The organism is Demequina maris (genome assembly GCF_000971155.1).
In the GTDB taxonomy this organism is placed as follows: domain Bacteria; phylum Actinomycetota; class Actinomycetes; order Actinomycetales; family Demequinaceae; genus Demequina; species Demequina maris.
Map to the genome: position 1 here is coordinate 1 of NZ_BBLX01000013.1, position 56,965 is coordinate 56,965.

General features: G+C 73.2%; 51 protein-coding genes, 1 tRNA gene and 1 pseudogene (1 of these 53 cut by a window edge). 10 read left to right on the plus strand and 43 right to left on the minus strand.

What is annotated here, in order from left to right; all coding sequences use genetic code 11:
• Positions 1–130 precede the first annotated feature (130 nt).
• From AOM02_RS12520 to AOM02_RS12540, 5 genes are all read right to left on the minus strand, one after another.
• Positions 131–619: an NUDIX hydrolase gene (locus tag AOM02_RS12520; protein ID WP_062299731.1), complete on the minus strand. Its 489-nt coding sequence runs from the start codon at positions 617–619 to the stop codon at positions 131–133.
• A 59-nt stretch (positions 620–678) separates the two neighbouring features.
• Positions 679–1,167 (minus strand): NUDIX hydrolase, encoded by a 489-nt coding sequence (locus tag AOM02_RS12525; protein ID WP_062299734.1) that lies wholly within the window; start codon positions 1,165–1,167, stop codon positions 679–681.
• A 55-nt stretch (positions 1,168–1,222) separates the two neighbouring features.
• Complete coding sequence (locus AOM02_RS12530) at positions 1,223–1,987, minus strand: SGNH/GDSL hydrolase family protein (protein WP_439645408.1); 765 nt, start codon at positions 1,985–1,987, stop codon at positions 1,223–1,225.
• 119 nt (positions 1,988–2,106) lie between these two features.
• On the minus strand, positions 2,107–3,831 hold the full coding sequence (locus AOM02_RS12535) for an FAD-binding protein (protein ID WP_082105089.1): 1,725 nt from the start codon (positions 3,829–3,831) through the stop codon (positions 2,107–2,109).
• A 117-nt stretch (positions 3,832–3,948) separates the two neighbouring features.
• Entirely contained in the window at positions 3,949–4,932 is a 984-nt protein-coding gene (locus AOM02_RS12540; RefSeq protein WP_062299737.1) for a zinc-dependent alcohol dehydrogenase family protein, read from the minus strand.
• A 190-nt stretch (positions 4,933–5,122) separates the two neighbouring features.
• Here AOM02_RS12540 and AOM02_RS12545 point away from each other — a divergent pair, with 190 nt between their 5' ends.
• Both AOM02_RS12545 and AOM02_RS12550 read left to right on the plus strand, forming a co-directional pair.
• Positions 5,123–7,492: a LamG-like jellyroll fold domain-containing protein gene (locus AOM02_RS12545; protein WP_062299740.1), complete on the plus strand. Its 2,370-nt coding sequence runs from the start codon at positions 5,123–5,125 to the stop codon at positions 7,490–7,492.
• A gap of 189 nt (positions 7,493–7,681) precedes the next feature.
• A complete protein-coding gene (locus tag AOM02_RS12550; protein ID WP_062299742.1) occupies positions 7,682–9,142 on the plus strand; it encodes a glycoside hydrolase family 43 protein in 1,461 nt (486 codons plus the stop codon).
• 57 nt (positions 9,143–9,199) lie between these two features.
• Here the strand turns inward: AOM02_RS12550 and AOM02_RS12555 are convergent, their stop codons facing one another.
• The 5 genes from AOM02_RS12555 to AOM02_RS12575 all read right to left on the minus strand — a co-directional run bounded on the left by AOM02_RS12555 (position 9,200) and on the right by AOM02_RS12575 (position 15,599).
• The gene (locus tag AOM02_RS12555) at positions 9,200–11,128 is read right to left on the minus strand and encodes a glycoside hydrolase family 127 protein (protein ID WP_062299744.1); all 1,929 of its coding nucleotides are present in this window, start codon (positions 11,126–11,128) and stop codon (positions 9,200–9,202) included.
• 3 nt (positions 11,129–11,131) lie between these two features.
• Entirely contained in the window at positions 11,132–11,968 is an 837-nt protein-coding gene (locus tag AOM02_RS12560; RefSeq protein ID WP_062299747.1) for a carbohydrate ABC transporter permease, read from the minus strand.
• Between the two features lies 1 nt (position 11,969).
• Positions 11,970–12,932 carry a carbohydrate ABC transporter permease gene (locus AOM02_RS12565; protein WP_062299751.1) on the minus strand — a complete coding sequence of 321 codons (963 nt, stop codon included), beginning with the start codon at positions 12,930–12,932 and terminating at the stop codon, positions 11,970–11,972.
• A gap of 67 nt (positions 12,933–12,999) precedes the next feature.
• Positions 13,000–14,274: a sugar ABC transporter substrate-binding protein gene (locus tag AOM02_RS12570; protein ID WP_062299755.1), complete on the minus strand. Its 1,275-nt coding sequence runs from the start codon at positions 14,272–14,274 to the stop codon at positions 13,000–13,002.
• A gap of 44 nt (positions 14,275–14,318) precedes the next feature.
• The gene (locus AOM02_RS12575; RefSeq protein ID WP_500778323.1) at positions 14,319–15,599 is read right to left on the minus strand and encodes a LacI family DNA-binding transcriptional regulator; all 1,281 of its coding nucleotides are present in this window, start codon (positions 15,597–15,599) and stop codon (positions 14,319–14,321) included.
• Here AOM02_RS12575 and AOM02_RS12580 point away from each other — a divergent pair.
• On the plus strand, positions 15,541–16,392 hold the full coding sequence (locus tag AOM02_RS12580) for an HAD hydrolase family protein (RefSeq protein ID WP_062299760.1): 852 nt from the start codon (positions 15,541–15,543) through the stop codon (positions 16,390–16,392). The genes AOM02_RS12575 and AOM02_RS12580 overlap by 59 nt on opposite strands.
• Before the next feature lie 39 nt (positions 16,393–16,431).
• Here AOM02_RS12580 and AOM02_RS12585 read toward each other — a convergent pair whose 3' ends face one another.
• The 20 genes and pseudogenes from AOM02_RS12585 to AOM02_RS12675 form a co-directional block, all read right to left on the minus strand.
• Positions 16,432–16,797 (minus strand): GntR family transcriptional regulator, encoded by a 366-nt coding sequence (locus AOM02_RS12585; RefSeq protein ID WP_062299763.1) that lies wholly within the window; start codon positions 16,795–16,797, stop codon positions 16,432–16,434.
• Complete coding sequence (locus AOM02_RS12590; protein WP_062299766.1) at positions 16,781–17,773, minus strand: DUF1648 domain-containing protein; 993 nt, start codon at positions 17,771–17,773, stop codon at positions 16,781–16,783. The genes AOM02_RS12585 and AOM02_RS12590 overlap by 17 nt, the downstream gene beginning before the upstream one ends.
• A gap of 98 nt (positions 17,774–17,871) precedes the next feature.
• Positions 17,872–18,690, minus strand: a complete 819-nt coding sequence (locus tag AOM02_RS12595) for an SDR family oxidoreductase (protein ID WP_062299769.1) — start codon at positions 18,688–18,690, stop codon at positions 17,872–17,874.
• 9 nt (positions 18,691–18,699) lie between these two features.
• Positions 18,700–20,256 (minus strand): succinic semialdehyde dehydrogenase, encoded by a 1,557-nt coding sequence (locus AOM02_RS12600; RefSeq protein WP_062299771.1) that lies wholly within the window; start codon positions 20,254–20,256, stop codon positions 18,700–18,702.
• Between the two features lie 52 nt (positions 20,257–20,308).
• Positions 20,309–20,740, minus strand: coding sequence for a DUF1801 domain-containing protein (locus tag AOM02_RS12605; protein WP_156156221.1), 432 nt, complete (start codon positions 20,738–20,740; stop codon positions 20,309–20,311).
• 112 nt (positions 20,741–20,852) lie between these two features.
• Positions 20,853–20,925 (minus strand) — tRNA-Ala (locus AOM02_RS12610).
• 66 nt (positions 20,926–20,991) lie between these two features.
• Positions 20,992–21,621, minus strand: a complete 630-nt coding sequence (locus AOM02_RS12615) for a histidine phosphatase family protein (RefSeq protein ID WP_062299777.1) — start codon at positions 21,619–21,621, stop codon at positions 20,992–20,994.
• Entirely contained in the window at positions 21,618–22,238 is a 621-nt protein-coding gene (locus AOM02_RS12620) for a histidine phosphatase family protein (protein WP_062299779.1), read from the minus strand. Before AOM02_RS12620 ends, AOM02_RS12615 begins: the two co-directional genes overlap by 4 nt.
• On the minus strand, positions 22,235–22,597 hold the full coding sequence (gene rsfS / locus AOM02_RS12625; protein WP_062299782.1) for a ribosome silencing factor: 363 nt from the start codon (positions 22,595–22,597) through the stop codon (positions 22,235–22,237). Before rsfS ends, AOM02_RS12620 begins: the two co-directional genes overlap by 4 nt.
• Entirely contained in the window at positions 22,597–24,219 is a 1,623-nt protein-coding gene (locus AOM02_RS12630; protein ID WP_156156222.1) for a hypothetical protein, read from the minus strand. The genes rsfS and AOM02_RS12630 overlap by 1 nt, the downstream gene beginning before the upstream one ends.
• Positions 24,212–24,781, minus strand: a complete 570-nt coding sequence (gene nadD, locus AOM02_RS12635; RefSeq protein WP_267127689.1) for a nicotinate-nucleotide adenylyltransferase — start codon at positions 24,779–24,781, stop codon at positions 24,212–24,214. Before nadD ends, AOM02_RS12630 begins: the two co-directional genes overlap by 8 nt.
• A gap of 28 nt (positions 24,782–24,809) precedes the next feature.
• Positions 24,810–24,956 carry a hypothetical protein gene (locus AOM02_RS14390; protein WP_156156223.1) on the minus strand — a complete coding sequence of 49 codons (147 nt, stop codon included), beginning with the start codon at positions 24,954–24,956 and terminating at the stop codon, positions 24,810–24,812.
• Positions 24,957–25,021: 65 nt separating this feature from the next.
• On the minus strand, positions 25,022–26,305 hold the full coding sequence (locus AOM02_RS12640) for a glutamate-5-semialdehyde dehydrogenase (RefSeq protein ID WP_062299790.1): 1,284 nt from the start codon (positions 26,303–26,305) through the stop codon (positions 25,022–25,024).
• An 82-nt stretch (positions 26,306–26,387) separates the two neighbouring features.
• Positions 26,388–29,135, minus strand: coding sequence for a cation-translocating P-type ATPase (locus tag AOM02_RS12645; RefSeq protein WP_062299792.1), 2,748 nt, complete (start codon positions 29,133–29,135; stop codon positions 26,388–26,390).
• Between the two features lie 207 nt (positions 29,136–29,342).
• Positions 29,343–30,458: a glutamate 5-kinase gene (gene proB, locus AOM02_RS12650; protein ID WP_062299795.1), complete on the minus strand. Its 1,116-nt coding sequence runs from the start codon at positions 30,456–30,458 to the stop codon at positions 29,343–29,345.
• Between the two features lie 34 nt (positions 30,459–30,492).
• On the minus strand, positions 30,493–32,019 hold the full coding sequence (obgE, locus tag AOM02_RS12655; RefSeq protein ID WP_062299797.1) for a GTPase ObgE: 1,527 nt from the start codon (positions 32,017–32,019) through the stop codon (positions 30,493–30,495).
• Between the two features lie 116 nt (positions 32,020–32,135).
• On the minus strand, positions 32,136–32,387 hold the full coding sequence (gene rpmA / locus AOM02_RS12660; protein WP_062299800.1) for a 50S ribosomal protein L27: 252 nt from the start codon (positions 32,385–32,387) through the stop codon (positions 32,136–32,138).
• A 14-nt stretch (positions 32,388–32,401) separates the two neighbouring features.
• Positions 32,402–32,710, minus strand: a complete 309-nt coding sequence (gene rplU, locus AOM02_RS12665; RefSeq protein ID WP_062299802.1) for a 50S ribosomal protein L21 — start codon at positions 32,708–32,710, stop codon at positions 32,402–32,404.
• A gap of 303 nt (positions 32,711–33,013) precedes the next feature.
• Complete coding sequence (locus AOM02_RS12670) at positions 33,014–33,505, minus strand: hypothetical protein (protein WP_062299804.1); 492 nt, start codon at positions 33,503–33,505, stop codon at positions 33,014–33,016.
• Positions 33,502–36,033 (minus strand): annotated as a pseudogene (locus AOM02_RS12675) (Rne/Rng family ribonuclease); the annotation flags it as partial. The pseudogene AOM02_RS12675 and the gene AOM02_RS12670, both read right to left, overlap by 4 nt.
• A 435-nt stretch (positions 36,034–36,468) precedes the next feature.
• Between AOM02_RS12675 and AOM02_RS12680 the strand changes: the two are divergent.
• Genes AOM02_RS12680 through AOM02_RS12700 form a run of 5 tightly spaced genes read left to right on the plus strand, consistent with a single transcriptional unit; the run spans position 36,469 to position 43,842 of the window.
• Positions 36,469–37,944 (plus strand): cytochrome ubiquinol oxidase subunit I, encoded by a 1,476-nt coding sequence (locus tag AOM02_RS12680; RefSeq protein ID WP_062299808.1) that lies wholly within the window; start codon positions 36,469–36,471, stop codon positions 37,942–37,944.
• A 13-nt stretch (positions 37,945–37,957) separates the two neighbouring features.
• Entirely contained in the window at positions 37,958–38,980 is a 1,023-nt protein-coding gene (gene cydB / locus AOM02_RS12685) for a cytochrome d ubiquinol oxidase subunit II (RefSeq protein ID WP_062299811.1), read from the plus strand.
• 8 nt (positions 38,981–38,988) lie between these two features.
• On the plus strand, positions 38,989–40,581 hold the full coding sequence (locus AOM02_RS12690; protein ID WP_062299813.1) for an ABC transporter ATP-binding protein/permease: 1,593 nt from the start codon (positions 38,989–38,991) through the stop codon (positions 40,579–40,581).
• Positions 40,578–42,224 carry a thiol reductant ABC exporter subunit CydC gene (gene cydC / locus AOM02_RS12695; protein WP_062299817.1) on the plus strand — a complete coding sequence of 549 codons (1,647 nt, stop codon included), beginning with the start codon at positions 40,578–40,580 and terminating at the stop codon, positions 42,222–42,224. Before AOM02_RS12690 ends, cydC begins: the two co-directional genes overlap by 4 nt.
• 25 nt (positions 42,225–42,249) lie before the next feature.
• The gene (locus AOM02_RS12700) at positions 42,250–43,842 is read left to right on the plus strand and encodes a GAF domain-containing sensor histidine kinase (protein ID WP_062299820.1); all 1,593 of its coding nucleotides are present in this window, start codon (positions 42,250–42,252) and stop codon (positions 43,840–43,842) included.
• 160 nt (positions 43,843–44,002) lie between these two features.
• Here the strand turns inward: AOM02_RS12700 and AOM02_RS12705 are convergent, their stop codons facing one another.
• From AOM02_RS12705 to AOM02_RS12755, 11 genes are all read right to left on the minus strand, one after another.
• Complete coding sequence (locus AOM02_RS12705) at positions 44,003–44,620, minus strand: response regulator (protein WP_062299823.1); 618 nt, start codon at positions 44,618–44,620, stop codon at positions 44,003–44,005.
• A gap of 21 nt (positions 44,621–44,641) precedes the next feature.
• Positions 44,642–45,571, minus strand: a complete 930-nt coding sequence (gene mutM / locus AOM02_RS12710; RefSeq protein ID WP_062299826.1) for a bifunctional DNA-formamidopyrimidine glycosylase/DNA-(apurinic or apyrimidinic site) lyase — start codon at positions 45,569–45,571, stop codon at positions 44,642–44,644.
• Positions 45,571–46,275, minus strand: coding sequence for a ribonuclease III (gene rnc, locus AOM02_RS12715; protein WP_439644646.1), 705 nt, complete (start codon positions 46,273–46,275; stop codon positions 45,571–45,573). The genes mutM and rnc overlap by 1 nt, the downstream gene beginning before the upstream one ends.
• A 22-nt stretch (positions 46,276–46,297) precedes the next feature.
• Positions 46,298–46,492, minus strand: coding sequence for a 50S ribosomal protein L32 (gene rpmF, locus AOM02_RS12720; protein WP_042216516.1), 195 nt, complete (start codon positions 46,490–46,492; stop codon positions 46,298–46,300).
• Positions 46,493–46,494: 2 nt separating this feature from the next.
• A complete protein-coding gene (locus tag AOM02_RS12725; RefSeq protein WP_369344910.1) occupies positions 46,495–46,899 on the minus strand; it encodes a YceD family protein in 405 nt (134 codons plus the stop codon).
• 490 nt (positions 46,900–47,389) lie between these two features.
• Positions 47,390–47,878 (minus strand): pantetheine-phosphate adenylyltransferase, encoded by a 489-nt coding sequence (coaD, locus tag AOM02_RS12730; protein ID WP_062299833.1) that lies wholly within the window; start codon positions 47,876–47,878, stop codon positions 47,390–47,392.
• Entirely contained in the window at positions 47,875–48,468 is a 594-nt protein-coding gene (gene rsmD / locus AOM02_RS12735) for a 16S rRNA (guanine(966)-N(2))-methyltransferase RsmD (RefSeq protein WP_062299837.1), read from the minus strand. Before rsmD ends, coaD begins: the two co-directional genes overlap by 4 nt.
• A 16-nt stretch (positions 48,469–48,484) precedes the next feature.
• Entirely contained in the window at positions 48,485–49,729 is a 1,245-nt protein-coding gene (locus tag AOM02_RS12740; protein ID WP_062299840.1) for an AGE family epimerase/isomerase, read from the minus strand.
• A 112-nt stretch (positions 49,730–49,841) separates the two neighbouring features.
• Positions 49,842–50,384 carry a YpsA SLOG family protein gene (locus AOM02_RS12745; RefSeq protein WP_062299842.1) on the minus strand — a complete coding sequence of 181 codons (543 nt, stop codon included), beginning with the start codon at positions 50,382–50,384 and terminating at the stop codon, positions 49,842–49,844.
• Positions 50,381–52,609, minus strand: coding sequence for an ATP-dependent DNA helicase RecG (locus AOM02_RS12750; RefSeq protein ID WP_062299845.1), 2,229 nt, complete (start codon positions 52,607–52,609; stop codon positions 50,381–50,383). Before AOM02_RS12750 ends, AOM02_RS12745 begins: the two co-directional genes overlap by 4 nt.
• Positions 52,606–54,120 (minus strand): DAK2 domain-containing protein, encoded by a 1,515-nt coding sequence (locus AOM02_RS12755; RefSeq protein WP_062299848.1) that lies wholly within the window; start codon positions 54,118–54,120, stop codon positions 52,606–52,608. The genes AOM02_RS12750 and AOM02_RS12755 overlap by 4 nt, the downstream gene beginning before the upstream one ends.
• Positions 54,121–54,341: 221 nt before the next feature.
• Here AOM02_RS12755 and rpmB point away from each other — a divergent pair, with 221 nt between their 5' ends.
• Positions 54,342–54,533: a 50S ribosomal protein L28 gene (rpmB, locus tag AOM02_RS12760; protein ID WP_062299851.1), complete on the plus strand. Its 192-nt coding sequence runs from the start codon at positions 54,342–54,344 to the stop codon at positions 54,531–54,533.
• A 114-nt stretch (positions 54,534–54,647) separates the two neighbouring features.
• Here rpmB and AOM02_RS12765 read toward each other — a convergent pair whose 3' ends face one another.
• The gene (locus tag AOM02_RS12765) at positions 54,648–55,589 is read right to left on the minus strand and encodes a thiamine-phosphate kinase (RefSeq protein ID WP_062299854.1); all 942 of its coding nucleotides are present in this window, start codon (positions 55,587–55,589) and stop codon (positions 54,648–54,650) included.
• Between the two features lie 84 nt (positions 55,590–55,673).
• Between AOM02_RS12765 and AOM02_RS12770 the strand changes: the two genes are divergently transcribed.
• Entirely contained in the window at positions 55,674–56,009 is a 336-nt protein-coding gene (locus AOM02_RS12770; protein ID WP_062299857.1) for a TfoX/Sxy family protein, read from the plus strand.
• A 10-nt stretch (positions 56,010–56,019) separates the two neighbouring features.
• On the opposite strand, the gene AOM02_RS12775 is transcribed toward AOM02_RS12770, so the two are convergent.
• Positions 56,020–56,965, minus strand: the 3' portion of a protein-coding gene (locus AOM02_RS12775) for an NAD(P)-dependent alcohol dehydrogenase (protein WP_062299860.1). It continues 29 nt past the right edge of the window; the window shows 946 of its 975 coding nt (coding positions 30–975); its start codon lies off the right edge, out of view; the stop codon is at positions 56,020–56,022.

Here is a 56,965-nt window from a genome sequence, read left to right on the forward strand (position 1 = left end):
GTCTACCGACTCCTCACCAACCCCACCGCTTGACAGACATAGAAGCGTCGCAGGAGTCGAGAACCTCGCGAAACCGTCCGCCACTTCCCCGCAGCAGGTCGGGGTCAGCATGGGGTGGGTGCGGGCCGGCTCAGGCCTCGAAGCGCGTGACCTCGCCTGCCGCGAGCGCGTGGCCCACGCGACCGGTCATCTCGTCGCTCAGCGGCGGCAGGCGGTCCTCGTCGAACCAGCGGGCCTCGAGGTTCTCGCCGTCGGCCGGGTAGGGCTCGCCGCTGACCCACCGGAAGCGGAACGTGAGATCGAGGAACTGCACGTGGTCGCCGTTGGGATACACGGCCGGATCCTGCACGTGGACCCACGCCAGGGTCTCGGGCTCCGCGACGACGCCGGTCTCCTCGAGCAGCTCGCGCGCCGCGGCGATCGCGGGCTGCTCCCCCGGGTCGATGATGCCGCCCACGGCCGCCCAGGTGAGGAAGTCGGACCGGTGCGCGAGCAGCACCTCGCGGACGCCCGGACGCGCGGCCGACGGGCGCACCACGACCGCGGTCGCGCTCATGAGCCACAGCGGGTCGTGCCCCACCTTCGCCCGCAGCTCGAGGATGTAGTCGGGCGTCGCCATGCGGCCACGCTACCCGCGCCGCGCGGGGCCCACCAGGGCCGATGCGCGCGACCCGGCCGCTAGAAGGTCCAGCGGCAGACGTCCCCCGGCGCGAGGCCTGCGGCGACGCGGTTGGCCATCTCGTCGGACATCTCGGGCAGCGCGTCCTCCTCGAACCAGCGGGCCTCGAGGTTCTCTCCGTCGGCGGGGAACGGCTCGCCGCTGACGTAGCGGAAGCGGAAGGTGAGGTCGAGGTACTGCGACCGGTCGCCGTTCTCGTAGCGCATCTCGGGCAGCGAGTGCACCCACACGAGGGCCTCGGGCTCGGCGACGACGTCGGCCTCCTCGAGGCACTCCCGCGCGCCCGCCACGGCCGGCTCCTCGCCGGGGTCCACGATCCCGGTGACCGGTGTCCACGCGCCGTTGTCCGCGCGGCGGACCATGAGCACCTGGCGCACGTCCGGACGCTCGGGCGAGGGGCGCAGCACGACCGCCGTCACCCCGGGGAGCCACAGGAGGTCCGTGCCGATCTTGGACCGCAGGTCGAGGATGAACTCGGGGGTCGCCATGGCGCCACGCTACCGTGCGGCCGATGCGCCTCCCGCCCCGTCCGAGGGGCGAGGCTCAGGCGGCGGGCGCCTCCACCGTGGTCCAGGTGGGGTGCTTCGGCACGCGGCCGTCGCCCGAGGAGCGCCCGGTGAGGCGCCGCCCGATCCACGGCAGCACGTAGCGCCCCACGTACGCCGCCTCGGCGAGCACGCCGGGGCGGCCCGGGTCGCCCGCGGGCGCGACCGGGAGGTCCGTCTCGACGCCCATCGCCGCGAGCACGCGCGCCGCGACGCGGGCGTGGCCGAGCGGGTTGAGGTGGAGCCGGTCGGCGTCCCAGTAGGCGGCGCGGCGCATCTCGGGGTCGCGGTAGTTGTCGACGAACGTGACGTGGTCGTACTCGGCCTCGAGCCGGTCGACGGTCGTCATGAGCTCGTCGGCGCGGTCCGCGAAGGAGCGGCCGCGCGGCAGGCGCTCGGTCGGGTCGGGGCCCGACAGGATCACGAGGGAGACCCCGGCCTCGGCGGTGCGGTCGACCACGCGGCGGGTCAGCGCCTCGATCCGCGCCATGTCCCAGCCGGGCCGCATCATGTCGTTGCCGCTGCCGTTGAAGGTCATCACGTCGGGCCGCGGCTCGAGCGCGAGGGCCGCGTCGCACTGGACGGTCGCGATGGGCTCGATGAGGCGTCCGCGGATCGCGAGGTTCGCGTACTCGACGGACCCGTGCGCCTCGGCGAGGCCGAGCGCGACCAGGTCCGCCCATCCCCGCACTCCCCCGTCGGGCTGCGGGTCCCCGACCCCCTCCGTGAAGCTGTCGCCGATCGCTGCATATCTCACGTCCATCGACCCTAGACCCTTCGGACCGGGCGGCCGCGCGCGCCGGTGGCACGGGGCTCCCGCGAGGTGCGGGGCCCGCGACGAGGGGTGGGGCCCCGGCGCCCGCCGCGGCCCCACCCCGCCGCTCATGCGCCGGACGCGTGCTCCGCGGGCTCGCCCACGGCGCGGTCCACCGCGCTCTCGACCGCCAGCTCGGCGGCCCGCGCGACCGCGTGACGGCCCGCGAGGTACCCGAACACGAGCGCCGGGCCCAGGGTCGAGCCGGCTCCCGGATACGTGCGCCCCACCACGGACGCCGAGCAGTTGCCCGCCGCGTACAGGCCGTCGATGACGGCGCCGTCCGTGTCGAGCACGCGGGAGTGCTCGTCCGTGAGGAGGCCGCCCTTCGTGCCCAGGTCGCCGAGGACGATCTTGAGCGCGACGAACGGCCCCTTGGCGATCTCCCCGAGGTTCGGGTTGGGTCCGTGGGTCGGGTCACCGTAGTAGTTGTCGTACGCGTCGTGGCCGCGCCCGAAGTCCTCGTCGACGCCGTTGCGCGCGAACGCGTTGAAGCGCTGCACCGTCCGCTTGAACGTCGCCTTGTCGACGCCCATCTTCTCGGCCAGCTCCTCGAGCGTGTCCGCCTCGACCGCGACGCCCTCCTCGAAGAACGTCTTCTTCCCCTGCAGGAATGCGTTGTTGAGGTAGCGACGACGGTGACGGACGTCGAGGACCATCCAGCTGTGGTTCGTGCGCTCGAGGCCCCGCTCGAGCATCGCGTGGCCGAAGTCGACGTACGACGTGGACTCGTTGACGTAGCGGCTGCCCTCCTGGTCCACGACCATCGAGAACGGCATGGACCGCTCGGACACGATGAACGTGGGCCCGCCCTTGCTCGTGGGCGCCACCGAGGGCCCCCACCACGCGTCGTCCATGAGCGCCACGTCCGCGCCGTGGCGCATCGCGACCTCGATCGCGCCGCCCAGGTTCGCGGGGTTGCCCGACGACGCCTCCGAGTCGAGGCCCTGGTACGTCGCGCGCCACTCGGCGTTGTGGTCGAAGCCGCCCGCGCCCAGGTGGACGCCCACGCGCGCGCGGATGCGACGCTCGCCGCCCGGGCCGGCGACGACCGCGCCGACGCACACGCCGTCCTCGACGACCAGGTCCACGACCGGCGTCTTCAGGCGCACCTCGGTGCGCTGCTGGACCTTCGCGATGTACATGAGCCGCGCCGCGAGGGACATGCCGAGCCCCGTCAGCCGCCTGCCGGTGACGAGTCCGCCGAGCGCGCGGAACACGAGGTTGGCCCCGCCCACGAACCCGCTGGGCGTCGACCATGCGCGGGCGAGCAGGTAGGTGTCGCCCGCGAACAGCGGCAGCCCCGGCGGCAGCGTCTCGCGCGCGCTCCCGTACCAGTCGCCCAGGTCCTTGACGTTGAAGGGCGCCGGCTCCACCGTCCGGCCGCCCGCGATGCCTCCGGGCAGGTCCGGGTAGTAGTCCGGGTACCGCTTCGCGGTCTTCCACACGAGGCCATGGTCCTCGAGCCACCCGTGCACCACGGGCGCCGTGCGGACGAATGCCTGGCGCCGCTCGAGGGACGATGCGGGCCCCACCTCCTCGGGCGTGCCGACGCACGCGTCGAGGTACGCGAGCACCTTCTCCTCGGAGTCGCCGACCCCGATCTCCTTCATCCCCGGATGCGTGGGCAGCCAGCAGCCGCCGCCGCTCATCGCGGTCGATCCGCCCCACTTGTCGGAGCCCTCCACGACCAGCACCTCGAGCCCGTCGTCCGCCGCCGCGATCGCGGCGGACATCGCCGCCGCACCCGTGCCGGCCACCAGGAGGTCGACCTCCTCGTCCCACTCGGTCATGCGTCTCCCCTTCGGGTCACGACCGGACATCGTTGTCCGGTTCCGTCACCCGACTCTACCGGACAGGCATGTCCGGTTGAAGGGGGCGCACGCGGGCCCGGCGGGGCACGCGGCGCGTCAGCCCATGCGGACCACGAGCGAGCCCCGGGCGCGGCCCGCGCGCAGGTCCCTCAAGGCATCGTCCACCCCGTCGAACCCGTACGTGGTGACGGCCGGCGCGAGGCGCAGGTTGCGCGCGAGGGCGAGGAACTCGGCGCCGTCGGCCCTGGTATTCGCCGTGACCGAGCGCAGGTCGCGCTCGTAGAACAGCGAGCGGTCGTAGTCGATCTCCGGGATGGGCGACATGTGGATGCCCGCGGAGACCACGGTGCCGCCGCGCGTCGTCGCGTCGAGCGCCCGGGCGAGGATCGCGCCCACGGGGGCGAACACGATCGCCGAGTCGAGAGGCGCGGGCGGCACGGCGTCCTCCCCGCCCACGAAGTCGACCTCGAGCTCCCGCGCGAGCGCCTGGTTGCGCTCGCCGCGCGTGATCGCGACGACGGTCGCGCCGGCGGCCTTGGCCAGCTGCGCCGTGATCGAGGCGCTCGAGCCGAAGCCGTAGATGCCGAGCACGCCGCCGGGCGGCAGGTTGGCGCGCCGCAGCGCCCGGTAGCCGATGATGCCCGCGCACAGGAGCGGCGCGAGGTCGAGCGCCTCCTCGTCGCGCGGCAGCGGGTACGCGTAGGCCGCCGGGACGGTCAGGAGCTCCGCGTAGCCGCCATCGTGGTCCCAGCCGGTGAACGACGCCTCCGGGCAGAGGTTCTCGCGCCCCGCGCGGCACCACCGGCACGTCCCGCAGGTCCGGTTCAGCCACGCGACGCCCACGCGCTCACCCTCGTCGATGGACCGCACGGCCTCGCCCGCTCCCACCACCGTGCCGACCACCTGGTGACCCGGGACCACGGCGGGACGATGCACGGGCAGGTCGCCGTCGACGACGTGCAGGTCGGTGCGGCACACCCCGCACGCGTCGACGCGCACGAGCAGCTCGTCGGCGGCGGGGACGGGGTCCGGCACGGACTCCTGGCGCAGCGTCCCGTCACGCACCTTCCAGGCGTCCATCGCCACCTCCCCCACCAGTGAAGCACCGCGCGCGGCGCCCCGCCGTGGACGCCCGCACACCAGGCGGGACGCCCCCCAGGCCCGCGCCAGGGTCGCGATTGCGCGCGCATGTACATCGTTGTAGAGTCACGGCGGCGAGGTCACGGACGACCTCGCAGCAGTCTCTGTCCAACGATGAACAGGAGATGATGTGGCCCGCAGCCGCACCACCCGCCTCACCCTCGGGGCGATCGCCGCTACCGCCGCAATCACGGCGACCACGGCAGCCGCCGCCCCGGCCTGGGGCGGCACCACCACCCCGACGCCGTCCTTCGACGACGTCACCGTCCACGACCCCTCGATCGTCACCTCGGGCGACGACATCTGGGTCTTCGGCTCGCACGGAGCGTCCGCGTACACGACGGACCTCATGCACTGGACCCAGAACTCGGTCGACCTCAGCCAGGATGCCGACAACCCGCTGTTCGACGACGTGCACGAGGAGCTCGCCGAGGCCTTCGAGTGGGCCCAGACCAGCACCCTGTGGGCCTCGGATGTCATCCAGCTGGCCGACGGCAAGTACTACCTCTACTACAACGCCTGCAAGGGCGACTCCCCGCGCTCGGCGCTGGGCGTCGCGGTGTCCGACGACGTCGACGGCCCCTACGAGGACCTCGGGATCATCCTCAAGTCCGGCATGTGGGACGAGGAGTCGGAGAACCCCGGTGAGATCTACGACGCGACGATCCACCCCAACACCGTCGACCCCGACGCCTTCTACGACGCCGAGGGCAACCTGTGGATGGTCTACGGCTCGTACTCCGGCGGCATCTTCATCCTGCAGATGGACCCCGCGACCGGCCTGCCGCTTCCCGACCAGGGCTATGGCAAGCACCTCGTCGGCGGAAACCACGCCCGCATCGAGGCGCCCACGATCCGCTATGACAGGAAGACCGGCTACTACTACCTCTTCCTGTCGTACGGCGGGCTCGACGCCACCGGCGGCTACGAGGTCCGCGTCGCGCGCTCGACCAGCCCCGACGGCCCCTACGTCGACGCCAAGGGCACCGACATGTCGACGGTGAAGGGCGCCGAGGGCACGCTGTTCGACGACGTGTCGATCCAGTCCTCCGGCGTGAAGATCATGGACGGCTACCTGTTCCCGCGCGAGGTCGGCGACCCCGGCACCGGCCTGGGCACCGGGTACGTCTCGCCCGGCCACACGTCCTGGTACGACGACCCCGACACCGGTGCGTCCTACATCGTCCTCCACTCGCGCTTCCCCGGGACGGGCGAGATGCACAACGTCCGCGTCAACCGCATGTACATGAACGCAGACGGCTGGCCCGTGGTCGCCCCGCAGCGCTACGCGGGTGAGAGGAACAGCTGGGTCAAGGCCCGCGAGATCGTGGGCACGTGGGAGGTCGTCAAGTTCACCGACGCCATCACCGCGGACACCACCGCGCCGCTGAGCATCACCCTCAACGCCAACGGCCGCATCACCGGCGACCTCAAGGGACGCTGGGAGCGCGCGGGCGAGAAGCGGGCGACGTTGTACACGCCGAAGGGCACGTTCACGGGCGTGTTCGCCCGCGTGTGGGACCCCGCCACCGAGGAGTGGACCGTGGGCCTCACCGTGCAGTCCAAGCGCGGTCTGTCGATGTGGGGCCGTCAGGTCGAGGTGCTCACCGGCAAGGCGGCGGTCGACGCCGTCGTCGCGGACCTCGACCTCGGCGACACCTCCGCGGTGGTCTCGGACCTCGAGCTGCCGACGGACGGCACCGGCGACACCACCATCACGTGGCGGTCCTCGAACCCGGCGGTCGTCTCGACCACCGGCGAGGTCACCCGCCCGGCCGCCGGCGAGGCCGATGCGCAGGTCACCCTGACGGCGGCCGTGCGCAACGGCACCGCGGTCAAGAAAGTCTCGTTCACCGTCATCGTGAAGGCCCGCCCCGAGGCCCAGCAGGTGGGCGCGTGGTCGTTCGAGGACACCCTCGCGGACAACGCGGGCGCCCTCGCCACCCCGACCGTGACGGGCAACCGTGCGGACAACACGGGCGGCGCGGTCTCCTACGTGGCCGACGGCGTGTCCGGCTCGGCGCTCCACCTCGACGGCACCGCGGGCGTGCGCCTGCCGGACGGCCTGGTCCAGGGCGACACGTACGCGGTCTCGATGTGGCTGCGCCCCGAGGCGCTCACGTCGTACACCTCCGCGTTCTTCGCGGCGAGCGCCTCAAACCAGTGGCTCAGCGTGGTCCCGCAGGGCTGGAACGGCGAGACGATGCTGTGGTCGAACGATGGCGCTGCCTGGTACGACGGCGTCACGTCGCAGCTGATCCCGGTCGACGAGTGGACGCACCTCGCGTTCTCGGTCGACGCGGGCCAGGTCACGCTCTACGTGAACGGCACCGACGTGGGCGCGAACCCCGCGTTCACCGACGTGCTCACCAGCCCGTCCGCCATCTTCGCGCTCGGCGTCAACTACTGGGACACCCCGTTCCAGGGTGACATCGACGAGCTCGCGATGTGGACGTCCGCGCTGACCCCCGAGGAGGTCGCCGCGCTCGCCGCCGGCTGATCCTCTCCCACCCCAGGAGCGGGGGCGCCACCCCGATGCGCCCCCGCTCCGTCGCGTCCGGGGACGATGCGCGGCCACGAGACGCGGGCGGCCACCGGTTTGACCCACAGATTTACAACGTTGTACTGTCGCGTCCACGTCGGCGCTCGCGCCGCCCGCTCTGTCCAACGACGCACAGGAGTACCCCTCGTGAACCGCACCCGGGCCGCCGCGGCCGCCGCCACCCTCGCGACCGCCACCCTCGCGCTCAGCGCGTGCAGCGCATCGTCCGGCGGGCTGCCGGACCTCCCCGCCCCCACCTTCGACGAGGTCACCGTCCACGACCCCTCGGTGGTCACCTCCGGCGAGGACGTCTGGGTGTTCGGCTCGCACGCCGCCTCCGCGCACACCACCGACCTCATGAGCTGGACGCAGAACACCATGAGCGTCTCCGACGCGGACGCCGCCGGCCTGTTCGACGACATCCGCGCCGAGCTCGCGGAGACCTTCGCCTGGGCGCAGTCCGACACCCTGTGGGCCGCGGACGTGATCGAGCTGCCCGACGGCCGCTACGCGATGTACTACAACGCATGCGAGGGCTCGTCCGCCCGGTCGGCGCTCGGGCTCGCGATCGCGGACGACGTCGCCGGCCCGTACGTGAACCAGGAGATCCTGCTCCGGTCCGGGATGTGGGACGAGGAGTCGGAGAACCCCGGCGAGATCTACGACGCCACGATCCATCCCAACACGGTCGACCCCGACGCCTTCTACGACGCCGACGGCGACCTGTGGATGGTCTACGGCTCGTACTCCGGCGGCATCTTCATCCTCGAGATGGACGAGGAGACGGGCCTGCCCGTGGAGGACCAGGGCTACGGCGAGCACCTGGTCGGCGGGAACCACTCGCGCATCGAGGCGCCGAACATCCGCTTCGACGAGGAGACCGGCTACTACTACCTCTTCCTGTCGTTCGGCGGGCTTGACGCCTCCGGCGGCTACGAGGTCCGCGTGGCCCGTTCGGAGGACCCGGACGGCCCGTACGTCGACGCCGCGGGCAACGACATGTCCGCCGTCATGGGCGCCCCGGGCACCGTCTTCGACGACGCGTCGATCGAGCCGTACGGCGTCAAGGTCATCGGCGGCTACGAGTGGGCCGACGGCCCCGGCATCGGCGGCGACCAGGGCTACGTCTCCCCCGGCCACAACACCTGGTACGACGACCCCGAGACCGGCGAGTCCTTCCTGATCTTCCACTCGCGCTTCGCGAGCACCGAGGAGATCCACGAGGTGCGCGTGCACCAGATGTACATGAACGCCGACGGCTGGCCCGTCCTGTCCCCCGCGCGCTACGCCGGCGAGAGCCTCACCGCGGTCTCCGAGGACGAGGCGGCGGGCACCTACCAGGTCGTGCTGTTCGACAAGATCATCTCGCCGCTCGTGCCCACCTCGGTCGAGGCCACGCTCGAGGCCGACGGCACCGTGTCCGGCGGCGTCGAGGGCACGTGGGAGCTGGGCGACGATGCGGCGGTCACGCTGACGACCGTCGACGCGACCTACTCCGGCGTCGTCGCGCCGGTGTGGGACCCGACCGCGGCCGCGTGGACCTGGGGCCTGACGGTGGTGTCCGACGGCGGCGTGCCGCTGTGGGGCCGGCAGGCCGTGGACGCCTAGCACCGACGGCAGGCCGGAGGCCGGGCACGGATCCCCGTGCCCGGCCTCCGCCGTCGTTCACCGTCCCGCGACGGGGATGAAGACGCGCATCTCGGACGGCGCGCGCTCGCCCCAGCGGTGATAGGGCACCAGGGTGACGTCGGACGATGCGGAGCCCGGGTCGACGGGACGCGTCGCCTGGTACGGCGGCGCCCCTGCCGCGTCGGGGAGCGCCGGCCGCACCGTCGCGGACACGACCGCGCCGTCACCCGACGCGCGCGGCACGGCATCCGGGTCGATCCGCACGTCCTCGAGGCGCACGCCCGCGGGAAGGTCGGTCGACTCCACGCACAGCACGAGCGGCCCACGCTCGACCGCGACGGTCCCGCGCACCGCGTCGATGCGCGGGTCCGGCCAGACGAGGCGCGGCTCGTCCCCGAGCTCGAGCACGTACCTGTCGCCCGCGGCGAGCACCCGCCCGTCCTCGAACCACCCCGGCGCGACGCCGACGGCGCCGCCGTCGGGCCCGGTGACCGTCGCCTCACGCGACCATCCGGGCACGCGCAGCCGCAGCACGACGGCGGCCGCGGGTGCCTCCTCGACCGTCACGGCGACCGTGCCCGCGTCCGGGTACGCGGTCTCGACGCGCAGCCGCAGCCGCTCGCCGTCGACCGCGACGTCGACGATGCCCGGCGCGTACAGCAGCAACGAGACGGTCCGTTCCTCGACCGATGCCGCGTACGAGTGCAGGGAGGCGAGGGTGCGGGCGACGTTCGTGGGGCAGCACGACACGTCGAACCAGGGCGCGCGGACCCCACCCTCCGCGCGCATGTTCACGCCCTCGCCCGCATACTCGGCGCCGGCGACGCGCTCGTGGAGCGGGTTCGCGTAGAAGAACGCCGTCCCCGTCGCGTCGGGCGCCGTGGCGACCACGTTGTGGAGCGTGCGCTCCATGAGGTCGACATAGCGGACCTCGCCGGTGGCCAGGTAGAGCCGCCACGAGAACATCACGGACGCGACGCCCGCGCACGTCTCGCAGTAGGCGCGGTCGGGCGGGAGCTCCCAGTCCTCGCCGAAGCCCTCGTCCTGGTGCCGGGAGCCCATGCCCCCGGTGATGTAGGTGCGGCGCTCGACGGTGTGCGCCCACTGGCGCTCGAGGACGGCAAGCAGCGCGACGTCGTCCGTCTCGACGGCGACGTCGACCGCCCCGGCCGACAGGTACAGCGCGCGCACGGCGTGCCCGCGGAGCGCCTCGGCCTCGAGGATCGGCGTGTCGTCCTGGAAGTACTCGGCGGACAGCAGCGGACGCACCGCCAGCGTGCCGTGACCCCGACGCTCGAGGAACAGCCGCGCCTGGTCGACGTAGCGACGCTCGCCGGTGGCCCGCCCGAGCTCGGCGAGCGCTACCTCGACCTCGGGGTGGCCGCACAGCGTCTCGCGCGCGCCCTCGCCGAACTCGCGGCAGATGTGGTCGGCGGCCCGACGCGCCATCGCGACGAGCGGGTCCTCCCCCTTGGTGCGCAGGCGCGCGACCGCCGCCTGCATCAGGTGGCCCATGTTGTAGAGCTCGTGCCCCATCGACATGTCGGAGTAGCGCGGCGGCAGGCCGGGATGGCCGAACGCCGTGCCGACATATCCGTCGGGGTCCTGGGCGGGCGCGATCCGCGCGACCAGGGCGTCGTACGCCTCGGCGAGCCTCGCATCGTCCCGCCGCCCGAGCTCCCACGCGAGGCCCTCGAGCAGCTTGTACACCTCGGAGTCCGCGAACTGCCAGCCGGCGCGCTCGACGGTCGTCTCGCCCCGGCCGACGCGGTCGAAGTTCTCGAGCCACCCGAGGCGCTCCATCCACGCGATGCAGTGGGCGAAGGTGTGCTCGGCGTTGACGCGCTGCCGGGCGCCCCAGAAGCCGTCGGGATCCCACGCCACCTCGGTGAGGCCGGCGCCGCGCCGGGTTCCCGCCGTCGGTCGTACGGGGGCGGCGGCGCCGCCCACGGTCGTCGTCGTCACGTCTCAGTCCTTCACCGCGCCGGCGGTGACACCCGCGGCGACGTATCTCTGGGCGAACACGAGCAGCACGGCGGCCGGGATCGAGGCGACCACGGCGGTCGCCATGATCGCGTTCCACTGCGTCGTGTTGTTGCCGATGTAGGCGTAGATGCTCAGCGTGATCGGCACGAAGTCGGCGTTGCGCGCCAGCGTCGACGCGAACACGAAGTCCGACCACGCCCACAGGAACGCGAAGAGCGACACCGTGAGCACGGAGTTGCGGCTGATCGGCATCACCACGGACACGAACGTGCGCCACGCGCTCGCCCCGTCCATGCGGGCCGCCTGCAGCAGCTCGCGCGGGATGCCGCTCATGAAGGCCGTGAACAGCAGCACGCCGAACGGCACGGCGATCGTCGAGTCCGCGAGGATCAGGCCGGGGATCGAGTTGAGCAGCCCGAGCCGGACGTAGATCGCGTAGAAGCCCATCGCCATCACCACGGCGGGGATCATCTGCGCGACGAGCAGGATGAAGTTCAGCGTGCGGCCGCCGCGCAGCCGCAGCAGCGCGATCGCGTAGCCGGCGGGCGCCGCGAGCGCCACCGTGAGCACCACGCATCCGAAGCCGATGAGGAGGCTGATGCCCAGCGCGGGCAGCTGCTGGTCGAACACGGCCTGGTAGCCCTCGAAGGTGGGATCGAGGGGCAGGAGGTTCGGCGGGTTGTTACGCAGGTCGCCGCGCTGCGTCAGCGAGACGTTCACCATCCAGTAGACGGGGAACAGCATCAGGACGGTGAAGAGGATGCCGAGCGCGGTCTTCCACCAGGTGCGGCGCGGGGCGCCAGGGGCGTTGAGCGCCATGTCAGTGCTCCTCTCGACGCTGCAGACGGACGTAGAACAGGCCGAACACCAGCGCGATCACGATGAGCAGGTTGCCGATCGCCGACGCGGGCGAGAACGCGGGCTGGCCCGTGCCGAACGCCTCGCGGTACGACCACACGGCGAGGGTGAGCGAGCTGTTCGCCGGCCCGCCCTTGGTCATGATCCAGACGATGTCGACGACCTTGAGCGTGTACACCAGGCCCAGCAGGATCGTGATGGCGGAGACCGGGCGCAGGAGCGGGAACGTGATGCGCCAGAAGATCTTCCAGGCGCCCGCGCCGTCGAGGGACGCGGCCTCGTAGACCTCGCCGGGGATGTTCTGCAGCCCCGAGTACAGGATCACCAGGTTGAACGGGATGCCCAGCCAGATGTTGGCGATGATCACGGCGAGCAGCGCGGTGTCGGGCGACGTGATCCAGTTGATCGGCTCGACGCCGAACGCGCCGAGGAACGAGTTGATGATGCCCGAGTCGGAGTTCATCATCCACGCCCACGTGGACGCGGACACGATCAGCGGGAGGAGCCACGGGACCAGGAACAGCGCCCGCAGGAAGCCCGAGAGCCGGAAGCTGTTGCGGAAGAACACGGCCAGCGCGAGCCCGATCGCGTACTGGAAGAGGATCGAGACGCCCACGAACACGAACGTGTTCCACAGCGCGGTCGGGAACAGGTCCGACTGGATCACGTCGACATAGTTCTCGAGGCCGACGAACTCGGCGTCGCCCTGGACGAACGCGCGGATGTTGTAGTCGTGGACCGACAGGTCGATGCTGCGGATCAGCGGGTAGGCGTAGAAGGCGATCAGGTAGATCACGAGCGGGGCGGCGAAGCCGACGGCGATCCACGGCGAGCCGTGGATCCTGCGGGCGTGCGCGCCCGCGCGGTCGGCGCTCGGCGCGGGCGAACCGTTGCCGGTGGCGCTGCGGCCGATGGTGGTGGTCATGCGGGTCCTCGGGGGGTCGGGGCGTGGGGCGGGCGGCTGCCCGCCCCACGCCCGTGTGCGGGTGCTGCTACTCGCCGGTCGCGGCGGCAGCGGCGTCCTGCGCCGCGTCCATCGCGTCCTGCGCGCTCGAGGCGCCGGACATCGCGGCCTGGACCGCGGTCCACAGCTGCTCGGAGATCAGCGGGTAGTCGGTGCCCAGGTTGTCGCTCGTGCGACCCTTGGCGGCCTTGACCGCGTCCACCCAGACGGACAGGTCGGGGTGCTCCTCGAGGAACGCGGCCTGGCCGTCGGCGGTCGGCGGGATGTAGTACGCGAAGGTGTCGGCGGTCTCGACGAAGCCCTCGGGCGTCGTCATGCACTCGACGATCTTCGTGGTCACCTCGTAGCGCGCCGTGTCGCTCTGCGCGGGCGCCATCACGAACTCGCCGCCGGTCGGGGCCGGGGCCGCGCCGCCGTCCTTGGCCGGGATGGTGATGTAGCCCGTCTCGAAGCCGGCCTCCGCGGCGGAGTTCACCTGCCACGTGCCGTTCTCGACGAAGCCGGTCTTGCCGTCGAGGAACTCCTCCCAGGCGGTGTTCTGCGAGTTCTGGATCGCCGACTGCGGCGCCCAGCCCTTGTCGAGCCAGTCGACCCACAGCTGCACGGCCTCGACGCCCGCGGCCGAGTTGAGCTCGGTGAGGTCCGCGCCCGCGCCCCAGAACCACGGGAGGAACTGGAACGAGCCCTCCTCGGTGCCGATGCCCGCGAAGGTGATCGCGCGGCTGCCCGCGCCGTCGATGGCCTCGAGCGCGGCGTTCAGCGAGTCCCAGTCGGTGATCGTCGACGGGTCGACGCCGGCCGCGTCGAGGATCTCCGCGTTGTAGTACAGCGCGAGGGTGTTGGCGCCGATCGGGATGCCGTACGCCACGCCGTCGACGACGCCGGCGGCGAGCAGGTTCTCGTCGATGGCGCTGGTGTCGAAGCCGAGCTCGTCCATGGTGATGATCGCGCCCGTGTCCGCCAGCGTCGACACCGCCGGGTTGTCGAGGAGCACGACGTCGGGCGCGGTGCCCTCCTGCGCCGAGAGCAGCAGCTGGTTGGTGAGCGCGGTGGTGTCGTAAGCGGTGCGCTCGATGGTCACGCCGGCCTCGTCGCCGCACGCCTGCACGCGGTTGGCCCAGTCCGAGCCGTCCTCGTGCTGGGGGTACGGGTCCCACCAGGTGTAGGTGCCGCCGGTCGCGGCGTCGCCGCCGCCGGACGATGCGTCGTCGCTGCCGGCGTCCGACGAGCAGCCGGCGAGCGCGCCCGCCGCGAGCGCCGCGGTCGCGAACGCGACGGCGGCCTTGGTGCTGGTGTTCCTCATGCGTTCCTCCTTGAACGGTGACCCCCGGGGAAGGGTCGGGTGAGTCAGCCCCGTAGGGATGGTGGTGCGGCGATGGATCCGCGGTCGTTGACGGTGGGTGGGATCAGGTCGACAAGGTGAGGCGCGGTCCCGTCGGGGCCGTCCTCGATTCGGGCGACGAGCTGCTGCACAGCGCGTCGCCCCAGCTCGTCCGCGGCGCTGTCGATCGCCGTGAACGGAAGCGAGAAGGTGCGGGCGAAGTCGTCCGAGTAGCGGCCGATCACCGAGATGTCGCGCGGGGCGGCGAGGCCCCGCGCGGCGAGCACCGACGGCAGCGCGGCGGCGGCCGCCTCGTTGTTGAGCAGCAGGCCGGTGGCGCCGGGGTGCTGGTCGAGGACCGCGTGGAGGTCCGTGCCGATGCCCGGCTGGCTCGAGTCGCCGTGGTGGTGGTGCAGGGTCATCCCGAGCTCGGCCGCCCGCTCCCGGGCGCCGTCGGCGAGGCGCCACACGTAGGCGCCGCCTCGCTCGACCACGTGGACCGGCTGCGAGACGAGGATGAGCTCGCGGTGGCCGGCGTCGTGCATGGTCTGGACCATGAGCCGGCCGCTCTCGATGAAGTCGAGGTCGAACACGTCGACGCCGTCGCACTCGGCGGGAAGACCCACGGTGGCGCCAGGCTGCATCGCGTGGCGCAGGATCTCGAGGCGGCTGTCGCGCTCGGCGACGTTGAGGAGGACGAACCCGTCCACCATGCGCGACGACGACAGGCGCTGGAGCGCGTGCACGCCGTCCTCCTCGGACACGAGCAGCGTGTCGTAGCCGAGCTCGCGCGCCCGGTTGGTGACGCCGAGGATGTACTGGAGCATCGCGGGGGCGAACTCGTCGTCGAGGAAGCGTCCGAGGAGCCCGATCACCTTGGTGTGCGACGTGGCGAGCGCGCGTGCCCCCGCGTTCGGGATGTAGCCGAGCTCGTCGACCGCGTCGAGGACGCGCTGGACCACCGCCGGGGAGATGGTCCGCTTGCCGCTGAGCGCGTACGAGGCGGTGCTGCGGGAGACTCCCGCGGCCTTCGCGACATCGCCGATGGTCACCATCGAGGCTGTGCTCCTTCTTCGTCGAACGAGACTGTCGAACCGGTTCGATTCAACGTCGACGACGATATAGCGAACCGGTTCGACAACGCAACCGGCAATCCTGCCCGTGACCGAATCGTGATGTCCCTCCGTGGCTCCTCGGCGACGACGAGGACGGCTCGGGCGCCGCCGCGCCACCCGTAGGCTGGTCCGCGTGACGGAGACCACCAGCGCATCGTCCCGCCGCGCGATCTTCCTCGACGTGGACGGCACCTACGCCCACCATGGCCGGGTGCCGGAGGCGCACGCGGAGGCCGTCCGCGCGGCCCGACGCGCCGGCCACCTCGTGCTGCTGTGCACGGGACGGCCGGTGTCGCTCCTGCCCGACCACATCACCGCGGCAGGCTTCGACGGCTTCATCGCCGGCGCCGGCGCCTACGCGGTCCTCGGCGACGAGGTGCTCCTCGACACCCGCTTCCCCGCCGGCCTCGCGGCCCGTGCGATCGAGATCCTCGACGCGCACGGCGCGATGTACTTCCTCGAGGCGCCCGACGCGACCCACGCGCGCCCGGCGACCATCGAGGCGATGTCGGCGTACCTGCCGCGCCGTAGCGTCCACTCGCAGGCCGAGGAGCAGGGACGACGCGACGTGACCGACGCGCTCCGGCCCACCGAGGACCTCGGCTCGGTGGCCTTCGGCAAGATCACGAGCTTCCACGCCGAGGCGCCGCTGCCGGAGATCGCCGCGCTCGTGGGCCCCGAGGTCGCGGTGATCCCCAGCTCGATCCCGGACCTGGGGCCGGGCGCCGGCGAGATGTTCCTCGCGGACGTGCACAAGGCCGTGGGCATCGCGGCCGTGGTCGAGCGGCTGGGTCTCGCGCGCGAGCAGGTGGTCGCGTTCGGCGACGGCCCGAACGACCTCGAGATGCTCGCCTACGCGGGCGTGAGCGTCGCCATCGAGGGCTCGGACCCCGCGCTGCTCGACCTCGCCGACCACGTCGCGGCGACGCCGGATGCCGGCGGCGTGGCGGCGGCCTTCGCGGAGCTCGGCCTGCTCGACGGCTGAACCCGCGCCTGAGCCCGCAGGCGTCCGGCGCGGGGCCGCTCAGGCCTCGTCGGCCTCCTCGGCGGCGGCCCGCACGAGCGCCGCGACGGCGTCCGCTCCCACGCCCAGCTCGTGGGCGCGCGCGGCCAGCGCGAGCGCATCGTCCCGCAACGCGGCGAGCGCGGCGGCGTGCGCGGACACCACGGCCCCGCGTCCGCGCCGCATCTCGACCAGGCCCTCGTCGCGCAGCAGCTGGTAGGCCTTGAGCACCGTGTGGAGGTTGACGTCGAGCGCCTCCGCGACCTCGCGAGCCGGCGGCAGCCTGTCCCCCGCGCGGAGCGTGCCGGCGGAGGCCTGGCGGCGCACGTCGCCGGCGATCTGGTCGTAGAGCGGCTGCGCCGAGCCCGGGTCAATCCTGAGCAGCATGGGCGGCCTCCCCTGCGGCAGCGAGCAGCGACGCGGCGGTGTCCGCATCGTCCACCGTGACCACGAACCGACGCCCGGAGCGGCGCGTCACCTCGATCGCGAGGCCGGGGCGCAGCACCACCGCGGTCGCCCCGGGGATCTGCCGGATCCCGTAGCCGCCGTACTGGGCGAGCCCATGGACCTCGATCGCGGCGACGGAGACGATGTCCTCGGCGGGCACGCGCATCCGCACCAGCCTCGCGCCCGACGTCACGGTGAGGCCGGTGGCGTCGATGCGCACGTGGGCGACGGTGAACGTCGCGGCGAGGACGCTCAGCAGGACCGCGACGCCGGTGATGATCGCGGCGGCCGCCGTGTCGCCGGCGAGCCACATGAGGGCCGAGCCGGTCCAAGCGGCGAGCGTCGCGAGGACGATGAAGGCGAGCGCCCAGGGCGTCATCTCGGCCCGGCCGAGCCACACGGCTCGCTCGCCGGGCGCGAGCGGCAGGGGCGCGGCGGCGACCGCGGCGTCGATCCGGGCGGCCGTCTCGCGCGGCTGCCCGAACCACGCGACGGTGCCCACGATCGCGCCGGCCGGCAGCGCGACGAGGAGGACGGGGAGGACGTCGGGCGCGCCCTCGGCCGCGTCGAGGCCGCGCTGGATCACGAGCGTGCCCGCGAGCAGCCCGCCGAGGAACACCGACAGGCCCGCCGCCACCGCCGGCAGCAGGCGGAGCGTGAAGCCGCGCTCGCCCTTGCGGATGGCGCGCGCCGCCGAGGCGCCGAGCACGAGCGGCAGCACGCCCGCGGTGAGCGCGGTCATCACCGGCACGGTCCAGGGAGCCGAGAACCCGTCGGGGCCGTCGACCCCCCAGTGGGTCGCGACCGGGTCGGGCAGGTCGCCCATCACCGCGAGCTCGACCGCGACGGCGGCCAGCGCCGCCACCACGGGCGTCACGACGCCCGCGCCGAGCGCCCTCCTGAAGGACTTGTCCACGTCACCCACTCCTCGGCAGTTGTTATAGATGAACTATAACACTCGGCGCGGGGAGGTCGGCGTGGAGAGGCCGGACACGAGGCCTGCGACGAGGGAGGTCAGCGCGGCGCGCCCTCGCGGCCGCGGAAGCCCTCCATCGCGCGGTTGATCCCGAAGAGGTCCACGACGGCGTCGAAGCCGCGCGCGGGCAGCGCGCGCACCACCGGCACCACGCGCACCAGAGGCGGCATGACGATCTGCTCGCGGCCGCGCTCGAGCCCGTCGATCACGCGCCGCGCCACGTCCTCGGGCTTCAGGATCGGCAGCAGCCGCGGGAAGCGCGTGCTGACCCCCGCGAACATGCCGGTGTCGATGTAGTACGGGCACGCCACGAGGGTGCGCACCGAGGACCCGGCGATCCTCAGCTCGGCGCGCAGCGACTCCGTGAAGCCGATCGCGGCCCACTTCGAGGCGGCGTAGTCGGTCTGGCGCGCGACGCCGACGAGCCCGGCGGCGGACGCGATCGTCACCACCGCTCCCCTGTCGCGTGCCAGCATCGCGGGCAGGAACGCGCGCGTCACCCAGTACAGCGCGAGGGTGTTGACCTGGAACGTGCGCTCGATCGCCTCGTCGGAGGCCTCGAGCAGGGGCGCGCCGGTGACGACGCCCGCGTTGTTGACGACGATGTCGACGGCGCCCGCCGCGGCGGCCGCGGCATCGACGGCCGCACGGTCGGTCACGTCGACGCGCGCCGAGATCGCGTCCGCGCCGAGCGCGTGGAGCTCGGCCACCACCTCCGATGCCGCGGCCGCGTCGCGATCCCAGATCACGACCGTCGCGCCGCGCCGCGCGGCCTCGTGCGCCATGAGCCGGCCGAGGCCCGAGCCGCCGCCGGTGATGAGCATCCGCGCGCCGCGCAGGTCCGTCCCTCGCGTCATCGTGTCCCCCTACGGCCGGATCCGGGTCAGCAGCCGCACCGCCGCGGTCATCGCCCGCGCGTACACCTCGTTCGCCATGCCGTCGAACGGCGCGATCACGGGCCCGCGATGGTCGGCGATGGTCTGCGCCTGCGTGTACTTGAGGATGCCGGCGGTGCCGTGGCGGCGGCCCAGCCCGGAGTCCTTCCACCCGCCCATAGGTGCGCCGACCGAGCCCCACGCGGCGGAGTAGCCCTCGTTGACGTTGACCGTGCCCGCCTCGACGCGCGCGGCGACCGCGGTGCCGCGCCTGCGGGACCAGACGGCGGCGTTGAGCCCGTACGCGCTGTCGTTGGCGCGCGCGACCGCCTCCTCGTCCGAGCTGACGCGATGCACCGCCACCACCGGCCCGAAGGTCTCCTCGCGCGCGCAGCGCATGTCGTCCGTCACGCCCGCGAGGATCGTCGGCTCGTAGACGGTGGGGCCGAGGTCGGGCCGCGCGCGGCCGCCGGCGAGCACGGTCGCGCCCTTCGCCACCGCATCGTCCACGTGCGCGCGCACCTCGGCGAGGTGCTCCTCGGACGCGAGCGACGCCATGTCGATCTCCCAGGCCGTCCCCACGCCCAGGCTCATGGCGCGGGTGCGCCGCACGAACGCGTCGACGAACGCGTCGTGGACCTCGTCCGCGACGTAGATCCGCTCGATCGACACGCACAGCTGGCCCGAGTTGGAGAAGCACGCCGGGATCGCGCCGGCGGCGGCCCGCTCGGGATCCGCGTCGGAGAGCACGAGCATGGGGTTCTTGCCCCCGAGCTCCATCGCGCACCCGATGAGCCGCTCGCCGCACCGCGCGGCGACCTTCCTGCCGGTCGCTGTCGAGCCGGTGAACATCACGAAGTCGACCGCGTCGACGAGCGCGCCGCCGACCGTGGGGCCGTCGCCCGCGACCACCTGCATCACGCCGGCGGGCAGCCCCGCGTCGCGCAGCAGCTCGAGGCCCGCGAGCGCGGACAGCGGCGTCTGGGAGTCGGGCTTGAGCACGACCGCGTTGCCCGCGATCAGCGCGGGGATGGCGTCCGAGACCGCGAGCGTGAACGGGTAGTTCCACGGCGCGATGATGCCGACGACGCCGCGGGGACGATGGTGCTCGGTGGTGCGCGTGACGACGGGCAGCGCGCCGGGACGGCGCCGGTCGCGCAGCACGCGCGCGCCGTGCCGCGCGTAGTGCGCGGCGTTGAGGGCGACGTCCGCGAGCTCGTCGAAGGCGCTGACGCGGCTCTTGCCGGACTCGAGCTGGACGATATCGAGGAGATCGTCGGCGCGCCCCCACAGGAGGCTCGCGACGCGGCGCATGACGGCCGCCCGCTCGCGGATGGGCGTGTCGGCCCAGGCGCGCTGGGCGACCCGCGCATCGGCCACCGCCGCGGCGACGTCGACGGGGCGCGACGTGGGCACCTCGGCGAGCACCGAGCCGTCCCACGGGCACCTCACCTCGAGGGGCTCCCCGCCGCCGCGCGCGAGCGCTACGAGGGACGATGCGCGGGCCGGGGCCAGCCGGTCGGCGTGCGGGGGTGCGGTGGTCGTCATCGAGGCCTCCTGTGCGTCGAAGGCTACAGGGCGTCGGCTCCGTCGCGGCGCCTCACGACAGCGCGACCGCCGCGCGCGCCATCTCGGCGACCGCGTCGAGGTCGAGGTCCTCCAGGCGCCTGAAGGTGACGGCGGCCGCCCCGACCCTCACGCGGCCCAGCCGGTCGGCGTACCGGTGCGCGAGGTAGGCGCCGTCCGCGACGGCGTTGACGTACAGGCTCACGTGGTTCTTCTGCTCCGCGAGGCCGATGAGGAACCAGTCGACGTCGTCGCCCCGGGGCCGCGGCTGCGAGATGTCGCCGTACCCGACGATCGCCTGCTCGGTCCCACCCCAGAACACTCCCCGCCACAGCGTGCGCGGCGCGTCGGGCATCCCCGCACGGAGCGCCGCGTCGACCGCGATCAGCAGCTCGGCCCGAGGGCCGGCGGCCAGGAACGCGTCGACGTCGTCGTCGGTCCGGCGCATGGACTCGGGACCGCTCATCGCCCACCCCCTGTACCGGCGCATCGTCCCACGCGACGCCGCGTTGCGCCCGGGAAACACGAAAGGCCGCTCCGAAGAGCGGCCTCTCGCCAAGTGCTGTCTCAACACTTCGTGGAGCTGAGGGGACTCGAACCCCTGACCCCCTGCATGCCATGCAGGTGCGCTACCAGCTGCGCCACAGCCCCGTCATCCTTGCGGATTCCGTGCTCCTGAGAGCGAGATAGATACTAGCCCAGATTCTTCATGAGGTGTTAATCGGCGTCGGCCGACTCGTCTACCAGCGACGACGCGATCGACAATCCGTACCGCGCCACCGACCAGCGGCCCGCGGAGGACTCGAGGACGTTCCAATGGGCGTGCGGGAGCTTGCCCAGCACGGTCGAGTGGACGTCGAGCCCGAGCAGCCCGAGCGAGCCGAGCATGATCGCGGAGCCGTGGCTGACGGCCACCACGAGGCGCGCGCCCTCGCACGCCTCGGCGAGACCCTCGGCGACGCGGGCGGAGACGTCGGCCGCCTTGCCCCAGCCCTCGATGCGGGGATCGAGGCCCTGGTGGCGGCGGTCGTACTCGCGCGGCCACCGCTCGCGCACCTCCTCGAGCGTGAGCCCCTCCCACTCGCCGTACGAGCGCTGCGTGAGGCGCGCATCGGGACGCGCGGGCACGCCGGTGACGGCGGACAGCTCCGCGGCCGTGTCGGCGGCCCGCAGGAGCGGCGAGCAGACGATGCGGTCCGGCGCCCCGTACGTCGCGTGGAGCACCGCGGCGGCTTCGCGCGCCTGGAGCCGCCCCTCCTCCCCCAGCGGCACGTCGAGCGAGCCCTGCAGGCGGCCCTCCGCGTTGTAGCCCGTGCGCCCGTGGCGCATGAGGACGAGGACGGTCACGACGCCACCTCGACGGCCGGCGCGCCCACGTTGTGGCTCTCGAGCGACCAGCCGCCCGCGGCGGACGGCACGAGGCGCGACCACGCGGCGTTGTGGAGGCTGCCGAGCGTGCGCCCCTCGAGCGGGAGGCCGAGCATCGCGAGCAGCAGCATGCGGCCCGACGAGCCGTGCGCGACGAGCACGAGGTCGCCCGGCACGCGCGCGACCCACTCGTCGACGGCGGCCACGGTGCGCGCGGCGACCTCGGCGTGCGTCTCGTAGCCGTCGAAGTCGGGCTCGTAGCCCGCCTTCCACGCGGCGTGGTCGTCGGGGAAGCGCGAGGCGCGCTCGTGCGCGTCGAGGCCCTCCCACGGGCCGTAGCGGCGCTCGCCGAGGCGCGCGTCCTGGTGCAACGACGCGGGCCGGTCGCCCACGAGGATGCGCGCGGTCTCGACGGCGCGGCCGAGCACCGAGGACACGACGACGGGCTCGCCCTCGAGCGCGGGCCACAGGGACGATGCGGCGGCACGGGCCTGCGCGCGACCCGTCGCGTTGAGCGGGATGTCGGTCGACCCCTGGAGCCGGCCCTCGCGGTTCCAGTCCGTCTGTCCGTGCCGGACCAGGAAGACGCGTGTCACTCGCCGAGCTGCAGGTCGATGACCGGGCAGTCCTTCCACAGACGCTCGAGCTCGTAGTAGCCGCGCTCCTCGTCGTGCATGACATGGACGATCACGTCGTTGAAGTCGAGCAGCGCCCAGCGGCCCTCGCGGACGCCCTCGCGGCGGACGGCCTTCGCGCCGTGCTGGTGCAGCTCCTCCTCGACGGCCTCGGCGATCGCCGCGACCTGGCGCTCGTTCGACGCCGATGCGATGACGAAGGCGTCGGACAGCGGCAGGTGCGCCGACACGTCGAGGGCGACGATGTCCTCCGCCTTCTTGGCGTCGGCGGCGTGCGCGGCGGCCTGGACCAGCTCGAGGGCCCGCTCGGTGGCGCTCATCAGGCGTTCCCCGTGAGGTGCCACACGAGCACGCCGAGCAGGAAGGCCACGGCGCCGATGACGGCCAGGTGCGCCCACGCGAAGTGGTGCGCGCCCTCGTCGGGGGCGTCGGGCTGGGGGCGGCGCGGATACTCGTCGCCCGCGAGGCCCGGGAGGTCGGTGCCCGTGGGCTCGTCGCCCACCTCGCCGGCGGGCGCCGTGCCCGCGGACGACGACGTCGACGCGTAGCCGTGCATGATCTTGGTGAAGTCCGGGATCGGGATGTCCTCGGACGGCGCGTAGTCCGCGACCTCGCGGGGCTGGACCTGCGCGAGCGGGTGCGAGTCCCAGCGCGACGGCGCCGACGCACTCGACTGCGCCACGTGCCGCATGCCGGCGGGCACGATCGCCGAGCCGCCCGACGGCGTCGCGGACGTGGCCGTCTCGACCTCCGCGGGGGCGGGCGCCTCGGTCACCGCGGTGCCGCGCTGGGGAAGGCCCTGCATCGCGGCCTCGGCGGCGAGGGCGGGGGCGTACGCCTCCTCCTCGTCGTCCTCGATGGCCTCGTCGGCAGGGGCGCTGCCGGACTCGGCCTGGGCGTAGACCTCGGCGGGGTCGAGCACCTCGGTCTCGACGTCCTCCTCGACGACCCCGGGCTCGGGGCCGTCCGCGGCGGGCTCGGGCTGCGCCTCGGGCTCGACAGTCTCCGGCTCCGGCGCGGGGGCACGACGGGCCTGCTGGGCGCGGGTGATCCCGGCCATGGCCTCGGCGGTGAGCCGGCGGATCTCGGCGGCGGGGTCGTCCGCATCGTCCTGCGCGGGGGTCGCCTCGGGTGCGGCGGCGGCCTCGGGCGCCTCAGGCGTCGCGGCGGTGCCGGCGGGCGGGGTGGAGGTCTCTCCGCGCGCGGCGCGCTCCTCGAGGCGGCGGGCCTGCAGCGAGCCCGGCGGGAAGAGGTGGCGGTACTCCTCGGGGATGGTGTCGATCGCGCCCGACGGGGTGGGGTCCTCGGCGACGGGCTGCTCGGCCGGCTCCTCGAGGGGCTCCTCGGCCAGCGGCTCCTCCTCGGGCTCGGCCTCGGGCTCCCACACCTCGGTGGCGGGCTCGTCGACGACGGGCTCGGCCATGGCCCGGGTGTCGGCCTGCTCGACCTGCTCGGCGGCCTCGGGCTCCCACGCCTCAGCGGCTGCGGGCTCCTCGACCGGCTCGTCGACGGGGGCCCCGGCCTCCGGCTCCGGCTCCGGCTCGGCCTCGGGCTCGGGCTCGGGCTCGGGCTCGGGCTCGAGCTCAGCCTCGGCGACCGGCTCCTCGACCACGGGCTCCTCGGCCTCCGGCTCCGGCTCGACCTCGGCGTCACGCTCAGCGCGGCGCCGCGCGACCATCTCCTGCGCCTCGAGGAGGTCGGGCGTCATCGCGGGCAGCTGGCCCGTCGCGATGAGCTCCTCCTCCTGGGTCCACGTCTCGATTCCCTGCTCGCCGCGCTCGAGCGCGCGACGCTCCTTGCGCGTGAGCGGGGTGCCGTCGGGGTGCGTGGCCGGCCCCGCGACGGTGGCGGGGATCGGGGTGGTGGGCTGGTCCGGCGCGGACTTCCTGACCTCGGCCTCCCGGCGCTCTCGGCGCGACAAGGGCCTTCCCTGGTCAGTCATCAAGTCCTCCGTAGTAGAGCCCGTTCTTGGCGATGTAATCGGCCACGGATCGGGGTACAAGGTAGCGGATCGGCAACCCGGCCCTCATCCGGCGACGCACATCGGTCGACGATATCGCCAGTGAAGGGGTCTCCACCAGGATATGTGGCCATTCCGACTCATCCAACGAATGACCCGGCCGTGTCACTCCCACGAAGGTCGCGAGGCCGGGCAGCCGGTCCGCGTCCTTCCACTCGTCGAGCCGGGCCAGCGCATCGGCCCCCGTGATGAAGAACAGCTCCGCGTCGGGACGCTGCTCGCGCAGGTCCGCGAGCGTGTCGACCGTGTAGGTGACGCCCCCGCGCTCGATGTCCACCGGCGAGACGGCGAAGCGCTCGTCCTCGGCCGCGGCGAGCTCGCACATCGCGAGCCGGTGCTCGGGCGACGCGGCGTCGATCCCCTGCTTGAACGGCTGCGAGTACGCCGGCGTCAGCAGGATCTGATCGAGGCCCAGGCGCGCGCAGACCTCGGAGGCTGCGGCCAGGTGGCCGTGGTGGATCGGATCGAACGTGCCGCCGAGCACGCCCACTCGTGCGAGGGGCGCGCGCACGTCAGTGGCGCGTGCCGACGCTCCGGAACGCGAACGTCACGAACAGCAGCGCCATCAGGCCGGTGAAGGCCAGCAGCCCGATCGCGGGCGCGGGGATGGGCAGCTCGTTGACGACGTGCGACGTGGTCTCGACGGCCTCGGTGATCATGGGGGGACTCCTCCTGATGTTGTCTCCCGCGATTATGGCACCGCTGGGGACGATGCGGGGACGGCTCAGCCGCGGATGTGACCCTCGCCGTACGCGACCCACGTCGTGGTGGTGAGCTCGCCGAGGCCCATCGGGCCACGTGCGTGCAGCTTCTGCGTGGAGATGCCGATCTCCGCTCCGAGCCCGAACTCGCCGCCGTCGGTGAACCGGGTCGACGCGTTCACCATGACCGCGGCGGAGTCGATGTGCGCGACGAAGTGCTGGGCCGCGTCGATGTCGTTCGTGACGATCGCCTCGGTGTGGCCGGTCGAGTAGCGGGCGATGTGCGCGATCGCCTCGTCCATCGAGTCGACGACCTTCACGGCGAGGTCCAGCGACAGGTACTCCGTCGCCCAGTCCTCCTCGGTGGCCGCGACCGTGGGGACGTTGGCGGGCGCGAGGTCGGCCGCCGCATCGTCCGCGTGGATGGTGACGCCCGCCTCGTGCAGCTGCTCGAGGATGACCGGCAGGTTGTCGGCCGCGTCCTTGTGGACCAGCAGCGTCTCCGCGGCGTTGCACACGCCCACCCGGTGCGTCTTGGAGTTGAGCACGATCGCAGCGGAGCGCTCGAGCGGCGCCGAGGCGTCGAGGTAGACGTGGCAGTTGCCCTCGCCCGTCTCGATCGCGGGCACGGTCGACTCGCGCACGACCGTCTGGATGAGGTCGCGGCCGCCGCGCGGCACCAGCACGTCGACGAGGCCGCGGGCGTTCATGAGCACGCGGGCGCCCTCGCGCCCGTACGCGTCGATGGACTGCACCGCGTCGCGCGGCAGGCCCACGCCCTCGAGCGCGTCCTGCAGCACCTCGACGATCACCTCGTTCGAGCTCGCCGCGGCCGAGCCGCCGCGCAGCACCGCGGCGTTGCCGGACTTCAGCGACAGGCCTGCAGCGTCGACCGTGACGTTGGGTCGTGCCTCGTAGATCATGCCGACCACGCCCATCGGCACGGCCTTCTGGATGAGGCGGATGCCGTTGGGGAGCGTCGAGCCGCGCTTGACCTCGCCCACCGGGTCGGGCAGCGTCGCGACGTAGAGCAGCGCCTCCGCGATCTTGGCGATGCGGCCCTCGTCGAGCGCGAGGCGGTCGAGCAGACCCGGGCTCATGCCGTTGGCGCGGCCGCGCTCGAGGTCCTTCGCGTTGGCCTCGACGATGCGCGCCGCCTGGGCGACGAGCGCGTCGGCCATGGCGTGGAGCGCATCGTTCTTGACGGTCGTCGTGGCGGTCGCGAGCGCGCGGGAGGCGAGCTTGGCGCGGCGGCACGCCTCGAGGACGGCGGACTCGACATCGGTGGGGATCGCGGTCTCGGTCATGGCACTCGATTCTAGGAGCCGCGAGGGTGCCTGCCCAGGGGTGGCTGGCACCTTCTCCCCCGTCCGCGCCGCGGGGACCCGGTCAGCGGCCGCGTGCGGGCGCCACCGCCTCGGCGACGGTGGGCGCGATCGCCGCCTGCCGGTGCCGGCGCAGCGCCTTGTCGATCTCGACCACCGCCATCACCGCGAGCGTGAGCCCGAGGCATCCGAGCCACTCCCAGCCGGTCAGCGACGACGTGTACAGCCACCCCTGCATGAAGTCGAGCTCGGTCGCGAGCACGATGAACGCGAGCGGCCACAGCAGCATCCGGGTCCCGCGTCCCCACGGCGCGGTGAGGCCGGTCTCGGGGTCGCGCCTGAGCTGCAGGCCGGTGGTGAGCGTGCCGAGCGCCACGATCACGAAGGCCATCGTCATGGGCTGCGACGCCTCGTCGGGCGACAGCTCGTCCCGGCCCCAGAGCAGCGGCACCAGCGCCGCGACGAACAGCGCGCCGCCGTAGATCAGCCACCGCACGACGTTGCGCGGCGACGCGATGCCGGCGGACGGGTCGCGCGGCGGGCGCTGCATCAGTCCCGGCGGCTCGGGCTCGAACAGGATGACGAGCACCGCGAAGATCGCGACCGCGAAGTTGAGGACCAGCACCATGACCGGCGTGAGCGCGACGCCCTCGTTGAGGTCGATCACGCTCGCGACCACGAAGAGCAGCAGCAGCGCGATGAGCTGGGACAGCTGGAAGGTCAGGTAGGACGTGATCTTCGCGTAGACCACCCGGCCCAGCTTGACCGCGTGCACGAGGGTCGCGAAGTTGTCGTCGGTCAGCACCAGCTTCGCCGCCTGCTTGGTCACCTCGGAGCCCGACCCCATGGCCACCCCGATGTCGGCCTGCTTGATCGCCGCCGCATCGTTCACCGCGTCGCCGGTCATGGCGACCACCTCGCCGCGCGCCTGGAGCCGCTGCACCAGGCGCAGCTTGTCCTGCGGGGTGACGCGGCCGAAGACGGAGAGGTCGTCGAGCCGCGCGTCGACCTCATCGTCGGTAAGGGCCGCGAACTGGGCGCCCGACAGCCCCTCGCCCGGCAGGTCGAGCTCGCGACCGATGGCGGCGGCGGTGACCACGTGGTCGCCGGTGATCATGCGCACGTCGATGCCGGCGGCGTGCGCCTCGTCGACGGCCACCTTCGCCTCGGGCCGCAGCGGGTCCACGATGCCGACGACGGCGACGAAGCCGAGCTCGCTCACCGCCGCCATCGGGTCGGCGAGCACCTCCGCCTCCTCCGCCTCCTCGTACACCCGGAGCGCGAGCGCCAGCGTGCGCAGGCCCTGCGACGAGCGGTACTCGATCTCCTCGGTGACGGCGTCCGCGAGCTCGGCGACCGGCACGGTGTCCCGCGTCGGCAGGTAGGCGCGCGACGAGCGCGACAGCAGCACGTCCGGGGCGCCCTTGACGACGCCCACGAGCCGCCGCTCCCCCTGCCACTCGACGTGGTGGAAGGTCGCCATGAACTTGTAGTCCGAGTCGAACGGCACCTCGGCCTCGCGCGGGAAGCGTCGTTGCGCCTCGGGGACGTCCACCCCGAGCTTCTGGGCGAGCACCACGAAGGCCGCCTCGGTCGGGTCGCCCACGACGACGCCGTCCGCGCTCACGGTCGCGTCGTTGGGCAGCGCGAGCGCGTACGCGACGGGCGCGCCGAGCGGGATCTCGTCGCCCTGCGTGCGGCGCACCCGGCCCTCGAACGAGTAGCCCGAGCCGTCCACCGTGAAGGTCTCGCCGCCCACCCACACGCTGCGCGCCATCATCTGGTTCATCGTCAGCGTGCCGGTCTTGTCGGAGCAGATCGCGCTGGTCGCGCCGAGCGTCTCGACGTCGTTGAGCGACGCGACCACGGCCTTGGCCTCCGTGAGCCGCGACGCGCCCCACGAGAGCATCCCCTGCACGAACGTGGGCAGGCCGGTGGGGATCGCCGAGATCGCGACCGCGGTGCCGAGGAACATGAGGTCGCTGAACGACTGGCCGCGGGTGATGCCGAGCCCGACGATCAGCACCACCGCGCCCCACGCGACGGCACCGATGATGCGCGTGAGCGCCGACAGCTCCCGCTGCAGCGGCGACTGGACGCGCTCGACCGTGGACAGCATCGTCGCGATCGCGCCCATCTCCGTGGCCATGCCGGTGGCGACCACGAGGGCGGTCGCGGTGCCGCGGGTCACGGACGTGTTCTGGAACAGCATGCACGCGCGGTCGCCGAGCGCGGTCGCGGGGTCCGGCAACGCGGCCGCGCCCTTCTCGATCGGCGCGCTCTCGCCGGTGAGCGCCGACTCCTGCGTCTCCAGCGTGGTCGCGCGGACGATGCGCGCGTCGGCGGGCACGATGTCCCCCGCCTCGAGCTCGATGACGTCGCCGGGCACGAGCTCGGGCGCGGGGATCGCGATCACGCCACCGTCGCGGCGGACCCGGACCTGAGGCACCTGCATCGTCGCGAGGGCGTCGACGCTGGCCTGCGCCTTGCGCTCCTGGCTCGCGCCGGACCACACGTTGAACACGACGAGCAGCCCCACCATGATCGCCGTCGACACCTCGCCGATCGCCGCCGAGATCGCGGTCACCGCGATGAGCATGAGGTTCATGGGGTCCGCGAGCTGGCGCAGCGCGAGCTGCCACATCGTCGCCGCCTGGGCGGCGGTCAGCTCGTTCGGGCCGTAGCTCGCGTAGCGCTCGCTCGCCTCCACCGCGGTCAGGCCGTCGAGCCCGACACCCAGCTCCGCGGCCGCATCCGTAGGTTCCATGGACCACCACGCGGTCGTGGTCCGTGCGGTCGATTCCGTGCTCATACCAGGCCCCCTGCCTCGACGTTCCGAGTCTAGGGAGGTGGAAGGGGCGGCGCGCGGGGACACTCGTCCCGGGTTCGCTCCGCACGGTCTCGGATCCGACACGCCGTCCGCCGGGGACGATGCGCGCGTCCCGTGCGGCGAGTCGCGCGCGGAACCGTGCGGAGCGAAGTGCGGCGGCGCGAGCGCGGGGAGCCAGGAGCGAGGAGGCTAGAGGACGACGAGGTGGTCGATGTGGATGAGCTCGCGCGCGTACGCCTCGCCGAGCACCTCGCCGAGCGCCTCCGTGGACAGCCCCTTCATGCGGTCGGCCTCCTCGGACGAGAAGCCCGCGAAGCCGCGCGCGACGAGCGCGCCGTCCCGCGACACCAGGTCGACCGGCTCCCCCGCTTCGAAGTCGCCGCGGATCTCGACCACGCCGGCGGCGAGCAGCGAGGCCTGGCGCCCGCGCAGCGCTCGCACCGCGCCGTCGTCGAGCACGATGCCGCCGCGCGTCTTGGCGGCGTCGGCGAGCCACTGCAGGCGCGTCGTCTCGGGCTTGCCCGTGGGCCGGAACAGCGTCCCGACGTCCTCGCCGGCGACGGCGCGCGCCGCATCGTCCGCGGACGCGAGGACCACGTGGACGCCGGAGTTGGTGGCGAGCGACGCCGCCTCGATCTTGGTGATCATGCCGCCGGTGCCCACGGCTGAGCCGCGGCGCGAGATGTCGATGCCGTGGAGGTCGTCGGGCCCGTGCACCTCGCCGATGCGGCGCGCTCCCGGGGTGTCGGGGGCGGCCGTGTAGAGCGCGTCGACGTCGGTGAGCAGCACGAGCGCGTCGGCGCGGACGGCGGTCGCGACGAGCGCCGCGAGCCGGTCGTTGTCGCCGAAGCGGATCTCGTCCGTCGCGACCGTGTCGTTCTCGTTGATGATGGGCACCACGCCGAGCGCGAGCAGCGACTCGAGCGCGCGGCGCGCGTTGCCGTAGTGCGCGCGACGGACCATGTCGTCCGCCGTCAGCAGCACCTGGCCGACGGTGAGCCCGTAGCGCGCGAACGCGACGGTGTAGGCGTGGATGAGCTTGCCCTGGCCCACCGAGGCGGCGGCCTGCTGCAGCTCGAGGTTGGTGGGGCGCGCGACGAGGCGCAGCGGGCCGATGCCCGCCGCGATCGACCCGGAGGTGACCAGGAGGACCTCGCGGCCGGCGGTGCGGGCCGCGCCGAGCACGTCGACGAGCGCACCCAGGCGGCCCTCGTCGAGCTGCCCGTCCGGACCGGTGAGCGACGACGACCCGACCTTGACGACGATGCGTCGTGCCTGTGCGACGACCGCGCGCGCCTCGCTCACGTGACCTCCTGGGGGATGGATACCTGCCAGAAGGCTACTCGTCGTCCTTGCTCGGGTCGGTCCAGTGGCCGGCGTCGCGCTCGGTCCAGAGCTCCTCACGGGCGGCCGCGCGCGCGTCCATCGTCTCCTTGTGCTCCTGGCGCTTCTCGGCACGCGTCGCGCGGTGGTGACGCTCGTGCTGCTCGATGCGCAGGTCGGAGCCGCGCTGGCCGAGCAGCTCGGCGCCCGCCATCATGGTCGGCTCCCAGTCGAAGATGATGCCGCCCTGGCGCGGGCCGATGACGACCTCGCAGCCCGGCGTCGCGCCGGCCTTGAACAGCCTCTCCTCGACGCCCGCCTTGGCGAGCCGGTCGGCGAGGTAGCCCACGGCCTCGTCGTTGGCGAAGTTGGTCTGCTTGACCCAGCGCTCCACCTTGGTGCCGCGCACCTGGTAGTAGTCCTCCGCGCCGTCGCGGACGTGCGTGACGGTGAAGCCCGAGTCGTCGACGGCCTTGGGGCGGATGACGATGGGCGCCTTCTCGAGGACCGGCACCTTGGCGCGCTCCTCGTCGACCATCTTGGCGAGCGCGAAGCCGAGCTCGCGCAGGCCCTCGTGGCTCACGGCGCTGACCTCGAAGATCGGCATGCCGCGCTCCTCGAGCTCGGGGCGCACGATCTCCGCGAGGTCGCGGCCGTCGGGCACGTCGATCTTGTTGAGGATGACGATCTGCGGGCGCTCCGCGAGCGGGACGCCGCTGATCGCCTCGTCGCCCGAGTAGGCGCGCAGCTCCTTGGAGATGATGTCGAGGTCGCGCAGCGGGTCGCGGTCGCTCTCGAGGGTGGCGGTGTCGAGCACGTGCGCGATCACCGAGCAGCGCTCGATGTGGCGCAGGAAGTCGTGGCCCAGGCCCCTGCCCTCCGAGGCGCCCTCGATGAGGCCCGGCACGTCCGCGATGGTGAACTTGGTGCCGCCGGCCTCGACGACGCCGAGGTTCGGCACGAGCGTGGTGAAGGGGTAGTCCGCGATCTTGGGGCGCACGCGGCTCATCGCGGCGATGATCGAGGACTTGCCCGCGCTGGGGAAGCCCACGAGCGCGACGTCCGCGATGGACTTGAGCTCGAGGACGACCGAGGCCTCCTCGCCGGGCTCGCCGAGGAGCGCGAAGCCGGGGGCCTTGCGCTTCTGCGTCGCGAGCGCCGCGTTGCCCAGCCCGCCGCGACCGCCGGCGGCGATCACGTACTCGGCGCCGTCGCCCACGAGGTCCACGAGGAACTCGCCCTCGCGCGTCTTGACGATGGTGCCGTTCGGCACGCCGAGGCGCAGGTCCGCCGCGTTCGCGCCGTGGCGCATGTCGCCGGCGCCCTGCTTGCCGTTCTCCGCGGTGCGGTGCGGCGCGTGGTGGTAGTCGAGCAGGGTGGTCACCTGCGGGTCGACCACGAGGACGACGGAGCCGCCGCGGCCGCCGTTGCCGCCGTCGGGGCCGCCGAGCGGCTTGAACTTCTCGCGGTGGACGGAGGCGACGCCGTGGCCGCCGTTGCCCGCAGTGACGTGGAGCGTCACGCGGTCGACGAACGATGCCATGGCTTCCTCCTGGACGATGCGGCGGCCCCGATGACCCGCATCGTGAACCAGCCTAGAAACAAGTCAGGGGCGCTGCCTCGCGGCGCGCCCCTGACCGAAGTGTGGGTGTCGAGTGCTTACGCCTCGACGATGTCGACGACCTTGCGGCCACGACGCTGAGCGAACTGGACCGAACCGGCGGCCAGCGCGAACAGGGTGTCATCCTTGCCGCGGCCGACGTTGTTGCCCGGGTGGAAGTGGGTGCCACGCTGGCGGACGATGATCTCGCCCGCGTTGACGACCTCGCCACCGAAGCGCTTCACGCCCAGGTACTGGGCGTTCGAGTCACGACCGTTGCGCGAGGAGCTCGCGCCCTTCTTGTGTGCCATGAGTGTCTCCTCGCTTACTTGATACCGGTGACCTTGAGGCGCGTGAGGTCCTGACGGTGACCAATGCGCTTCCGGTAGCCAGTCTTGTTCTTGTACTTGAGGATGGTGATCTTCGGGCCGCGCTCGTCGCGCACGACCTCGGCGGTCACCTTGACCTTGGACAGCGCCTTCGCGTCGGCGGTCACCTTGTCACCATCGACGAGCAGCACCGGAGCGAGCTCGACGGTCGACCCGGCGTCAGCCTTCAGACGGTCGACCACGACGATGTCGCCAACGGAGACCTTCTCCTGGCGGCCACCGGCCTTCACAATCGCGTACACCATGATCTATTCCTCGTGAAACTCGTTGTTGTACCCCGTGAGGGGGTCAGATTCCTGCCGCAGCCGCTCCCGATGAGGGCGCAGGCAGGGCCTCAGCGCTTGGCGCGCCGACGTACAAATGTACCCGCTCGACCCGTCTCGGGTCAAACCGGGAGTGTCGCGCACCCCTCCCCTCCCGACACTGCGGACGGACTTCACCGCGACACGCCGAGGGAACGGGGTACCGGGGCCATTCTACCCGGCGCGTCGGGACGGATTCCGATGCCACTGTCCCGGTGGGGCCGGGGGGACGATGCGCGGGCCGGGTCAGGCGGGCGCGTGCGCCGCGCGCGCCTCGACGGCCGCCGCCCAGCGGGTCACCTGGCGCGCGAGCTCGCGCTCGAGCGACCGGGTGGTGCTGGGCGCGAGCGCGCGCTGGAGCAGCCGGCTGAGCGGGTCGCGCAGCGACAGCTCGACGCGCAGGCGCCACTCGACGGCGGTGCGCCCGTCCGTCCCGCGCGCGGGCTCGACGTGCAGCGTCGAGGTCTGCACGAGCGCGCCGCCGCTGGCCTCGCTGCGCATCACGACCGGATCGGCCGACACGAGCGACGTCGCGTTGCGCTGCCGCACGATCCCCGACCGCGCGACGGTCGTCCACCGGTACGGCACGCCCGGCACGGACTCGACGACGTCGCGGACCGCGTAGCCCACCGCGGTACCGGACCACGCGACGTCGAGCGCGGCGGCACGGATCGCCCCCGGAGACGCGTCGAGGCGCGCCGCATGGCGCGCCTCGAACACGAACTGCTGTCGCGTCACTCCTGCGAGGAGCCCTCGCTCGGCGCCTCGTCGGCGGCCGGCTTCTCGTCCTGACCCGACTCGGGCAGCACGATCGGGACGTCGATGTGGCGCTCGGCGTCACCCGCGTCGGTCACGACCTCGTCGTGGTCCTCGTGGTGGTGCGCCTTCTCGGCGGCCGCGGCGATCGAGGCGAGCGTCGCCTTGACGGCGGCCCGGGCCTCCTCGCGGTCGTCGAGCGCGTGCGTCTCGCCGTGGACCGGGGCGTGCGCGTGCGCGTCCTTCTCCGGCTCGGGCTTGTCCTGCTTCTCCTGCTGCGGCTTCTGCTGCTGCTGGTTCTGCTGGTTCTGGCCCTTGCCCTGCTGCTGGCCGCCGCGCGAGCCGCGCGATCGGCGCTGCTCGGGCTGCTTCTCGCTCGCCTCGGCCACGGGCTCGCCGTGGACCAGGAAGCCGCGGCCCTTGCAGTGGTCGCAGGTCTCGGAGAACGCCTCGACCAGGCCCTGGCCCACGCGCTTGCGGGTCATCTGCACGAGCCCGAGCGACGTGACCTCGGCCACCTGGTGCTTGGTGCGGTCGCGGCCCAGGCACTCGATGAGGCGGCGCAGCACGCGGTCGCGGTTGGCCTCGAGCAGCATGTCGACGAAGTCGATGACGATGATGCCGCCGATGTCGCGCAGGCGGAGCTGGCGGACGATCTCCTCGGCGGCCTCGAGGTTGTTGAGGGTCATCGTCTCCTCGAGCGTGCCGCCCTTGCCGACGAACTTGCCCGTGTTGACGTCGATGACCGTCATCGCCTCGGTGCGGTCGATGACGAGCGAGCCGCCCGAGGGCAGCCAGACCTTGCGGTCCATGCCCTTCGCGAGCTGCTCGTCGATGCGGGACTCCGCGAACACGTCGCGGTCGCCCGCGAACTTGTGCAGGCGCGGCATGAGGTCGGGTGCGACCTGGCCCACGTACATGGAGAGCGAGTTCCACGTGTCGTCGCCCTGGATCGTGAGCGAGTCGAAGTCCTCGTTGAAGATGTCGCGGACCACGCGGATGGCCATGTCGGGCTCGCCGCGCAGCAGCTTCGGCGCCTTGGTGCCGGGCTTCGACTCGTCGAGGATGGTCTGCCACTGGCGCTTGAGGCGCTCGACGTCGGCGCGCAGCTCGTCCTCCGAGGCGCCCTCGGCCGCGGTGCGCACGATGACGCCCGCGTCGGAGGGGATGACCTCGCGCAGCAGCTTCTTGAGGCGGTTGCGCTCGGTGTCGGGGAGCTTGCGGCTGATGCCGGTGACGCCGCCGGCCGGCACGTAGACGAGGAAGCGGCCCGCGAGCGAGATCTGCGAGGTGACGCGGGCGCCCTTGTGGCCGATCGGGTCCTTGGTGACCTGCACCATGACGGTGTCGCCCGGCTTGAGCGCGAGCTCGATGCGCTTGGCCTTGCCCTCGAGGCCCGCGGCGTCCCAGTTGACCTCGCCGGCGTAGAGCACGGCGTTGCGGCCGCGGCCGATGTCGACGAACGCGGCCTCCATGCCGGGCAGCACGTTCTGGACGCGGCCCAGGTAGACGTTGCCCGCCATCGACTGCTGCGCCTGGTGGGACACGTAGTGCTCGACCAGCACATCGTCCTCGAGCACGGCGATCTGCACGCGGCTGTCCTTCTCGCGGACGACCATCGAGCGCTTGACGGACTCGCGGCGGGCGAGGAACTCGGCCTCGGAGATCACGGGGCGGCGGCGCTGGCCGTCGCGGGAGTCGCGGCGGCGCTGACGCTTGGCCTGCAGGCGCGTGGAGCCCTGCAGCTGGTCGTCGCCGGACGAGGACGAACCGGACGACGAAGACGAGCGCGAGCCGCGGCTGCGGCGGCGACGACGGCGCGAGCCGCCCTCACCCTCGGCGTCGTCCGACGAGTCGTCGCCCTCCGACGCCGCGGCGTCGGCGGAGTCGTCGCCCTCGGCCTTGGCGGGCGCGTCGTCGGACGATGCGTCGCCCTCGGCGCCCTCGGCGGCCTCGCCGCCGTCGGTGGGCTTCTTCTTGCCGCGACCACGGCCGCCGCGGCGACGGCGCCGGCGCGGCGAGCCGCCCTCGGAGTCGTCGCCCTCGGGCTCGCCGGACTGGTCGTCGGCCGCGGTCGCCTGCTCGGCGTCCGCGGGCTGCTCGGCGGTGCCGTCGGAGGTCGCGCGGCGGCGCTGGCGGGGCGCGGGACGGGTGCCCTCGGCGTCCTTCTGCTCCGCGTCCTGCTTCTTCTCGGCGGGGGCCTCGGCCTCCGCCTCGCCGTCCTGCGGCTTCTTGGCCTTCTTCTTCGCGCCGGCGGACTTGCCGCCGGACGCCTTGCCGCCCGAGCCCTTGCCGCCGGAGCGCTTGGCCTTGGGGGCCTCGTCGGCGGACGTGTCCTCGGCGGGAGCCGCGGGCGCCTCGGGAGCCGAGAAGGGGGAGGCGGGCGGCGGGGTCGCCGACGCCGGCGGGCCGGCGGGGGCGGAGGCGCGGCGCGAGCGGGTGGGCTCGGGCGCCTGGAAGATCGGTGCGGAGACGGTGCTCTCGGGTGCTGCGGTGCTTTCCTCGCTCAAGGCGGGTACCTCGAATCGGGACCGCCCACACGCGGTCCCGACCTCATCGTCGTTCGCGGCTCACTCTTCGTGGCCACGGAAGTCTGCTGGTCGCGGCGGACAGCGGCGATCTCGAGCGCCCATCCCCGTTTTCTCCGCGTGCGGCCTGTAGGCCTGCGGGATCTGTCGGGACTGGCAGCTGCGTCCTCGCTGCGTCTGTCGCGCGGTGGGCACCCGGTGTGGCTGGGTGCCTGACCTATGGGCCATTGTGTCACAGGGACCTCGGAAACCGGGAAACCGCCCCCGCGCGGCGCGCGTCGCACCGCCGCCCCGGGCCCCGGCAACGGCGCTGGTCCGATACGGAGTCGTGACCTCGTGAGGGACCTTGGTCCTGGTGCGCGAAAACGCCCTCCCGAGTAGGTTTTGCGCTTAGAACACCTAGGAGGTCCCCGTCCCATGGAAGCTCTAGAGCTTGCACGGTGGCAGTTCGGCATCACGACCGTCTACCACTTCGTCCTCGTCCCCCTCACGATCGGCCTGTCGGTCCTCGTCGCGATCATGCAGACCGCGTGGGTGCGCACCGGCAACGAGAAGTGGCTGCGCCTCACGAAGTTCTACGGCAAGCTGCTGCTCATCAACTTCGCGCTCGGCGTCGCGACCGGCATCGTGCAGGAGTTCCAGTTCGGCATGAACTGGTCCGAGTACTCGCGCTTCGTCGGCGACGTCTTCGGCGCCCCGCTCGCGATGGAGGCGCTGCTCGCGTTCTTCCTCGAGTCGACGTTCCTAGGCCTGTGGATCTTCGGCTGGGACCGCCTGCCCAAGAAGCTGCACCTGCTCACGGTGTGGTGCTTCTCGATCGGCACCGTGCTGTCCGCGTACTTCATCATCGCGGCGAACTCGTGGATGCAGCACCCGGTGGGCGCCGAGTACAACCCCGAGACCGGCCGCGCGGAGATGACCGACATCGGTGCGGTGCTGACGAACAACACCACGCTCGTCGCGTTCCCCCACGTCATCTCGACGGCGTTCCTGGTGGCCGGCACGTTCATCTCCGGCATCGCCGTCTACTGGATGGTCCGCAAGCACCGCGAGGACGCGGAGCACAAGGACCTCGGCATGTACCGCACGGCCGCCCGCTTCGGCGCGTGGGTCATGATCATCTCCGGCGTCGGCCTCATCATCACGGGCGACCTCCAGGCGAAGCTCATGTTCGAGCAGCAGCCCATCAAGATGGCCGCCGCCGAGGCGCTGTGCCACACGGAAGACTCCGCGGCGTTCTCGGTGCTCGCGATCGGCGAGCTCGGCACCACGGACTGCACCGAGGTCAACAACATCATCGAGATCCCGGGCCTGCTGTCGTTCCTCGCGACCAGCTCGTGGGACGGCGAGGTCACCGGCCTCGACGAGCTCCAGGAGACCTACTCCGAGCGCTACGGCGCGACCACGCCCGACGGCGAGGAGATCCACTACCAGCCCAACCTCGCGGTGACCTACTGGTCGTTCCGCCTGATGATCGGGCTCGCGGCCTTCTCCGCGGCGCTCGCGCTGGGCATCCTGTGGTTCACCCGCAAGAAGCGCACCGCGATGCCGGGCTGGATGAAGACCCTCGCGATCGTGTCCCTGCCGATGCCGTACCTCGCGGCGAGCTTCGGCTGGATCTTCACGGAGATGGGCCGCCAGCCCTTCGTGGTGGCGCCCAACCCGACAGGCTCCGACCAGATCTTCCTCATGACGATGTTCGGCTACTCGACGTCGGTCTCCATGGGCGAGGTCCTCACCTCGATGATCACGTTCACCGTGGTGTACGCCGTCCTCGGCGTCTTCTGGTTCAGGCTCATCCAGCGGTACGCCGTCGAGGGCGCGCCCGAGGTCGAGGAGCCCGTGGTCCGCAAGGACGACGACCAGTCCACGCCGCTGTCCTTCGCGTACTAAGGAGTCCCCGCTCATGGATCTCGCACTCGTCTGGTTCATCCTCATCGCGGTCCTGTGGACCGGCTACCTGGTGCTCGAGGGCTTCGACTTCGGCGTCGGCATGCTCATGCCGATCATCGGCAAGTCCAACAAGGGGCGCCGCGTGGTGCTCAACACCATCGGCCCCGTGTGGGACGGCAACGAGGTGTGGCTGCTCACCGCGGGCGGCGCGACCTTCGCCGCCTTCCCCGAGTGGTACGCCACCATGTTCTCCGGCTTCTACCTGCCGCTGCTGCTCATCCTGCTCGCGCTCATCGTCCGCGCGGTCGCGATCGAGTACCGCGGCAAGATCAACGACGAGACGTGGCGCGGCCGCTGGGACTGGGTCATCATCGGCTCGGCCTGGGTCCCCGCGATCCTGTGGGGCGTCGCCTTCGCCAACCTGGTCCGCGGCGTCAACCTCGACGCCGAGCACCAGTACGTCGGCAACTTCTTCGACCTGCTCAGCCCGTTCGCCCTCCTGGGCGGCGCCGTGACGCTCACGCTGTTCCTGTCGCACGGCGCGATCTTCCTGTCGCTCAAGACCGACGGCGAGATCCGTGAGCGTGCCGAGGCCTTCGCCCGCAAGGCGTCGCTCGTCACGATCGTGGTCGCCGGCGTGTGGGCCGTGTGGGCGCAGCTCGCGTACTCGCGCAACACGTGGACCTGGGGCGCCGTCGTCCTCGCCGCGGTCGCGCTGGTCGGCGCGTGGTTCTCGACGCTCCGGGGCCGCTTCGGGTGGGCGTTCATCGCCAACGGCGTCGCCGTCGTCGGCGCCGTCATCCTGATCTTCGGCGCGATGTACCCGAACGTCATGCCGGCGATCGACGAGGCGAACTCGCTCACGATCGACAACGCCTCCTCCACCGACTACACGCTCACCGTCATGACCTGGGTCGCCGTGATCATGACGCCGGTCGTGCTCGCCTACCAGGCATGGACGTACTGGGTGTTCCGCAAGCGCCTGTCGATGGAGCACATCCCGGAGCACAACGAGCTGACCTTCATGAAGGGCTGACCGGCTCGATGAAGCCTCTCGATCCGCGGCTCGTCCGCCGGATCGGCCCGGCCCGCCGCCACATCCTCGTGACGGCGGGCCTGGGCTTTGTCACGGCCCTGCTCATCCTCGTGCAGGCCCTCGTCATCGCCCGCCTCCTCGCGCCGATCCTGTCCCCCGCCCCGCTCGCCGACGACGGCCTCCACTGGTGGGGCCGCATCGTCCCCGAGGGCGCCCGCACGCCCGCGACCGGCCTCGCCGTGCTGGCGGCCGTGGTGCTCGCCCGCACCGCCGTCGCCTGGCTGCAGGAGCGCCTCGCGCACCGCGCGGGCGTCCGCGTCATCTCGCAGCTTCGCGAGATGGTGGTCGACCACGTCGCCACCCGCGGCCCGCGCTGGGCGGCCGGCGGCCGCACCGCCGAGGTCGCGACGCTCGTCACCCGCGGGCTCGACGACCTGCTCCCCTACTTCGTGCGCTACCTCCCGCAGCTGGCCCTCGCGGTCACCGTGACGCCCGTGATGCTCGTCGTGGTGCTCGGCCTCGACTGGCTGTCGGCGGTCATCGTGATCGTGACCCTGCCGCTGGTGCCGGTGTTCATGATCCTCGTCGGGCTGGTGACGCAGGAGCGCTCCGCGAGGCACCTCGAGGCGATGCAGCGCCTCGGCGCGCGCACGCTCGACCTCATCGAGGGCCTCCCGACGCTCAAGGCGCTGGGCCGCGAGCGGGGCCCCGCGGCGCGCGTGCGCGAGCTCGGCGACGCGCAGCGCCGCGCCACCATGGGCTCGTTGCGCGTGGCGTTCCTGTCGGGCATGGTGCTCGAGCTCCTCACGACGCTGTCCGTCGCGATCGTGGCCGTCACCATGGGCTTCCGGCTGATCGCCGGGGAGATCGGCATCGAGACCGCGCTGGCGGTGCTCGTGCTCGCGCCCGAGGTCTACCTGCCGCTGCGCAACGTCGGCACGCACTTCCACGCCTCCGCGGACGGCCTCGCCGCCGCCGACGCGGCGTTCACGCTGCTCGACGAGGAGGACCCGGCCCGCGCCCGCACGCCGCTCGGGCAGGCGCCCGACCTGCGCGGCGCCCCGCTCACCGTGACGGGCCTCGCGGTCGCGACCCCCGACGGCACCCGCCTCGCGCCCGGCCCCCTCACCTTCACCGCCGCGCCCGGCGCGATCACCGCGCTGCGCGGCCCGAACGGCGAGGGCAAGTCGACGGCCCTGCTCGCGCTCACCGGCCTGCTCGCGCCGGACGCCGGCACGGTCGCCGTGGGCGGCGCGCCCGTGCTGCGGGACGATGCGGCGGTGGACGAGCCGTCCTGGCTCGCCCAGGTCGCGTGGGTGCCGCAGCGCCCGGACCTCGGCCCCGCCGGCCGCACGCTGTCGCTGGGCCAGCGGCAGCGGCGGGCCCTGGCGCGGGCGTTCGAGTCCGGGCGGCCGCTCGTGCTGCTCGACGAGCCGACCTCGCACCTCGACCGCGCCTCGCGCGGCGAGGTGATCGCGCGCATGCGCGACCTCGCCGCCGCGGGCGCGACCGTCGTCGTCGCGACGCACGAGGCCGAGGTGCTCGAGGCCGCCGACGCGGTCGTCGAGGTCACCGCGGCCCGCGTGGAGGTGGCCTCGTGAGCCGCCGCGACGCCTCCGACCTCGCCCTCCTGCGCGAGGCGATCCGCGACACCGGCGTGAGCCGCTGGGCGATCACGCGCGCGATCCTCGCGGGCACGATGGCGCTCGGCTCGGCGGTGGGCCTCGCCGCCGTCGCCGCCTGGCTCATCGCCAAGGCCGCGCAGATGCCCTCGCCCGCCGACGTCGCCCTCGCGGCCACCGTGGTGCGCTTCTTCGGCATCTCGCGCGGCCTGTTCCGCTACCTCGAGCGGCTCGCGTCGCACGATGCGGCGCTGCGGGGCGTGGTGACGCTCCGGGAGCGCGCGTACGACCGCCTCGCGCGCTCGGGCGCCGGCACCGTGCTCGGCCTGCGCCGCGGCGACATCGTGGCGCGCATGGGCGCGGACCTCGACGCGATCGGCGATGCCGTGGTGCGCGCGATCATCCCGCTCGGCGTCGCCGCGACCGTCTCCGCGATCTCCGTCGGGATCGTCGCGCTCCTGCTGCCGGTCGCGGGCCTCGCGCTCGGGGTCTGCCTCGTGCTCGCGGGCGTCGTGCCCGCGGTCCTCACCGCCCGCGCAGCGCGCATCGCCGCCGTGGCCGGGGCCAAGGCCCACGCCGAGGTGTCCGCCGCCGCGCTGTCCGCGATGGACGGCGCGACCGAGCACCGCGTGTGGGGCACGCTCGACGACGCCGCCGAGGCGCTGCGCGGCGCCGACCGCGACGCCGAGCACGCGCACGAGCTCGCGGCCCGCCCCGCCGCATGGGCGGCCGGCTTCCAGGCGCTGTTCTCGGGCGTCGCGCTCGTCGCGCTGGTCGCGCTCGGCGTGCTCGCGGTGCGCTCGGGGGACCTCGACGGGCCGTCCGCCGCGGTCGTGGCGCTGCTCCCGCTCGCGGCCTTCGAGGCGGTGGGCGCGGTGCCGGCCGCGATCATGCAGTACTTCCGCTCGGCCGCGGCGGCGCGCCGCCTCGCCGAGCTCGTCGACGGGCCCGGCGCGGGCGACGCGACCGTGCCGCGGGAGGCGCCCGCCGCATCGTCCCTCGCCCTCGACGCGCTGAGCGTCGCCTGGCCGGGCATGACGCCCACGCCGCCGGTGAGCGCGCGGGTCGAGCCGGGCCAGGTGCTCGCGGTCGTCGGCCGCTCCGGGGTGGGCAAGACGACGCTGCTCACCACGATCGCGGGCGCGCTGCCGCCCGCCGCGGGCGCCGTCACGCTCGACGGCGAGCCGTCCTCCCCCGCGGACACCGGCACGGTCGTCGCGATGACGGCCGAGGACGCGCACATCTTCGGCACCACGGTGCTGGAGAACCTGCGCGTGGCCCGCGGCGACGTCTCGGAGGAGCAGGCGTGGGAGGCGCTCGCGCTGGTCGGCCTCGACGGCTGGGTGCGCGGGCTGCCCGAGGGCCTCGACACCGAGCTGGGCGCCGGCGGGAGGTCCGTGTCGGGCGGCGAGCGGCGGCGGCTGCTGCTCGCGCGCGCCGGCCTGGCACCCGCGCCGGTCGCGCTGGTCGACGAGCCGGCGGAGCACCTCGACGATGCCGGCGCGGACGCCCTGCGGGCGTTCGTGTCACGGATGCGCGCGGAGGGCCGTACGGTTGTCCTCGTCACCCACGACCTCTCGATCCTGGACCTTGCGGACGCGGTGGTGAGCCTCGATGACTGAACCTGCCCCTCGGAAGGAGTCGCGCTTGTCGGACGCGATGACCGACGCGATCGTCTCGCTCAACCTCGAGCTCGACCTCGCGCACACGCTCGACATGTTCCTCACGGCGCTGATCGACCAGACCGGCGCGAGGTACGCGGCGATCAACGTCCTCGACGAGGAGGGCATCAGCGTCGAGTTCCACTACAAGGGCATCCCGTCCGGCGTGTGGGAGCACATCCAGCGCGCGCCGAACGCTGTCGGCGTGCTCGGCCAGATCCCCGACGAGGGCACGCTCGTGCTCGCCGACCTCACGCAGCACCCCGCGTTCCAGGGCATGCCCAAGCACCACCCGCCGATGGGCTCGTTCCTCGGCACCGCGCTCAAGGTGCGCGGGAGCGTGTTCGGCTACCTGTACCTCGCGAGCAAGCCCGGCGAGTTCACCGCCGACGACGAGGCCTCCGTCGAGGCGCTCGCCGCCGCCGCCTCGGTCGCGATCGACAACGCGCAGCTGTACGAGAAGGCGCTTGCGCGCGAACGCTGGCTGACGGCCTCGCAGGACATCACCACGGCGCTGCTCGCGGACCCGGGCGACGAGGAGGTCTTCGAGACCATCGTCGAGTCGGCGAAGGACCTCGCGGGCGCGGTCAACGCGGCGCTAGTGCTGCCCGGCGTCGACGGCAGCTGGACCATGGAGATCACCTCGGGGCCCCGCTCGGGCGAGCTGCTGGGCCTCGAGCTGCCGGCCGAGGGCCGCGCCATCGAGGTGATCCGCTCCGGCCAGGGCGTGACGTCGACCGAGCCGCCCGGATCGATCGTGCTCGACGCCGTCCAGTCCTTCGGCCCCACCATGTACGCGCCGCTGAGCGCCGAGCACCGCCCCGTGGGCCTGCTCATGCTGTGGCGCGACCGCGGCATGGCGTCGTTCACCGCGGAGGACCTCGAGATCGCGCAGCGGTTCGCGACGCAGGCCGCCATGGCGCTGTCCGTGGCCGAGCTGTCGCACGTGAAGAGCAAGACCACGCTCCTCGAGGAGCGCCAGCGTCTCGCGGACGACCTCCACGACTTCGTCTCGCAGGAGCTGTTCGCGACCGCGATGCAGCTCGAGTCCGTCGCGCACGACGTCGAGCCCCGCATCGCGACCCGGCTCATGCGCACGCTCGACCACGTCAAGCGCGCGCAGCACGAGGTGCGCGGCGTCATGAGCTCGCTGGCCGGGCAGCGCACGTCCGAGCCGATCTCGGAGCGCATCCGCCGCGAGATCGTGATGGCGACGGACTCGATGGGCTTCGCGCCGCGCGTCAAGGTCGACTGGGCGGAGGTATCGCACGCGATCGCGGGCGAGCCGTCGCTGTCGGACGACGTCGTCGCGGTGGTGCGCGAGATGCTCTCCAACGTCGCGCGCCACGCGGAGGCGACGTCGGTCTACATGGAGATCTCGGGCGCCGAGGGGCGGCTCGTGGTGTCCGTGGTGGACGACGGCATCGGCCCCGGCGGCGCGACCAACCGCCACTCGGGCACGTCCAACCTCGCGAACCGCGCGCTGCGCCGCAACGGCACGTTCACGCTCGCGCCGTCGCGCCCGGGCTCGTCGCGCCCCGGCACGTACGCCGAGTGGAACGTCGAGGGTCAGGGGTAGCGACTTCCGCCCCTCGCCCCGCGGGCGCCTCTCGACACAGACATGCCCGGATCCGCAGCGATCCGGGCATGTTCTCGTTCACATCGGGGGTCCCGTGTGGAGCAGCGTCATCCCTGTGTGGAGGGGTGCACGGCCCGGGGCTGCTGTGCGCCGCCGCAGGCTAGCCGCGGAAGGAGTGCGCGCGCTTGGCGGTCGCCCACGCGACCACCTGGGTGCGGCGCTGCAGGCCCATCTTGGCCAGCACGCTCGTCACGTGGTTCTTCACGGTCTTCTCGGCGATGCCGAGCTTCTCCGCGATCTCGCGGTTCGCGAGGCCCGCGCCGACGAGGTCGAGCACGCGGCGCTCCATCGGCGTGAGGCGTGCGACCACGTCGTCCTCGTGCACGGAGATGTGCTGGCCGTGCTCGCGGCCGCTCGCGGCGTCGCGGACGGCCTTGAGGACCTCGTGCGAGTCCGCGGTCTTGGCGAGGAACACGTCGGCGCCGGCGTTGCGGGCGGCGGCACGCGCCTCGTCGTCGTCGTAGCTGGTGAGCACGACGATGTGCGTCTCGGGCAGCTTGGCGCGCACGTGGTTGATCACGTCGAGGCCCGTGCCGTCCGGCAGGCGCAGGTCGGACAGGATCACCTGGGGGCGCACGGCCTCGGCGCGGCGGACCGCCTGCGCGACCGTCGAGGCCTCGGCGACGACGGCGATGCCGTCGGCCCGCTCGAGGATGTCGCAGATGCCACGGCGGACGACCTCGTGGTCGTCGAGGACCAGCACGGTGATGTCAGACATAAGGAGAATGCTACCCCGGTCCTAGGACCCGGGACCCTTGCGACGCGCGCTCCATCGGCGCTGGCACCGCGGGCACCAATGGGTCGAGCGGCCCCCGATCGTCTCGCGGCGCAGCAGCGACCCGCAGCGGGCGCACGGCTCGCCCGCGCGCCCGTAGGCCTCGAGGGAGCGCGAGAAGTAGCCGGACTCGCCGTTGACGTTGACGTAGAGCGCGTCGAAGGACGTGCCGCCCTGCGCGAGCGCGCGGCCCATCACCTCGCGGCCGGCGTCCAGCAGCGTGCGGGCGGACGATGCGGTGACGGCGTGGGCGGGACGCTCGGGGTGGACGCGGGCGAGCCACAGCGCCTCGTCGGCGTAGATGTTGCCCAGCCCGCTCACGACGGTCTGGTCGAGCAGCACCTGCTTGATGCCGCGGCTGCCGCGCCGCAGCGCCCGGGCGGCCGCCGCATCGTCCAGCGCGGGGTCGAGGGCGTCGCGGCCGATGTGCGCGACGGACGACGGCAGCAGCGGCAGCGGCGTGCTCTCTCCCCCGGGCCCGCCGTCGGGCGTGGGGACGAGCGGCTCGACGTGCAGGTAGCCGAACGTGCGCTGGTCGAGGAAGTCGAGCGTGAGGTCCGGCGCGGCGAGCGTGAGGCGCGCGCGGCAGTGGCGGTGCGGCTCCGGGGCGTCGGTGTGGACGCGGAACTGGCCCGACATGCCCAGGTGGGCGGAGAGCGCGAGGAGGGGCGCATCGTCCCCGGGCTCGGGCGCGAGCTCGGCCCACAGGAACTTGCCGCGGCGGACCCACCGGGACAGCACGAGGCCGGTGACCTCCGCGGAGAACTCCGCGGGACCGCCCGGGAGCAGGCGGACGCACGAGTCGCGGAGGACGTCGGCGCGCACGATGCGGGCGCCGGTGACGAGGGAGGCGAGGCCGCGGCGGACCGTCTCCACCTCGGGGAGCTCGGGCATCAGCCCTCGGTGAGGGCGGCGTACGCCTCCGCTGCGGCGTCCTGCTCGGCGTGCTTCTTCGCGGTGCCGGTGCCGGAGCCCTTCGGGTCGCCGGCGATGAGGACGGTGGCGGTGAAGCGGCGCGCGTGGTCCGGGCCCTCGCCGGTGACCTCGTAGACGGGGCTGCCGAGGCCGCGCTCGGCGCAGGCCTCCTGGAGCGACGTCTTCCAGTCGAGCGCGACGCCGGAGGTGGCGGCGGCCTCGAGGCTGGGGCCGACCAGGCGCAGCACCACGTCGCGCGCGGTGTCGATGCCGTGCGTGAGGTAGACGGCGCCGAGGATCGCCTCGAAGGCGTCGCACAGGATCGAGTCCTTGTCGTTGCCGCCCGTGGCCTTCTCGCCCTTGCCCAGCAGGATGCAGGGGCCCAGGCCGATCTCGCGCGCGACGACTGCGAGGGCCCGCTGCGAGACGCAGGCGGCGCGCATCTTCGCGAGCTCGCCCTCGGGGAGGTCGGGGTGCGCGTGGTACAGGCGGTCCGTCACGACGATGCCGAGGACGGAGTCGCCCAGAAACTCCAAACGCTCGTTCGTCGGGAGGCCTCCGGCCTCGTAGGCGAACGAGCGGTGGGTGAGCGCGAGCACCAGCAGGTCGGGGTCCACGTGGACACCCAACCTGCTGATCAGGGCGTCAGCTGCCTGCTGCCCTGGAATGCTCATGCTCGTCATTCACGCCGTGAGGCGTGGTGCCTCAGCCAGCGTGCTCGGTGCGCAGCGCCTCGACGTACTGGCGCCCGTTGTAGGCACCGCACGACGGGCACGCGGTGTGCTGCAGCTTGTCGGCCTTGCACTGGGGGCACGTCGAAAGGTTGGCAGCGGTCGTCTTCCACTGCGAGCGACGTGCACGCGTGTTGCTGCGCGACATCTTGCGCTTCGGAACAGCCACGGCTAACTCTCTTTCTCGTCGGTCAAACTCTTCAGGGCGGCCCACCTCGGGTCCAGCACCTCATGCGCGTGATCCGGGTCGTCCGCGAGCCGCGCACCGCACTGGTCGCACAGCCCCGGGCAGTCCGGGTCACACAGCGGTGTGAACGGGAGGCTCGTCACCACCGCGTCTCGCACCACCTCTTCGAGCTCGAGGTTCTCACCGTCGAACTCGAACACGTCCTCCGAGCCCTCCTCGTCGCCTGCGGTACGCGAGTCGGGGTACTCGAACAGTCCTTGGACCGGGGCGGCGATCTCTCGCCGCACCTCGTCCAGGCACCGTCCGCACTCCCCGATCGCCGTCCCGTGGACGGTTCCGGAGACCCAGATGCCCTCCTGCACGGATTCGAGGCTCAGGTCGAGCCGCACCTCCGCGCCTTCGGGCACTGCGATCAGATCGGTGCCGAGGACCGCGGGGGCCGGGAAGGCCTCGGAGACAAGCCTCTGCGCACCCGGGCGCCGCACGATGTCTCGAACTGAGAAGGTGTACGGCGAGGGAGCAGGGCGTGAAGTGTGAGCCACACGCGCCTCCTGGTCGTTCCGGTCCGCGGGGACCTCGGCCCGCACCTGTCGGCAGGGCCAGCCCACAACTGTACGCGATGCGGGCGGATTCGGCCAACTCATCGAGCCGGCCGAGGCTCCATCCTCGCACGCGCGTGAGGACGGGCGGCGCCTTGTCCCACCATCACGGGCCGCCTCCGGGGAAGTGAGCGACGGTTTCAGGCAGTCTCGGACTCCTGCGGGGAGCTGATTGACGGCGCCGTCGGTGAGCTCCCCGTGGGAGTCGAGAACTGCTCAGAACCGTCGCTGAGCTCCCCGAAGGAACAGCGGCCAGCGTCCGTCCAGGGCGCGGCCTTTCTCAGCTCGCGCGCTCGGCCGCCAGCGCCGCCGCCACCGCGTCGACCACGCCGTCCGGCACGTAGCGGCCGATCGAGCCGCCGTGGCGCGCCACGTCCCTCACGAGCGACGAGGCGACGTGGCTGAGCGCGTTGTCCCCCGTGATGAAGACCGTCTCGATGCCGGTGAGCGAGCGGTTCATGAGCGCCATCGGGCGCTCGTAGTCGTAGTCGGCGCCGCCGCGCAGGCCCTTGACGATCACTCCCGCGCCGATGCCCTTGCAGAAGTCGACGAGCAGGCCCTCGACGGGCACCACCTCGACGCCGTCCAGCGGCTCGGTGGCCCGGCGGGCGAGCGCGACGCGCGTGTCGAGGTCGAGCAGCGGCGTCTTGGTCGAGTTGTGGGCGACCGCGATCACGACCTTGGAGAACATCGACCGCGCCCTCGTCGCGATGTCGACATGCCCCCACGTCATCGGGTCGAACGTGCCAGGGAAGACTGCCGTTGTCATGCCTCGACGCTACCGCCGTCGGCATCGGCGTCCAACTCCGGCGCCGCGTGCGTCGCGTAGTGGATCGCGGTCTCGCCGTAGGCCTTCGACGCGACCGGCGCGAGCGAGGCCGGCCACGGCGCGGCGCCGGCGCGCGACGCCCACTCGAGCACGACGACGCCGCCCGGCGCGAGGCGCTCCCCCACCGACTCGAGCACCGCCGCGAGCTCGCCGGGAACGATGTCGTAGGGCGGGTCGAGCAGGATGACGTCCCAGGGCTCGGCGTCGTGCGACAGGAACGGGCGCACGCGCTCCTTGACCACGCGCGCGTCCGCCCCGGCGGAGAGGTCGCGGGCGTTCGAGCGCAGCACACCGACGGCGCGCGCGTCCGCCTCGACCAGGGTCGCGTGAGCCGCGCCGCGGCTGAGGGCCTCGAAGCCGAGCGCGCCCGAGCCCGCGAACAGGTCGAGCACGCGCGCGCCGCGCAGGTGGTCGCCGTGGTCGAGGCGGCTGAACACGGCCTCGCGCACGCGGTCGGTCGTGGGACGGGTGCCGCGGGGCGGCACCGCGAGGCGACGACCGCCCCAGCGGCCCGCGATGATCCTGGTCACGCCCCCAGCCTAGGGGTCACGCCTCGATGCGGCGGAGGACCTCCAGGCAGGCGCGGGCGTTGTGGTAAGGGCACTTCCAGGGCCCCATCTTGAGGTCCCCGGTGCCGCCCGACAGGGGCCGGTTGTCGGGCCCGAGCCGCGCGAACCACTCGCCGTGCTCGTGGTCCTTCACGTGGGTCTCGATGAAGTCCCAGGTGCGGATCACGGCGTGACGGTCCTCGGCGCGGCCGCCGAGCTGGAAGGCGTTGAGCCAGCCCACGACGCCCTCGGCCTGCGGCCACCAGTGGCGGTCGCGGTCGGTGGGGCCGTCCGGGGTGCCGGCGTAGAGCACGGCGCCGTCGGCGTCGACGCCGCGGGCGCGCACCGCCTCGGCGAGGCCGAGCGACGCCTCGCGGGTGCGCCACTCGAGGTCGGCGTCGGCGAGGCCGTGCCGCGCGAGCGTCTCCCACGCGTCCCACAGGAGCCACGAGGTCTCGATGTCGTGGCCGTAGGACACGCCGTCGGAGCGGGGGTCCCAGGACTCGTCGAAGTACAGCTTGCAGTGCGCGAAGGGCGCGTCCGCGACGATGCAGTCGAGGGTGGTGCGCAGCAGCGTCTCCAGCGACTCGCGGACGGCGAGGTCGGCGGATGCGCGCAACAGCTCGGTGAGCGCCTCGAGCACGTGGAGGTTGGTGTTCATCGACTTCGGCACGTCGGGGTCGAGCTCCGACAGCGCGAGCCGGGTCGTGGGCGACCAGTCGCGGGCGAGCGCCTCGACGTAGCCGCCGAACTCGAGGTCCCGGGCCGAGGCGTCGAGCGCGCCGGCCAGCCACAGCGCCCTCTCGAGCGCGGCGTCGTCGTCCGCCACCCGCGCCCAGCGGGCGAGTCCGTAGACGGCGAAGGCCTGGGCGTAGACCTGCTTGCGGTCGTCGAGCACCGAGCCGTCGGGCCCGAGCGACCAGAACACGCCGCCGTGCTGCGGGTCCCACATCGGCCCGACGAGCACGTCGAGCGCGCGGCGCGCGGTCGCGAGGTGACGCTCGCGCTGGGCGGGCAGGGCCTCGGCCGCGGCCGAGAAGGTCCACAGGATGCGGGCGGCGAGCACCGCGTGGCGCGGCAGGTCGTCGAGGTAGTCGAGATCGTCGCTGACGCCTCCACGCAGGGTCCCGTCGTCCGCGAAGGCGTGCGCCTCCCAGAAGGGCAGGATCCCGCGGGACAGCTCGCGCTCGGCGAGGTCGCGGAGGACCGACAGCTGACGATCGGCGCTGATGGCTTCCGTCATACGCAGAACTGTAAACGCTCTCATACGGGACCTCGGCACACGGTGCCACGGCCTCGACAGGGGCGCCGCGACCCGCCGGGCGCCCGATCACGCCCGTGCCAGGACCGACGCCTCAGGCCTCGTCGAACCGCTCGAAGGGCGCGAGCACCTCGAGCAGCAGGGCGCGCGCGGCTACGCGGATCCCGGGCGCCTCGGACTCGCGCGGCCCCGCGATGTCGAGGCTCGGCGGCGTGCCGGGCACGCCCGCGAGAAGCTCGGCGAGCGTGTCGCGCGCGGCCTTCGCCCCCTCGAGCGGCCGGCGCGGATCGATCGGCACGATCGCGGTCGGGCGATCGAGCCGCTCGGCGGCGCGCAGCGTGATGCCCGTCCCGGGCGACGTCGACCCCTCGGTCAGCACGACGAGCACGGCGCCCGCCTCGCGCACGTTGAGCGACGTGCGCTCCGCCGGGTCGGCCGACAGCGTCTCGCGCAGCAGCGGATAGGTCCCGCGCACGCCGGGGGCGGTCGGCATGTCCTCGGCCCAGCCGCCGGCCGGGCACCAGCCGCCGTACTCGAGGCCCAGCTCGACCGCGACCTCGAGGGCCGCGCGGTCCACGCCGCTCTGGCCGCCGGACACGATCCGGAGGCCGCGCGAGGCGTCGAGGCGACGCGTCACGATCGCGATAGGAAGTCCTCGCGCTCTTCGTCCAGCATGTCCGCGATCGTATCCGCGAGGGCGGGGTGCGCGCCGAGCGAGGGGTCGTCCGCGACCAGCGCCGCCGCCTCGGCCCGCGCCTCCTCGATCAGCCCGGCGTCCCGCACCACCCGCAGCAGCCGCAGCGAGTTGCGCCCGCCGGACTGCGCGGCGCCCAGCACGTCGCCCTCGCGCCGCAGCTCGAGGTCCTTCTCGGCGAGCTCGAAGCCGTCCGCCGTGGCCGCGAGCGCGGCGAGCCGCTCGTGCGCGACGGTCCCGTCCTCGGCGTGCGACACGAGCAGGCAGACGCTCGCGCGGTCGCCGCGCCCCACGCGGCCGCGCAGCTGGTGGAGCTGCGAGATGCCGAAGTGCTGCGCGTCGAGGATCACCATCGCGGTCGCCTCGGGCACGTCGACGCCGACCTCGATGACGGTGGTCGCGACCAGGACGGGGACCTCTCCCGAGGCGAAGCGGCTCATGGCCGCGTCCTTCTCGTCCGGCGCGAGACGCCCGTGCATCACGCCGACACCGACGCCCGCGAGCGCGGGGACGGCCCGCAGCTGCTCGGCCACCTCGAGCACCGCCGCGAGCGGCGGCCGGGACGATGCGCCGCCCTCGTCCGCCGCATCGTCCCCCTCGAGCGCGTCGAGCGGGACCTCCTCGGCCTCCTCCTCGGTGTCGCCGTCGATGCGCGGGCACACGACGTACGCACGGCCGCCGCGGTCGACCTCCTCGCGCACGCGGGCCCAGATGCGCTCGACCCACGCGGCGTTGCCGGCGGGGACCAGGTGCGTCGCGGTCTCCTGGCGTCCTGCGGGCCGGTCGCTGAGTACCGATGTCTCGAGGTCGCCGAAGACCGTCATCGCCACGGTGCGGGGGATGGGCGTCGCGGTCATCACGAGCGTGTGGGGCACGCGCGAGCCGCGGGCCCGCAGGGCGTCGCGCTGCTCGACGCCGAAGCGGTGCTGCTCGTCCACGACGACGAGGCCCAGGTCCGCGAACTGGACGGTGTCGCCGAGCAGCGCGTGCGTGCCGACGACGATGCCCGCGGCGCCCGAGGCGGCCTCGGCGAGCGCGGCGCGCCGCTCGCGGGAGCCCTGCGAGCCGGTGAGGAGCGTGACGCGCGTCGCCTGATCCGCGGCGGTGAGCATCCCGCCGTCGGCGAGCGGGCCGAGGAGCGCGCGCAGCGACCGCGCGTGCTGCGCCGCGAGCACCTCGGTGGGCGCGAGGAGTGCCGCCTGTCCCCCGGCGTCGACCACCTGGAGCATCGCCCGTAGCGCGACGACGGTCTTGCCGGCGCCCACGTCGCCCTGCAGCAGCCGCAGCATCGGGGTGTCGCGCGCGAGGTCGGCCGCGACCGTCTCCCCCACCGACCGCTGGCCCGCGGTGAGCTCGTACGGCAGCCGGGCGTCGAGCGCCTCGACCAGCCCTCCCGTCCGGGCGGGCCGCGGGGTGGCGGCGAGAGCATCGTGGTCCGCGCGGCGGCGTGCGAGCGCGGTCTGCAGGACCAGCGCCTCCTCGAAGCGCAGGCGCGCGCGGCCGCGGCGGTGGTCCGCGTCGGCGTCGGGCACGTGCACGAGCCGCAGCGCCTCGAGCAGCGTCGGCAGGCCGCGCCTTTCGCGGATCTCCACGGGGATCGGGTCCGGCACGTCCGCCTCGGTGAGCGGATCCAGCACGGCGCGGACCGCGCGACCGATGCGCCACGTGGGGACCGATGCGGCGGCCGGGTAGATCGGGATCGGGCGCGAGGCCTCGGCGAGCGCCTCGTCCTCGTCGGCAGCGTCGACGCCGACGATCAGGTAGTCGGGATGCGTGAGCTGACGGCGCCCGCGGTAGTCCCCCACGGTGCCGGTGAAGAGGCCGCGGCGTCCGGGCCGCAGCTTGTCCTCGTGCATGCGCAGCACGCCGGCGCGCTTGGCGAAGAAGGTGAGCTGGAGGCTGTCGCGGCCGTCCGTGACGACCGCCTCGAGCATCGCGCCGCCGCGCGAGCGCATCTGGCGGACGGTGGCGGTGCGCACCTCCGCCATCACCGTGACGTGCTCCCCCACGCGCAGCTCCGCGAGCGGAGTGAACTCGCCCGGCGCACCGTAGCGCCGCGGGTAGTGACGCAGCAGGTCGCCGACCGTCTCGAGCCCGAGCTTGCCGAGCGAGCCCGCCGTGCGGGCGCCGAGCACCTTCGTCAGCGGCTCCTCGAGGCGGCCGGTCATGCGGGCGAGGACTCCACGCCGATGAGGATGGGCGGCCACTCCTGACCCCCGGGGTAGACGGCGACGTCGGCGCCGGGCGAGCGCGCCTCGATCGACGCGCGGGCCTCGTCGCCGACGGAGTCGTCGATGCCGCGCGCGAGCACCAGCGTCACGACCTCGGTGCCCGCGCCGACGAGGTCGTCGAGGTCCTCGTCCAGCGCGTCGCCGGTGCTCTGGCCCACCGCGGTCGCCGCGACCGCGTCGCGCATGAGCGCCGCGACGTCCTCGCCCGGGGTGGCGAGCGCGGAGGCCGCGACGGCGGCGATGACGTGGGCCTCGTGCGATGCCTCGATGACGATGAGCCGCGGCTTGCCGCGCTTGTCCGCGAGCGCGCGGGCGGCGGCGAGCAGCGACGGGTTGCCCGCGACCGCGATCGCCTCGGCACCGGAGGCGTCGCGCACCGCGCGGTTGAGGTCGCGCTTACGCAGCGAGGAGGGCTCCGGGACCACCAGCACCACGGCGCCGGCGTCCGCGAGGGGCTCGGCGAGGCCCGGGCAGGTGGTCAGCGCGACCACGCCGGTGGCGGCGCGGTCGTGCACCATGCTCAGCGTGATCGAGCGCACCACGATCTGGTGGGCGTCGAGCTCCTCGGCGATGGTGACCGCGAGGGCGGGGTGGTCGGTGTGGACGTGGGCGTGCATGAGCCCGTGCGCGCTGGTGACGGTGACGGAGTCGCCGATCGCGCCGAGCCGCTCGACCACGCCCGCGCGCTCCTCCTCCTCGCGCTCGGCGACGAACATCACCTCGTACGCGCCGCCGTCCTCGTCGCCGTGGCCGGCATGCCCCGGCTGCACCACGTGGTGGTGGCGCCCGGGCAGCTCCCACGCGACGGCGGGATGGTCCGCGAGCGCGTCCTTGCCGGCGATGGTCTCGGCCAGCATCTCGAGCTGCAGCACGAGCGCGGCGGCGCCGGCGTCGACCACGCCGGCCGCGCGGGCGCTCGGCAGCTGCTCGGTGGTGCGCGCGAGCCCCTGGCGGGCGCCGTCGACGGCCGCGACGATCACCGCCTCGCGGGTGCCGCCGTCGTTCGCGACCGTGTTGGCGGACCGCGCCGCGGTGCGCGCGACGGTGAGGATGGTGCCCTCGACCGGCGCGCCGACCGCCGCGTAGGCGGCCTCGGCGGCGCGGCCCAGCGCGAGCGACAGCCCGCGGGCGTCGACGCTCTCGAGCCCGCCCTTGGCGTCGACGACCCGCAGCAGCGCGCTGAGGTACTGGCTGACGATCACGCCGGAGTTGCCGCGCGCCCCCATGAGGGCGCCGCGGGCGAACGCCGCGGCGACGTCGCGATGCGAGGCGTCGGCGGGCAGGCGCGCGATCGCGCGGTTGCCCTCCTGCAGCGTGAGGAAGACGTTGGTGCCCGTGTCGGAGTCCGCGACCGGGAACACGTTGATGGCGTCGAGGTGGCCGCGCGAGCGGTGCACGGCGTCGAGCCCGGACCCGAGCCAGCGGCGCAGCGCATGCGCTTCGCTCACGGGTCACCTCCGGCCTCGGAGCGGCACGGGGCGGCCGCTCGCGTACTATCGTGTCACGGCCCGCCGACAGCGCGGGCACCCCGCCCAGCGGTGTCCGGCTGCCCGTCGGTTTGCCGCATCCGCGGTTTCTCGGTTACCCTAGTGCGGTTGCCCGAGCACCCGGGCCCTCATACTTTGCGGATCGATGACGTCGGTCCGCGCCAGAAACTAGGAGAACTATCGTGGCTGCCACCTGCGACGTCTGCGCCAAGGGACCGTCCTTCGGTCACAACATCTCGCACTCGCACCGCCGCACGAAGCGCCGCTGGAACCCGAACATCCAGCGCGTCCGTGCCGTGGTCGCGGGCACCCCGAAGCGCCTCAACGTGTGCACCTCGTGCCTCAAGGCCGGCAAGGTCCAGCGCGCCATCTGATGGATGCGCGCTCACGCGCGCATCGGCGCGGCTGACAGCCGACCCACCCAGAGACGGACGTCCTCCCTCGGAGGGCGTCCGTTTTCGCATGCCCGGACGATGCGCCGGGCCCCCTCAGCCGCCGAAGTGGTCCCAGCCGAGCAGGTCCGGCACCTCGCCGTCGACCCGCACGCCGGAGAACGCGTCCGTCGTCTCCCCGATGATCGTCCAGCCCGCCGGCACCGCGCCCTCGCGCGGGAACACCGCGAGCATGTGGTGGTCCTCCCCGCCGGTGAGCGCCCAGGGCCGCGGGTCGATCTGCAGCTCGATCGCCGCGAAGCGCGCGCCCTCGTGCACCGGCACGTCCTCGGCACGGATGTCGATGCCGACCTCCGAGCGGCGCGCGATGCGTCCCGCGTCGCGCAGCAGCCCGTCGGAGATGTCCATGAGCGCCGTCGCGCCGTGCAGCGCCGCCTCGAGGCCCGCGCCGATGCGCGGACGCGGGCGCAGGAACAGCCCGATCGTCTCGTCGTCGATCCGGCGCCCCTCCGTGAGCTGCACGTAGCCCGCGGCGGCCGCCCCGAGCGGCGCGGACACGGCCACGACCTGGCCGGGCAGCGCATCGTCCCGCGTCACGGGCTCGGTGCCGTGGGTCTCCCCCAGGACGGTCACGCACACCGACACCTCGCGCGCGCCGGAGAGGTCGCCGCCGATCACGCCGACGCCGTGCGGCTCGCACGCCTCGCGCAGCCCGTCGGCGAAGCGCAGCACCCAGTCGGCGTCGAGCGACGGGGGCGCGGCGAGCGTGACCTGCAGGGCGGTGGGGACGGCGCCCATCGCGTCGATGTCGGCCAGGTTCTGCATGGCCGCGCGCCAGCCCACGTCCTCGGGGCTGGACCAGTCCATGCGGAAGTGGCGGTCCTCCATGAGGATGTCCGAGGACACCACGAGGTCGCCGTCGACCGCGAGCACCGCCGCGTCGTCGCCGGGGCCCAGGATCTCGGAGTCGGTCACGGGAAGCCGCGGGGCGAAGGCCGCGATGAGCGCGTCCTCCCCCATCTCGCCGATCGTCGTCATGGCGTCAAGCGTAGGGCGGGACGATGCGGGACCGGGCCACGCGCCCGGGTCGCGGTCGCGCGCAGGTTGCGCGAGCATCGTGCCATGGAGATGCCACGGCCCACGGACGCCCACCGGGACGCGTTCCGCGCGCTCGTGCCCGACGCGCCCGGCGTCGAGGTGCGCCCGATGTTCGGCCAGCTGGCCGCCTTCGTGCACGGGAACATGTTCATGGCGCTGTACGGAGGCCAGGCGACGTTCAAGCTCGCCGCGGCGGACCTCGAGGCGGCCCGCGCCCGGGAGGACGCGGAGCCCTTCGCTCCGGGCGGGCGGACGATGCGCGAGTACGTCGCGCTGCCGCTCGGCGCCCCCGGCCTCGACGACCTGGTCGAGCAGGCTCTCGCCTACGTGTCGACCCTGCCGCCGAAGCCGGGGCGCTGAGGGCGCCCGCTCAGGCCACCTGCACCACGAGCTTGCCGGCGACGTGCTGCGCCTCGAGGCGGGCGAGCGCCTCGGCGGTGCGCTCGAGCGGGTAGGTGCGCTCGATGACGGGGCGGACCCTGCCCTCCTCGATCATGTCGGCCATGCGCGTGAGGTTCTCGTGCGACGGCTCGGTGCCCACCACCACGACGCGCCGGCGGGCGATCGGGCTGATCGCCTTCGACGAGAAGATCGCCCACGCGGGTCCGAGCAGCGGGCCGCCGCCCAGGCCGCCGGCGGCGAGGTACACGCCGTCCGGCGCGATGATCCGCTTGAGCCGGGTGAGGCGCGTCGTGCCCACGGTGTCGTAGACGACGTCGAAGGTCTCGCCGCAGTCGAGCACGTCCTCCCGCGTGTAGTCGATGACCCGGTCCGCGCCGAGCTCCTCGACCATCGCGGCGTTCGGGCCCGAGCACACGGCGACCACGCGGCTCGCCCCGAGCACCTTGGCGACCTGGACCGCCATGTGGCCCACGCCGCCCGAGGCGCCGATCACGAGCACGCGCTTCCCCGCACAGCCGCCGCCGTCCTCGAAGCCGCCGAGCGCGGTGATCCCGCCGATCGGCACCGCCGCCGCCTCCTCGTCGGTCGCGGTGAGCGGCGTGTGGGCGATCTTCCCCGCGTCGGCGATCACGTAGTCCGCGACCGCGCCGTAGCCGACGAAGCCGAAGACCCGGTCGTCCACCTGGAAGCCGTGGACGCCCTCGCCCACGGCGTCGACGGTGCCCGCCACGTCGGCGCCCACCACCCGCTCGCCGGGCGAGAACAGCCCGCTGGAGAAGCGGGCGAGCCACGGGTCGCCGCGGTAGAGGTGCCAGTCCCACGGGTTGAGGCCGGCGGCCGTCACGCGGATGCGCACCTGGCCCTCGCCTGGCTCGGGGGTCGGGATCTCGCGCAGCTCGTGCGTCTCGGGTCCC

What these genes read in the sequence shown, in the direction of transcription:
- mutM (WP_062299826.1), bottom strand. Translation starts at nt 45,571, where the DNA reads ATGCCCGAGCTCCCCGAGGTGGAGACGGTCCGCCGCGGCCTCGCCTCC.
- AOM02_RS12640 (WP_062299790.1), bottom strand. Translation starts at nt 26,305, where the DNA reads ATGACCGAGACCGCGATCCCCACCGATGTCGAGTCCGCCGTCCTCGAG.
- AOM02_RS12750 (WP_062299845.1), bottom strand. Translation starts at nt 52,609, where the DNA reads ATGACCGGCCGCCTCGAGGAGCCGCTGACGAAGGTGCTCGGCGCCCGC.
- rnc (WP_439644646.1), bottom strand. Translation starts at nt 46,275, where the DNA reads ATGACGAGCATGAGCATTCCAGGGCAGCAGGCAGCTGACGCCCTGATC.
- AOM02_RS12705 (WP_062299823.1), bottom strand. Translation starts at nt 44,620, where the DNA reads ATGTCTGACATCACCGTGCTGGTCCTCGACGACCACGAGGTCGTCCGC.
- AOM02_RS12600 (WP_062299771.1), bottom strand. Translation starts at nt 20,256, where the DNA reads ATGACGACCACCGCACCCCCGCACGCCGACCGGCTGGCCCCGGCCCGC.
- obgE (WP_062299797.1), bottom strand. Translation starts at nt 32,019, where the DNA reads ATGGCATCGTTCGTCGACCGCGTGACGCTCCACGTCACTGCGGGCAAC.
- rpmA (WP_062299800.1), bottom strand. Translation starts at nt 32,387, where the DNA reads ATGGCACACAAGAAGGGCGCGAGCTCCTCGCGCAACGGTCGTGACTCG.
- AOM02_RS12680 (WP_062299808.1), top strand. Translation starts at nt 36,469, where the DNA reads ATGGAAGCTCTAGAGCTTGCACGGTGGCAGTTCGGCATCACGACCGTC.
- AOM02_RS12770 (WP_062299857.1), top strand. Translation starts at nt 55,674, where the DNA reads ATGGAGATGCCACGGCCCACGGACGCCCACCGGGACGCGTTCCGCGCG.
- AOM02_RS12525 (WP_062299734.1), bottom strand. Translation starts at nt 1,167, where the DNA reads ATGGCGACCCCCGAGTTCATCCTCGACCTGCGGTCCAAGATCGGCACG.
- AOM02_RS12630 (WP_156156222.1), bottom strand. Translation starts at nt 24,219, where the DNA reads ATGACTGACCAGGGAAGGCCCTTGTCGCGCCGAGAGCGCCGGGAGGCC.
- AOM02_RS12565 (WP_062299751.1), bottom strand. Translation starts at nt 12,932, where the DNA reads ATGACCACCACCATCGGCCGCAGCGCCACCGGCAACGGTTCGCCCGCG.
- AOM02_RS12645 (WP_062299792.1), bottom strand. Translation starts at nt 29,135, where the DNA reads ATGAGCACGGAATCGACCGCACGGACCACGACCGCGTGGTGGTCCATG.
- cydB (WP_062299811.1), top strand. Translation starts at nt 37,958, where the DNA reads ATGGATCTCGCACTCGTCTGGTTCATCCTCATCGCGGTCCTGTGGACC.
- AOM02_RS12765 (WP_062299854.1), bottom strand. Translation starts at nt 55,589, where the DNA reads ATGACGACGATCGGCGAGATGGGGGAGGACGCGCTCATCGCGGCCTTC.
- coaD (WP_062299833.1), bottom strand. Translation starts at nt 47,878, where the DNA reads ATGACAACGGCAGTCTTCCCTGGCACGTTCGACCCGATGACGTGGGGG.
- AOM02_RS12690 (WP_062299813.1), top strand. Translation starts at nt 38,989, where the DNA reads ATGAAGCCTCTCGATCCGCGGCTCGTCCGCCGGATCGGCCCGGCCCGC.
- AOM02_RS12605 (WP_156156221.1), bottom strand. Translation starts at nt 20,740, where the DNA reads ATGAGCGGTCCCGAGTCCATGCGCCGGACCGACGACGACGTCGACGCG.
- AOM02_RS12595 (WP_062299769.1), bottom strand. Translation starts at nt 18,690, where the DNA reads ATGACGCGAGGGACGGACCTGCGCGGCGCGCGGATGCTCATCACCGGC.
- AOM02_RS14390 (WP_156156223.1), bottom strand. Translation starts at nt 24,956, where the DNA reads ATGATCACCGAGGCCGTCGAGACCACGTCGCACGTCGTCAACGAGCTG.
- AOM02_RS12740 (WP_062299840.1), bottom strand. Translation starts at nt 49,729, where the DNA reads ATGACGGAAGCCATCAGCGCCGATCGTCAGCTGTCGGTCCTCCGCGAC.
- AOM02_RS12535 (WP_082105089.1), bottom strand. Translation starts at nt 3,831, where the DNA reads ATGACCGAGTGGGACGAGGAGGTCGACCTCCTGGTGGCCGGCACGGGT.
- AOM02_RS12530 (WP_439645408.1), bottom strand. Translation starts at nt 1,987, where the DNA reads ATGGACGTGAGATATGCAGCGATCGGCGACAGCTTCACGGAGGGGGTC.
- AOM02_RS12585 (WP_062299763.1), bottom strand. Translation starts at nt 16,797, where the DNA reads ATGCTGCTCAGGATTGACCCGGGCTCGGCGCAGCCGCTCTACGACCAG.
- rsfS (WP_062299782.1), bottom strand. Translation starts at nt 22,597, where the DNA reads ATGAGCGCCACCGAGCGGGCCCTCGAGCTGGTCCAGGCCGCCGCGCAC.
- AOM02_RS12520 (WP_062299731.1), bottom strand. Translation starts at nt 619, where the DNA reads ATGGCGACGCCCGACTACATCCTCGAGCTGCGGGCGAAGGTGGGGCAC.
- AOM02_RS12540 (WP_062299737.1), bottom strand. Translation starts at nt 4,932, where the DNA reads ATGGACGCCTGGAAGGTGCGTGACGGGACGCTGCGCCAGGAGTCCGTG.
- AOM02_RS12570 (WP_062299755.1), bottom strand. Translation starts at nt 14,274, where the DNA reads ATGAGGAACACCAGCACCAAGGCCGCCGTCGCGTTCGCGACCGCGGCG.
- rplU (WP_062299802.1), bottom strand. Translation starts at nt 32,710, where the DNA reads ATGGTGTACGCGATTGTGAAGGCCGGTGGCCGCCAGGAGAAGGTCTCC.
- AOM02_RS12560 (WP_062299747.1), bottom strand. Translation starts at nt 11,968, where the DNA reads ATGGCGCTCAACGCCCCTGGCGCCCCGCGCCGCACCTGGTGGAAGACC.